Here is a 56,945-nt window from a genome sequence, read left to right as displayed (position 1 = left end):
CTTGCGGGCGCAACCTTGGGCTTCGCCTGGGCAACGCTTTCCGTGCGCCGTTTCTGGCAAGGGGAAAACATTGCCGACTGGAAGGGATTCCTTCAGGGCGAAACCTACAGCTATTCCGTCGTCTGGCTTGCCATCGGTGTGCTTATGCTGGCGCTTGGCTCCCGCTTTGATGCCAAGAGCCTTCGGCTTGCTTCCGCCGGGCTCGTGCTTCTGGCCGTCGCCAAAGCCTTCCTCATCGATATGAGTAATCTGGAAGGTGTGCTGCGTGCCCTCTCCTTCATCGGGCTCGGCGTGGTACTGATTGGGATCGGGCTTTTCTACCAGAAGATTTTGACCACAAAACCCAAGGACGCAAAGGTCGAGGAATGATTGCGCCGACGCCTTGGCCACTTTAAAACGCGGTTTTATCGAGCTGAGGAATCGCGAATGCATGCGGACTCTTTTGCGCCTTTTGAGGCACTGGCCGAAACTCTGATTCCGCATGCTGCGCAAGGTGATGACGGTTCGCATGATCTCGCGCATATCCACCGCGTTTTCCGCAATGCCACGCGTATTCACGCGCAGGAGGGTGGAAACGGACCGGTTCTCGTCGCAAGCGTCCTTCTGCATGATTGCGTATCGGTCGAAAAGAACTCGCCGCTGCGGTCACAGGCATCACGCCTTGCAGCAGAAAAGGCACGAGGCATTTTATCGGATCTCGGCTGGAGCGCAGCGGACGTAGACGCCGTTGCGCATGCCATATTGACGCACAGTTTTTCAGCCAATCTCGTGCCGGAAACGCTGGAGGCAAAGATCCTCCAGGATGCCGACAGGCTCGATGCGATCGGCATGGTGGGGGCGGCCCGCTGCTTCTACATCGCCGGGCGCATGGGTTCGGCCCTCTACGATCCGGTCGATCCGCTGGCAAAAAACCGCCCGCTGGACGACCGGCGCTTTGCGATCGATCACTTCGAAAACAAGCTGTTCAAACTCGCCGATGGCTTTCAGACGAAAGCCGGGCGGCAGCTGGCTATAGAGCGACATCAGCGCCTCAAGCAGGTGCTGGATATGTTTCTGGACGAAATCTGAGGGAGATGGCGATGCAGATCAGGCAACTGAATATCTATCCGGTCAAAAGCGCGCGCGGTATTTCGCTGCCGGAGAGCATCATTTCTGCCGAAGGCCTGCCGGGTGACCGCCGTGCCATGATCGTCGATGCCGCTGGCCAGTTCATCACCCAGCGCGAAATGCCGGCACTCGCGACTCTGAACGTGGCCCCTGAGCAGGGTGGCTATCGCTTGTCCATGGAAGGCAAAGGCGAGGTGCTTGCCCTGCCCTCTTCTGCGCGTCTCGATGTCACGGTCTGGAAGTCTAGCGTCAATGCGGCCGTCGCTATCGATGAGGCCAATGCGGTGCTATCGAACTGGCTGGGCCAGGAGATGAAGCTCGCCTTCTTTGACGGACAATCGAAGCGCCTTGCCAATGTCGAATGGACCGGCGAGGAAACACCCGTGACCTTCGCCGACGGCTATCAGATCCTGGTCGCAACCACGGCCTCGCTCGAAGCTCTCAATGCGGAGATGACGGCGAATGGCGAAGGCAGCGTGGGCATGGAGCGCTTTCGCCCCAACATCGTGCTGGACACGGATGAGCCGTGGGCGGAAGACCGGTGGGCTGCCATCGACATCAACGGCATTCGCTTCGATCTCGTCAAACCTTGCACGCGCTGCATCATGACCACCCAGGATCAGATGACCGGATCGCGTGACGTGCCCTCTCCGATGAAGGCCATGGGCCGCATCCGCATGTCTGCCGACAGGCGGGTTCCTGGCGTATTGTTCGGCTGGAACCTGACCCCACGCGGAGAAGGTTTAGTCCGACTGGGCAACGTAGCGAAGGTAGTGGAGTGGCGCCACGAGGCATGGCCACTAAAACGGCGTGGTTGAAGTCTCCAGAGATCTGTCGCCATTGCATCAACGGCAGTGATGCTGCTGTCAAGAAAAGTCGCTGGTGCCTGACAGTAGGGATGACTAATACTCATCTCCTATCCGGAGGAAAACCATGACGACCATACCCAGCGTAGCCACCAGAAGGCCCATGCCCTGGCTGATCATCCTCGCCGGATCGCTGATTGCCGTCCTGACCTTCGGGCCTCGCTCGGCCATGGGTTTCTTTCAGTTACCGATGCTGGCAGACACCGGTTGGGACCGCTCCACTTTTGGCCTTGCGATGGCTTTTCAAAACCTTTTCTGGGGCTTGGGACAACCCTTCTTCGGGGCTTTGGCAGACAAGTTCGGCACAGGTCGCGTGCTCATCCTCTCAGGCCTTCTCTATGCGACAGGACTGCTTTGCATGTCGCTCGGCACCTCTCCGTTCTGGCTGCATTTCGGTGGTGGCGTTCTGGTCGGGCTTGGAATAGCTGCCGGCTCGTTTAGCGTCATCCTGTCCGCCTTCGCGCGCCATGTCACGCCTGAGCAGCGGTCTATGGCCTTCGGCATCGGCACGGCAGCGGGATCTGCCGGAATGTTCATCTTCGCGCCGATTAGTCAGGGGCTGATTTCCAACTATGGTTGGTCCGACAGCCTGGTTTTCCTCAGCGCCATGATGCTGCTGGTACCGCTCCTGGCATGGCCGCTGCGTGGCAACTCGTCTTCCGGGTCGCAATCGCAGGTGCAATTTCAACAGACCATCGGTGCTGCGCTGAAAGAAGCGCTCGGACATAAGAGCTATCTCCTCCTGACCACGGGCTTTTTCGTCTGCGGTTTCCAGGTGGCTTTCATTACGGCTCATTTCCCCGCATATCTCGGCGATATCGGTATCGAGCCCCGCTATGCCGTTATCGCCATGGCACTCATCGGGTTCTTCAATATTGGCGGATCCCTCGCTGCAGGCGTCATCGGCCAACGCTATTCGAAGCCGCATTTTCTGGCCTATATTTACATCGGTCGTTCCATTGCTGTGACCGCATTTCTGCTTCTTCCGCAAACGCCGGTATCTGTCATTATCTTTGCCGCGGTCATGGGCGTGTTATGGCTTTCAACTGTGCCGCCAACGAACGGGCTCGTCGCCATCATGTTCGGCACCCGTCACCTCGGTATGCTGGGCGGCGTGGTGTTCCTGTCGCATCAGGTCGGTTCGTTTCTTGGCGTCTGGCTAGGCGGCTTTCTCTACGACAAGCTCGGCTCCTACGATCTCGTCTGGTGGCTCGGCGTCGCCATGGGAATTTTTGCAGCAGTCGTCCATTGGCCGATCGAAGAGAAACCGGTTATCCGCCCTGCCATGGCATAGCACTGGTTGCTCTGCTCGTCTGCCAGACAAAGTGCGCCTATCGTTGGTTTATAAAGACAACCGAAACAGAGAATAAACGTGCCTTGTCTACAGCCAAATCATGCTTTGGGTCGTTGGCCTTCCTCTTACGATAGGCGTGGCACCGCTTGCGATATCGCTGGCACCCATCAACGCGATCTTGCGCATGCTCAGTCCGGTCGCCTGCGAACGAGTTGGAAGTCGCTTCGCGGCCTGACCGTTGCACTTATGGATTGAGTATCTGAGCTTCGGGATATTGTGTGCCGGCGCGCGCAGGTTGCGGTCGTTAGCCTCGGAGCAGCCACCTTGATGACCGAGGAAACGCGCGCGGACTTTCTCAAGCGGGCCGACGAAGCGCTTTATACGGCAGAGCACTCGAGCCGCACGGGCATGCCGGTCCGCCGTCGCTAGATCCTCGGGGCGAGAAGCTAAAAATGCCCCTCTCGATCAAGCCGGTTTAGGAACCTCTTGATGATGCTCTTTCATCTTTCGTTCCAGCGCCTTCAACGCCGCCTGGATAAAACCGTCGCGGGCGGCATTTTCTTGAATCCCTCTCGGCTCATAGACATGTCTGTTGAGAAAATGATTCGTCAGACGAAAGGCCGCTGAGAGGCTCTGGCAATCCGCAGACGGCGCCTCGCCGTTCTGGAGAAACGGTGGAAGCGCCAGCATCCGGTCCGCATAGGGAGCACCAGCCGCACGGCAAACGGCCCGGCCCGTCTTTGGAGAGACATAGATAAGATCGCTGCGACGCCCGGTTGCAGCGCACTCGCTAAGGTCGAGACCAAAGCCAAGATCGTTCAGTACGGCTAATTCGAAGCGGACGAACAGTTCACCAGCATCTGCCGGATCGGATAAATTATCAAGGATGACATCGAGCGCACGATAAAGATGCGGGTGCGGATCACGCTCCGGCAGAAGCCGCAGCAATGCTCCCATAGCCTGGACGCCATAGACGGCCGTCGCGGTTTCCATCAACTGAGCGGCACGCAACTGAAGCGGCTCAATCCGGTACTCGCCAAGGTGATCATCAAGACGGGCACGCCACGTGACATCGACACGATTACCTGCCTGGAGCACCGGCTGCATTGTTCTGGACCGACCGCCGCGCACAAGGCCGAGGTGACGCCCACGGGCGCGCGTCATAACCTCCGCTATGACGCTCGTCTCGCCATGGCGCTTGACGCCAAGAATGATTGCCTCGTCCTGCCACTGCATGAAAATCTTGCCCAGCGTCTCAACGCAAACGGAACAGACCGTCGTGTCGTCAAGCCTTTATAGCCCGCGCAGGCGCTTCCGGTCCAATGATTACGCCATAAGCTGCGTGACGAAAGCCTTCAACTCCGGCTCTGCGAAAGGCTTGTCCAGAAGCGGCGTATCGGCAAAATCCGCCGGGAAGCCGCTTGTATCACCATAGCCGCTGACGAAACCAAACGGAACGGCGTGCTCTTTCAATCGTCTTGCAAGTTCATAGCTCATGCCGTCAGAAAGACTGACATCCAGCAGAACGCAATCCGGCCTGGATCTCTCAAGCGCTTCCTGCGCTTGAGCAAGCGTTGTCACGATCTCTACGGTGTCAACCCCCATGGACTGTAGACACGCCTCGGCGTCCATCGCAACCAGATACTCGTCCTCGATAATGAGAACACGTTTAGGCACCATAATTATTATCTTCTCCGGGCCGGACCCAATTGAAGGCCATCTTAATTAAAAAAATGCATGGCTGTGACATCGCAGATCAATCCATCCACGTCATTTAAAAAAGACATATCTGGATACCGTTGCCACCCGAAGAAATTGCGACTCAGAAGCTAGGGTGAAACTTGGACGATGGCTATTGAAACGGAAATCACGCCTCTCAGGGTGATTGAAGACTACGTGGTGATCGTCAACAATCACATGGACGCCATTGCCACCTCCGCTCAGGAACAGTCGGTCGGACTGTCAGAGGTCAACTCGGCGGTAAACCAGATGGACCCGACGACCCCAGCAAAACGCCGCCATGGTTGAGGAGGCGAGCGCCTCTGGCACGTCGCTTGCCAGCGAAGCAGAGAAGTTGCGGCAGCTTGTCGCCAAGTTCGAACTTGCCTCGACACGTCACTTATGCATCGCTGGCAGACCTCAGTTGGCCTCGAACGCCACAAAGCCCCTCACCTCCCCCGCCCGACGGATGTTGGCAAAGGTTGCCGGAGCCATAGGAGACCTAGCCTCACGGAACTGGGCGGGATTCTGACGCTGGTCAGTGCGGCGAGCTGTCGCGTAGTGAAGCGATGCGCCACCAGTCCTTGAACCGGCAGAACATTCTCTCGACAATGTTTCTAACCTTCAGACGCGCTTGCTGAAAGGATGAAGGCTGTGTGGTGGGTGGCAGCGTGCACCTTGGGTGAGGAACTGGCGCAATCCATGCTGACCGCAGCGGGCGTTGACTCCAGAGCGGCCCGGCATCGGCGAGAATGGTGGCCTCGGATTTCACGATCCGCTCCCGAAGAGGATGGCCTCCTACCTGCCGCCTTTAATCTCATGAAGAAGCCCGGAAATCATAAAATGAGCATCTCCGGCGGCGTCTTTGCCGCATGATCCGGCGCCGAAGCCATTACGTTCTGGCGCAAAATACCTAGATAAACGGCCGTTTGTCGCGCGATTCGCTGTCCCAACCCGCGATCTGCGCAAGCCCCTCTTCATCCAAGACGAGACAGCCCTTGTCGATCCAGCGGATAAAATTGCGCTCGGCCAGTTTTTTCAGCGTCTTGTTGGTATGGACGATGGAAAGGCCGAGCGTATCGGCCACGTGCTGTTGCGTCACCGGGATCGGCCAGCCTTTCTGCAGCAGGCCGACGCGGATCGCTCTTTGATGCAGGAATGCCAGAAGATAGGCTGCCCTCTCGATTGCTGTGCGTCTGCCTACACTCAGCAAGTGGCTGTCGAGCATCCTCTCCTCGCTTGCGGCAATCCAGGTCAGGTCGAAGGCCAGTGAAGGGTGATCAGTGAACAGGCTTTGAAGTCTGCCCCGCTCGAAGACGCAAAGCGTCACGGGCGACAGGGCTTCCACCGAGTGTTGCATCTCGCCCATCACGGTTCCTTGCAAACCGATGAGATCGCCCGGCATCACATAGTTCAGGATCTGGCGTCGCCCGTCTTCCAGCGCCTTATAGCGAAAGCCCCAGCCCTCCAGAACGGTGAAGAGATGGGCGCTATGAGAACCCTCCATCAGGATCAGCGCTCCGCTCTCGACAGAAAGTTCACCGGTCTTAAACCGCGAAACGAAACTCAGTTCAGACGGCGAAAAGTCACGAAAATGGGGAATATCCCGAAGCGGGCACTGTTCACAGGGCGTGGTAGAAGCACCGCTTGGCTTTTTCGGCGACATAATGATCCGTTGGAGACGAGAAACTGTTTTAATGCATCACAGCTATCACGAAACCCCTTTCCGCTTTCTTGAAAAAGGTTCCCTTACGGAAGTAAAATGCAAAAAACGATGAGGTCTTTTTAAATGCGCCGCGCTTCAGATCCTTGCTGTGCCAAAATGCCTGGCAGCAAAATCTGAAGCGTTCGCGTAACCCGTTCAGTTTCTCGGGAATTCGAGTCCCATCTCGCGAAAACGCTCAGGATCGTCGCCCCAGTTTTCCCTCACCTTGACGAAGAGGAACAGGTGAACCGGCTGTTCCAGAATTTCGGAAAGCTCCTTGCGCGATGCGGACGAAATGGCCTTGATCGCCTCTCCGCCTTTGCCGAGAGCAATCTTCTTCTGGCTGTCGCGCTCGACATAGATGACTTGTTCGATGCGAACCGAGCCGTCCTTTCGTTCTTCCCACTTCTCCGTCTCGACATGAGACGCGTATGGCAATTCCTGGTGGAGACGCAGGAATAGCTTCTCACGGGTGATTTCGGCCGCAAGCTGACGCATTGGCAAGTCGGAAATCTGATCTTCCGGATAGTACCAGGGACCTTGCGGTAATTCACTCGACAGGTAATTCATCAGGTCGTCACAGCCGGAACCGTTGGTAGCGGAGATCATGAAGGTGCGATCAAAGGCTACGATTTCATTGGCCGCGGCGGCGAGCTTCAGCAGGTCTTCGCGCTTAACCTGATCAATCTTGTTAAGGCAAAGAATTTTCTTCTGGCGGACGTCTTTCAAGCCTTCCAGAATGGTTTGCGCATCACCCTTCAGACCACGCTCGCTGTCGATCAGCAGCAGGATGACATCCGCATCTTTTGCTCCGCCCCATGCGGACGTGACCATGGCGCGGTCCAGCCTGCGGCGCGGCTTGAAGATACCGGGCGTATCCATGAAGACGATCTGCGCATTGTCATGAATGGCGATGCCACGCATCACCGCACGCGTCGTCTGCACCTTGTGGCTCACGATCGAAACCTTGGCGCCCACCAGTCGATTAACCAGCGTCGACTTGCCGGCATTGGTCGGCCCGATCAGCGCAACGAAACCGGACCGCGTCGGAACGGCGGCCTTGGCATCATCATCATTGCCCTCACCGGGCGCTGCGGCGAAATCATTCTCGGTCATGAATATCCAATCAGTTTGCGGCAGATGATTTCTGCCAGACGCCTTCGCGTTCCAATAGTTTCGTCGCGGCGACCTGTTCTGCGGCGCGCTTGGAGCGGTCGACGCCGGTTTCCGGCGCAACGCCTGGAATTTCCACAGTTACCGTGAAGCGTGGATCGTGATCCGGTCCGGAGCGATCGTCAACCCGGTAGTTGGGGGTAGCAGCGAACTTCGCATGCGCCCACTCCTGCAACTCGGTCTTCGCATCCCGACGACCTGCATCCGCGCCGTTGGCTCGGCCTTGCCAGTATTTCAGGATGAAGCTGCGTGCAGCTTCCAAGCCGCCGTCGAGATAGATCGTGGCGATCAGGCTTTCCACGACATCGGCACGCACGTTCAGCATGGCCTTGCCCGTCAATTTCTTGACGTCGGAGCCTGTGCGAATAAAGAGATGCAGACCCATTTCATCGGCAATCGCCGCACAGGAATCAGCACTGACGAGCTGGTTCAAACGAACAGAAAGCTCGCCTTCGGTCGCGTTTCTGAAAGTTGAAAACAGCAGTTCCGCCACACATAAGCCCAGAACGCGGTCGCCCAAAAACTCCAGCCGCTCATAATTGCCAGCCTTCGCCGAGCGGGCGCTTGCATGTGTCAAGGCCCGGTCAAGCCGGGCCTTTTCCTTGAATTCATATCCGATCAGCGCTTCAAGACGGGAGATCTCATCCGTCTGCAGCGGTTTGGCCTTACTCATCGAACAACCTTGAAGATGCGATCCCAGCGCATGTTTGCCGGCCATTCCCAGATGTGGCTGAATGGCGTGTCATTGCCAAGAGAGAAGAAGATGACGCTGGCGCGACCAACCAGATTTTCAGCCGGAACGAAGCCTACGTCGAAGCGGCTGTCCAGAGAGTTGTCGCGGTTGTCGCCCATCATGAAATAATGGCCCTCAGGAACGATGAACTCACGTGTGTTATCACCGCGGCTGTCTGGCGATTGATCGAGCGTGTCATATGTCACGCCATTGTCGAGCTTTTCGCGGAAGACCGGCACATTGGTGCCCGGATCTGCACGGTAATCCGAGGTGAAGACGCCGTCCGGCTCTTTTGGAACGGGATTGCCGTTGATGTAGAGAACGCCGTTAGTCACCTGAATGCGGTCACCAGGCAGGCCGACCAGGCGCTTGATATAGTCCACTTCCGGGTTCGGCGGCAGACGGAAGACGACCACATCACCGCGCTTTGGCTCGCTGAACTCAAGAATGCGGCCAGAGAACAGGTTCGGAGAGAACGGCAGAGAGTACTTGGAATAGCCATAGGAGAACTTGTTGACGAACAGATAGTCACCAACCAGCAGCGTCGGCATCATGGAGCCGGAAGGAATGGTGAACGGCTGAAACAACACGGTTCGAATAACCATCGCCAGCAGCAGAGCCTGAACGATGACCTTGACGTTTTCCCAAAGGGCGCTCTGCTTCTTTTCTGCTTTTTCGGACACTTAAGAGACCTGTCTGCTCGTTCATCGCCATTGTCATAAAACCGCTGTGCGGTCTTTTTTGATGCTTTAGTGCCTTTCAGGACCAAAGGAAAGCTTTTCTGTACGCCAGGCCACAGGCTCAGCCTGCTCGCTCACCGCTGAACCGGAAGTGCTTCGATGATAACGAAGGCCTGGGCATAGGGAAAATCATCTGTGATCGTAAGATGGATCACCGCCTCATGGCCTGCGGGCATCAGCGCCTCAAGGCGCTCGGCAGCACCGTTGGTCAACAGCATTGTCGGTTTGCCGCTTGGCAGGTTGATAACGCCCATATCCTTCCAGAAAACCCCTTGCGCCAAGCCTGTGCCAAGTGCCTTGGAGCAGGCTTCTTTCGCAGCGAAGCGTTTGGCATAAGACGCGGCACGGTTCTTGCGGCGGTCGGACTTCTCTCGTTCGACATCGGTAAAGCAGCGATGCGTGAACCTGTCGCCAAAACGCTCGATAGATGCCTCAACCCGGCGGATGTCGATAAGATCACTTCCCAGTCCAACAATCATTCAACCGTATCCAGAAGCGCGTTGCGGTTTGCGGCGCGGGCAGCGATCTGCTGATGCTTGCGCTGCCGGAAGCCTCGAATGACGACATAGACCGCCGAATAGGTCAACACAGCGGATATGGCTGCCGGGACAAGCGAGCCGACCGCCATCGGCTCCAAAACCGGCTTCCACAATTGCAGGAAATTCATATGGGAGAAAATGGTGACGAAATCCACGTGGGCGGCGGTCTCATCGCCGCTGCGCCCCAGCATCAGATGCCCTAGCTCCCAGGTCGAAGCCCAGATGAGCGGAAATGTCAGGGGGTTAGCGAAGGTGGTTCCGAGTGCTGCTGCAACGAGATTTGCTCGCAGGATAAAACCGATCATCATGGCGATCAGGATATGGATACCGAGAAACGGGGTCCAGGCGACACCAACGCCGATCGCCGCACCCGCCGCCACCGCGTAAGGCGAGGCCGACAAACGAACGAGCTTCAGCTTCATGTAGCGGAACGATCGCCGAAGCCCCATTCGGGGCCAGAGTGCGGCAAGCAGGCGCTCCGAAAGCGCTAAAGGACGACGACGGCGAAAGGGCATGAGAGGACTTTATGTCATCGCCCGCATTCCGCCAAGTGGCGAAAAGGGCGCCGTAGCGTCACGGGACCATTAAAGCGCCCCATTTAAGCAAGGCGGCATGGCCGCCATGCATTTTTGCATTATCTCCGGAACATGCCACGATCAACTTCGCGCTGGCGAAGCTCGAGATCGACATTCGAGACCGAACCACTGAGGTAGTCGAACTCACGTTCTTGTACAGACTTGCCACGGACAGCGCGGGCGATCTTACGAAGCGGTGCAAACATCTTCATTTCCTTTCCAGACTTGAGGCCACATCGTCAACGGCTTGATGTGCCGGAAAGCCTCTATTGCTCTTGATTTCTGGAGTGAAGATAGTCCCCATCCGTGCTCGTGACTACGGATAAGACAAGGCCGCTGCCATGCATTTGACGCATAGCATCGGCATCAAAGTCATTTTATTAGGCACCCGGTGCATTAATCGAAGGCACGCTTGACCGTAGAAACGCAATCGAGATCTTTCAACTGGGACAGAAGCTGGTTGAGCTGTCGAAGATCCCAGACCTCTACATCCAGTGAAAGCTCGGAGAAATCGGTGCCGATCCGAACCATGCTGAGCGCTCCAATGTTCACATCAAGCGTCGCGATGGACTGCGCCACCGAGGCTAGCGTCCCCGGCTCATTCAGCGCGTTGATCAAGAGCCGTGCCATGAAGCGGGACTTGTTCGCCTCGTCGAGATCCCAGCGCACATCGATCCAGCGTTCCGGCTCATCGTCAAACCGTTGCAGTGCAGGAGACTGGATCGGGTAGATGGTGATGCCCTTCCCCTTCTCCATTATGCCCACGATGCGATCGCCAGGTACGGCTCCAGTCGCGCCGAAATGGACCTCGACATTGTCAGATAGGCCGCGGATCGGCATGGGGTCAGGCCCATCCAGCAGCTCGGCTGCGCCGTCATCTTCCAAAGCGGAGCGTGATTTGCCAGGAATCTTGAAGATCATCCCGGATGCGCTGCGCATATTGAACCAGCCGTCATCGCCGGTCATCTTCACGGTCACACGCTCATCCTGATAATCGGGGAAGACCGCCCGCAGAACATCGAGCGACGACACCTCCCCTCGGCCGACAGCTGCAATCGCGTCTTCCACGTCCTTTTGGGCAAGACGATGCAGCACGGGCTTCAATGCCTCCCGCGAAAAGGTCTTGCCCGCACGCTCGAATGTTCGTTCAAGGATGCGGTAGCCCAGACCCGCATATTGCTTGCGGATCGCCATACGGGTCGCGCGGCGGATGGCAGAGCGCGCCTTGCCGGTGACAACCACCTCTTCCCATGCGGCAGGCGGCACCTGGACGCCGGATCGGATGATTTCAACCTCGTCGCCGTTGTTGAGCCGCGTAACGAGCGGCATGATACGACCGTTGATCTTGGCGCCTACCGTCGTGTCGCCGATATTGGTGTGAACCGCATAGGCGAAATCGATGGGCGTTGCACCGCGCGGAAGTGCGATAAGCTTCCCCTTCGGCGTGAAGCAGAAGACCTGATCCTGAAACAGTTCGAGCTTGGTGTGCTCAAGAAATTCTTCAGGATTATCACCTTCGGCGAGCGACTCGATCGTGTGACGCAGCCAGGAATAGGCATTGGTTTCGGTGGAAAGCTGCTCCGTCTCGACCGTTTCGCCATCCTTGTATAGCGAATGCGCGGCGATACCGAATTCAGCTATCTCGTGCATGCGTCGAGTGCGGATTTGCAGTTCGATACGTTGTCTCGAAGGACCGACGATCGTGGTGTGGATAGAACGATAGTCATTCTGCTTTGGAGTGGAAATATAGTCCTTGAAGCGACCGGGTACCACGCGCCAGCGCGTATGGACGATGCCGAGCGCACGGTAGCACGACGGAATATCCTGCACGAGAATGCGAAAGCCGTAGACGTCCGACAGTTGCTCAAAGGAGAGCGACTTGGACTGCATCTTGCGGAAAACCGAATACGGCTTCTTCTGCCGTCCCTTAACCATGGCGCCCTCGACACCATTGGCGATGAGCAGTTCTCGCAACTCGTCCTCGATCTTTTTGATCAGGCCTTCATTGCGCTCTTCAAGCTCATAGAGACGCTTCGTGACAGTTTCAAATGCTTCGGGATTAAGATAGCGGAACGAGAGATTTTCAAGCTCGTCGCGCATATCCTGCATACCCATGCGCCCTGCGAGCGGCGCATAGATTTCCATCGTCTCTTCGGAAATGCGGCTACGCTTGTCTGCCGGCATATGCTCCATGGTGCGCATATTGTGCAGACGGTCGGCAAGCTTGACGAGCAGTACGCGAACGTCGTCGGAAATGGCCAGCAACAGCTTGCGAAGGTTCTCGGCCTGCTTGGCTTTCTTGCTGACGAGATCGAGTTTCTTGAGCTTAGTCAGCCCTTCGACCAACCGGCCGATATCCTCGCCGAACATCTCATCGATTTCAGCGCGTGTGGCGCTGGTATCCTCGATCGTGTCATGCAGGAGAGCGACCGCGATGGTCGATTCATCCAGGTGCATTTCGGTGAGGATCGCGGCGACTTCCAGCGGGTGGGAGATGTATGGATCGCCATTGGCCCGCTTTTGCTGGCCATGCTTCTGCATCGCGTAAACATAGGCCTTGTTCAATAAGGCTTCGTTCACGTCAGGTTTGTACGCCTGAACCCGTTCCACGAGTTCGTATTGTCGCATCATGAATGGGATGCCCCGAAAAAGAAAGCGCGCCAATGGACGGGAGAAACCCCGTCAGATTGGCGCACGATGCTACATAATCCAGGATAAGATTATGACGACAATCATTTACAGAGGGTAACCGTACCGTAGCCGATACCACCTGCGGAGTTAAGGCGTAACGCGATCATTGAGATACGCGCTGACGCCTGACCTGCCTCATGTGTCGTCACCGCAAACCGCGCAAAACGTTTGCGCGACAAGCTCTATTAATAGTCGTCGTTCTTTTCCGGCGGAACAAGGCCTTCGATGCCGGCCAGAAGCTCCTCTTCCGACATCTGATCGAAGGTTACAGTTTCCGGCGCGTCGTCGTCTTCGTTCTCGCTGGTCGCATTGGCAGCGAGCGTTACTGGATCGGGTTCTGGCTCATCGACTTCGACATGCTTCTGCAGCGAATGGATGAGATCTTCCTTCAGGTCGTCAGGAGACAGCGTCTCGTCGGCAATTTCGCGTAGAGCGACGACGGGGTTCTTGTCGTTATCGCGGTCAACCGTGATCTGCGAACCTTGCGAAATCTGCCGCGCACGGTGGCTTGCCAGAAGGACGAGCTCGAAGCGGTTGTCTACTTTGTCAATGCAATCTTCTACTGTGACACGGGCCATTGCCTGTCCTTTACGAGTCTTGATGTCGCTGATTAATGGTCCCGATACAGACATTGTCCGTCAATTTCAAGTTTTTCCTTATTTTCCGTCGTTTGTCTCCCCCCGGATGCAACCAACCATACCCTTAAAAGTTAGTGCGAATTGAAGCCCAGGGTATGGACTGTTATGTAAACAAGCTTATATGAATGCTTAATAATGTATAATAGACGCAGTGTTATCCAAGCCCGGCACCGCGTTGATATTGGCGGCAGAGAGTCGCTTTGGAGGACCTCCTATATATGTTCGACCCACGTGAGAAAATTGCACTCTTTATCGACGGGGCAAACCTCTACGCAGCTTCGAAAAGTCTCGGTTTCGATATCGATTATCGCAAATTGCTGAAAGCTTTCCAGAAGCGCGGGTATCTGTTGCGCGCTTATTATTATACTGCGCTGATCGAAGATCAGGAGTACTCTTCCATCCGCCCACTGATCGATTGGCTCGATTATAACGGCTACAAAGTAGTGACAAAGCCAGCCAAGGAATTCACCGACGCGATGGGTCGTCGCAAGATCAAGGGCAACATGGACATCGAACTCGCGGTCGATGCCATGGAGCAATCCGAGACCGTGGACCATCTTGTGCTTTTTTCCGGCGATGGCGACTTCACAACCCTGGTGGACGCCCTGCAACGAAAAGGCAGGAAGGTCTCTGTCATCTCCACCATGTCGACCCAGCCTCCCATGATAGCGGATGACCTGCGCCGTCAGGCAGACCATTTCATCGACCTGTTGTCGCTCAAGGCCGAGATTGGCCGCGATCCCAGCGAGCGCGCTCCACGCCCCTCCGAAGCGGTTGAGACGGTGGACTGAGGCCACTTTACAAGCTTTCGGCAGGCGCCCCGGTCTCAACTGGCGCGCGCCTGTTTCAACGCAATAGTATAATTTAGATATTTAGCAAATATTTAAGCATATCAAGCCATTCTTCCTGAGAATTCTTCGGTGCGAGTTGGGACACGCACAATATCAGGGGCTTTATTTATGACCGTGCCACGCGACAATTTGCAACTCGATGAAAGACTAAACTTTCTTGGCCTAGACAAAGAACAGAGACAATATCTTGCGGGCCTAAAGTCTACCATCACAGGCACACTCAGCGATTCCCTCGATACATTCTACAAAAAAGCCAAAGCTGTTCCCGATACGGCGAAGTTCTTTTCCAGCGAAGCACATATTCAGCACGCTAAAAGTATGCAGATCGGACACTGGACGCGCATCGCCTCTGGCGTATTCGATTCAGATTACACCAAAGCTGTGGGCGCTATCGGCCGTACCCATGCGCGCCTGGGTCTGGAGCCGCGCTGGTACATTGGCGGTTATGCCCTCATTCTTGAAGGCATCATCAAAGCCATCGTGGAGTCCGAACTGAAGGGCTTTCTCGTCGAAAAGAAAGGCAAGAAAGTTACCAAGGGCATCAGTGCGACGATCAAGGCCGCGTTGCTTGACATGGACTACTCGATTTCCGTTTATCTCGACGTGCTTGCTGATGAGCGTGCAAAGGTTGAGGCAGAACAGAAACGCATGAAGGAAGAGCAGGACCACATTCTGTCGCTGCTGAACAGCGCGCTCGATCGGATGGCGCAAGGCGATCTGACTTCGCGTATCGACGGTGTGGTGCCGTCGGAGTTCGGTGGATTGAAGGAGAACTTCAACAAAGCTCTCGGCCGTCTTTCCGAAGCCTTTACCGAAATCGTCGACGAGTCGCACAAGATCGCCAACAACACCCGCGAATTGACATCGGCGACCGACGATATGGCGCGACGCACCGAGCAACAGGCTGCATCGCTCGAAGAGACCGCTGCAGCGATCGATCAGATCACCAACATTTCGAAACAATCCGCGACACGGACCGAGCAGGCGCAAGCGATCGTCAAGAGTTCAGCAGAAGAAGCAGAACGATCACGCCACGTGGTCAGCGAAGCTGTCGAAGCCATGAGCGCAATCGAGGGGTCGTCACAGAAGATTACCCAGATCATCAGCGTCATCGACGAGATTTCATTCCAGACCAACCTGCTGGCGCTGAATGCGGGCGTTGAAGCAGCACGTGCCGGAGAGGCTGGCAAAGGCTTCGCCGTCGTCGCGCAAGAGGTACGGGAACTGGCTCAGCGTTCGGCTTCCGCAGCAAAGGAAATCCGCAGCCTGATCGACAAGTCGTCGCAGGACGTGGCGCATGGCGTATCGCTGGTAAACCGTACTGGCGAAGCGTTGAACTCCATCGGTGAGAAGGTCGACGATATTCATGAGCATATCGGCGCAATCACTCAAGCGGTGCGTGAGCAGGCTGTCGGCATCCAGGAAATCAACACGGCTATCACCAGCATGGATCAACTGACCCAGCAAAATGCTGCCATGGTAGAAGAAACCAATGCATCGACCCATGGGTTGAGCGACATCAGCAACAGCTTGGCCGACCTGATCTCTCGTTTCAACGTGGCAAAGACTGTGCCCCATCAGAAGCACTATCGCGCCGCTTAGCGAACTGGCTGGGCTTCAGCAAGGCCCAGCCTTCGCCAGCCGAGCACCATATGCTTGACGCGAGGTTTTAAACTTCTGCCTCGCTTTGCGAGCGTGGCCGGACCGACGACGCCATTGGCGCTGACAATCCTTAATCGACGTCCGGGTCGTAGTCGCGGGGCTCATCATCCTTGGTGAATAGGACACAGGGACCACGCGAACCGCGCGGATCATAGGCAAAGCCCTTCAGCGCCAGAGCCTGCGTGATATCACGCACGCCCGAGAGGCCATAGAGGTGATCGTGTAGCTCGACGAAAATCCGCTCGACGCCAGCCAGGGTGGCGTCACTCAGCAAATCGCGCTCCGCACCCTCGATATCCATGACCAGCACATTGATGCAATGATGGTCAATGAACTCGTCAATATTCTCCGAACCGATTTCTATTCGATGCTCATAGGGCCCCTGATTTTCATCCATGGATGACATCCACAGGTCGCGCCGAACATAGAATGTGTGGCTCTCAGGCTCCCCCGCAGTCAGAAGGCCCTGGGAAAACCGGACATTGTTTGCACAATTGGCCTCAAGAACACGTTCGGCCAGGCGAGCGGTGGAGGGATTGGCCTCGAAAGCCCAGACGGAAACGCCCGGGATACGGGCAATAACCGAGGTAATCACACCGATACCCGAACCAAGTTCCAGGACACGGTCTCCATCCCTGATCGCTCGCGCAACGCTTCGGGCTTCTTTCGCCTCGTAGCTGCCGTCTTTCAGCGCCTGCCAGATGATCGGCGACACCTCGTCGGGAGACAATGGCAGCAGGACACCATGTACCTTAAAAGCTTCCATGTTGTGTCCTTTCAAATTACATCTGCGTCGCGGCAAGCCGCACGTCCCGGTTTCAAGCGCTGGCGATCTGCCTTATCGACCGTCATTCCCCGGAATGCTTCGGCTCCGAGCGAGTGGCCCTTATCACGCTATCGGAAAATCAACGTGCGTTTCGGCACCAATTGAAAAAGCATTTACGCATAAACGCCAAGGTCCGCAAGCTTGACGACTGGCATCGGCTTGCCGACGAGATAGCCTTGGACTTGATCGCAGCCAAGTTGGCGCATGACGGCATATTGCTGTTCTGTCTCGACGCCCTCGGCGATCATCGTCATGCCCAGTTTGCGACCAAGACCTACGACAAACTCGACAATGGCCAGCGCCTGCTTGTCGGTGACGATATCACCCAGGAAAGATTGATCGATCTTGAGCTTTGCGAAGGGAACGTGGCGCAGGTTGCTCAGCGAAGAATAGCCCGTTCCAAAATCGTCCATCGCCATCGTGATCCCAACGGTTTTGAGACTATCGAGGATGGCGAGCGTCTGGTCGCTGTTGCCAAGAAGAACAGATTCCGTGATTTCCAATTCCAGGCGTCCGGGGGAAAGGTTGCTTCTTTCCAGCGCACCTACAACGTTCTGAATGAGATTAGCGCTGTGAAGCTGAACAGGGGAAAGGTTGATGGCAATCTTGATATCCGGACGCCACCGCACGGCTTCTTTACAGGCAGTCTCCAGGACCCATTTACCGAGCGTGTTGATGAAACCTGTTCTTTCTGCAATGGGAATGAATTCGCTTGGAGGGACTTGTCCGCGCACCGGATGCGTCCAGCGCAGAAGCGCTTCAAAGCCACAAATATCCCGGGTCTGCGTGGAAACCTGCGGCTGATAGAACACTTCCATCTCGTTATTCAGCAGCGAGGATTGAAGGTCCGCTTCGAAAGAGCGCTTCTCGGAAAGCTGGCTCTGCATATAGTCTCTATAAACCGCAATCTTCCCCGCTCCCTGCCGTTTGGCGTCATAAAGCGAGAGGTCGGCATGTTTCAGCAAATCGTCTGCATCGACCTTTTCTTGTGAGATGGCAATGCCCACGCAGGTGCCGATCTTTATTTCCATGTCGCCAATGTTGTAAGGGCTGGCGATACGCTCAATGAGACATTGAGCAACATCGAGGGCCTCCGCCTCCCCCAAGTTGTCCGTCACCAACGCAAACTCGTCACCGCCAAGCCTGCAGATCAGTTCGTTGCTCTGTCCAAGCGGCACGATACGTGCGGCCACCGCTTTGAGCAGCGCGTCTCCAACGTCGTGGCCGAGGGTGTCGTTGATCTCCTTAAAGCCATCGAGATCGAGCAGGAGCAGAGCGACCTTGTCGATACGAGATTCGGGATTAAGCCGACGCACAAGCTCCTTGCGGAAAAGTGTGCGATTTGGCAGGGCCGTCAACGTGTCGTGATGTGCGTCATATTCAAGTCGAAGATTGTTTGACTGCAACTCTAACGTTGCAGTCTGCAATTCTTCGGTCAAAAGGGTCAGTTTTTTCTGCGCACGGTTGAGCAGCTGGTTGTGACGCAGCAGCAACACGATCAGCGCCATACCGCACAGTATGAGCCCTGCAGCGAGCGCCGTGTAGATGATGTGCAGCTTGCGCACCTCGGCGTGTGCCGCATCGATCATCTCGACATCATTTGCTACAGACGCGGCAGCAATAGCAGTGAGTTGCGGAACAAGCCCGCTCATTTCGGGCAGAAGGGCGCGTGCTTCGGCTGGCGACAACTCATCCAGTTGGTTGTCGACCCTCTCCAGTATCTTGTCGAGTTCGCCGACGGCCTGACGCATCTCCGGCTTTGAAGCCATAAAAGCGGTTAAACTTCCCTGCTGAAAAGAGATCATTCTGCCGAGCACGATATCGAGGCGAAGGCGTAATTCTTCCTTGCCGACACCGTCAATTCCGAGGGCATATTCGGCGAGCAGGGTCTCGAACCGAACATACTCCCCTACTGCCTGGCTAACCGCCCAGGAGTCGTTGTATCTCGCAAATTTTTGGAGCGCGTTTTGACGCTCAGCTATCACGTAAGCGATGTAGCCGGTGGCAAGTATGAAGCAGCAAACAACGACTGCCAGCGCCTTTCGCAAATGTCACCTTTATTCGACTATGAGTTTGGCCACTTGCCAAGCGGAGCGCGTGTAGTAAGTCTGCGATTGAAGTTCCGGCGTGCTGTCGTAAGGGTATATGACGAAAAGCGGTCCCTTGTCCCTCACCTGCATATATTCGCCATCGCGCTTTATAGCAAGAATGACGTTGAACGCGGTAAAATCCTTCACAGGAATCGTGCTGACATAATCGTTCAGTGCGACTGCCGTGACTGTCGTTCCCTGCGCGCCGACAAAGTCCATGAGTTTGGCCATTGAGACACCTTCGAAACGGGTGCGCGATTCATACCAAGGCGTCTTGGTTTCCACCGTCACCAATCCCATTTTCTCTAGCATCTCCCGGTCGAATTGCGCCGTGCCGTTGACATTAGTCTTGGTGATCTTCCCCGAAACAATCAGAATCGGCTTGCCCGCCGGCGCAGGGAAATCTTGCGAATATGCGGTTTCCAAAGGCAGAAAAAATAACACGCAAAGGATCAAGCGAATGATATTCATGACACACATCCTCCCGGGCTTGCTCTCGGCAGACACGGGCCGCCCGCAGCTCCGCTTCAAGACTAATCTATATTAGAAAATATTAAACTAATGTCTTAAAGTTTCGATCCATTTGCGCAAAGCGAAGCTTTAATATGACGCATGTTAGCCGTCTTTGAACCACTTAAAAACCTGGAAAAGATTCATCTAAAGCGAGCGTTTGCCGAAGGTTCTCCTCAAGCGTTTTCTTTTCAAATTTAGCAACGAAATTCTGCAATTCGCTTTAAGAAACCCGGGAAATGAATAATATCGTATCAAGACGATAACCCGCACCTAACCTGCACGCACCCTCTTAAGTAGAATTAAGCTTATCTAGCAACGAGACGTAGAATAGATCAACACAGATCTTATCGAATCATCAGTAAGATCTGTTGTATTTCGTTGTGATTACTTGAGCTGAAGTTTCTACTCCGTAGACCGTGATTCAATTCCGCAAACGAAAGCTGTGACGCCTACGCTCAGGACCGGTGTCACTCCGACCAGCCACAGAATAAAGAGCAAGAATCTATCGGCTTAGTGCTTCAGCCATTTCCTTTGAGCAGCCTGGATTTCTGCCTGTTCCAGTCGCGTTCTTTTTCAGTCTCACGCTTATCGTGAAGTTTTTTACCCTTCGCCAAGGCCAACTCAAGCTTTGCCCTGCCCTTGTCATTGAAGTAGATCTTCAGCGGAACAAGCGTCATTCCTTCGCGATTGATGCCAGCGCGCAGACGATTGATCTCGCGCTTGTTGAGCAGCAATTTGCGACGTCGGCGCGGCTCATGATTAAAGCGGTTCGCCTGAAGATACTCGGGTAGATGCGAGTTGATCAGCCATATCTCGTCTCCTTCGTCGGACGCATAGGATTCAGCAATATTGGCCTTACCGTCGCGCAATGACTTCACCTCGGTGCCAGTCAGCACGATTCCCGCCTCGTAGGTGTCGAGGATTTCATAATTGAAGCGTGCCTTGCGGTTTTCGGCTACAACCTTGTTGACGATGCGCTGGCTGCCTTTGGGGGCCATATCCTATTCCATTTCCATCTGTCCGCACATGAGGGGGCGCGCGGCTTTCAGCGCTTATGTAATCAATGCAAGCGAGAAAGTGAAGATGCGCGGCGGGCGCGCATCTCTGCATCTACTCGGGTGATGAATTCCGGTTGGAATCAGTTTAAGAGGCCCGCGTGTATGAGTGCTGCATCGATAGCGGCCTCAGTTGCTGGCTCGAGCGTATCCATCAGTGGTGACCGCACCTTTCGGCTACCCTTGCGGGTGCGGGAAATCGCATATTTGGTGCCACAGACGCCAGGCTCCATGAAGATGGCCTTGTGGAGCGGCATCAGGCGATCCTGATAATCGAGCGCAAGTGCATAGTCTCCTGCAGCCATCGCAGCCTGAAATTCCGCACAGAGACGCGGTGCGACATTCGCGGTGACGGAAATGCAGCCAACGCCGCCATGAGCGTTGAAGCCCAGTGCCGTACCGTCTTCACCCGACAACTGAACAAAGTCCTTACCGCAGTGAATGCGCTGCTCGGAGACACGGTCGAGCTTGCCAGTAGCATCTTTGACGCCGACGATATTCTTGTGCGCCTTGACGAGTGCGCCCATCGTCTCCGGCATCATATCGATGACCGAACGAGGCGGAATATTGTAGATGATGATCGGCAGGCTCACCGCTTCTGCAACCGCGGAAAAATGTGCAAACAAACCCTTCTGCGTGGGCTTGTTATAATATGGCGTCACCACGAGAAGAGCGTCAGCTCCGACTTCCTGTGCGTGGAGTGCCAACTCGATCGCTTCGCTGGTGTTGTTGGAACCTGCGCCAGCAATGACCGGGACCCGCTTGCCCGCAGCCTCTACGCACAGCTCGATGACCCGTTTATGCTCGTCATGCGACAGGGTTGGCGATTCCCCTGTCGTACCGACGGGCACGAGGCCGCTGCTGCCTTCGGCAATCTGCCACTCCACATGGGCGGCAAAAGCCGTTTCGTCCACCTCGCCTTGCTCAGTGAACGGCGTAATCAGGGCGGGAATAGATCCCTTGAACATGCAAAACTCCTTGCGGTGAGCCAGTTCATGCTTCAGCCGCATTCCGTGGTTAAAACGGTTGTCACATTAGTGTGGACCCTGTCGGCCCACAAGCGTTTAAGCTCGGCTTTCGTCCTGGACACGCAAATAGTTTGGCGCTCCCTGCGCGGCACCCGCTTAAGGGACGGTAATCGACTTGCGAACGGCGACTTCAGCCGGATGTTACCGAAATTGATCGAATGCGCGCCTTTCGATTAGAGTTTCGTTAAGGCTAACGATCACTAATGGAAGCGAGGCGACAGCGCTCATATTCGCGCTGCACACAGGCTACTAGCAAGCGCTGGATCGCCTTCACTCAAGGTTTTCGCCGTTCATTTTGGTTGTCATTGGGCTGGTGAGTAAGGGATGAAGAAAACAGCACTTTTGGGCTTGGTGGCGACAGGGATAGCTGCGACTATATGGAGCGCGTGGGCTGGCCCTGCCCGGGACGATATCGTGCCGCTGCCTTTCGCCCGACCTAACACGCCAGCCGTTCCGGCGTTCATGCCTGCATCGCCGGAAGTAACAGGGTCCATCGTCCGCCCGCAAAAACCTATCGACGTCTCGAGGTTGAAAGCAGGTCTCGACGCTCTCTCAAACAGGGATGCAAAAGGGGCGATCGCCGTCCGTGACAGCCTCGTCGAAGACAGTCTCGACCGCCACATCTTGACTTGGGCAATCGCCATATCCGGGCAGAAGGACGTATCATCCACCGAGATTGCCGGGGCGCTCAAGGAGCTCAACGGTTGGCCGGGCCTCTCGACGCTGAGGGCGAATTCGGAACGTGCTGTCCTGCGGGAAGACCTCCCCCCCGCACGCGTGGTTGCGATGTTCAGCACGTCGCGACCGGAAACGCCGGAGGGAACAATTGCGCTTGCACATGCCCTGACCTCTTCCGGAAACACGGCCCGCGCTCAGCAACTCATCCGCCAATTGTGGGTGACTGAGGGCATGGACACCGATCTGGAAGATCGCGTGATGGCCGAGTTTGCCGGTCTGCTTTCGCCTGCCGATCACAAGGCGCGGATGGATTACCTGATGTATCGCAGTCGCGTCAGCCAAGCCCAACGATTCGGTGATCTCGGCAGGGCGCAATCGCTTTACAAGGCTTGGGCTGCGGTTCTTCAACGCACAAAAAATGCGCCCGTGCTCCTGAACGCAGTTGGGTCCGCCTGGAGAAATGACCCTGTTTATCTTTTTGCTCAGATTGAAAACCTGAGACATCAACAAAAGTATGCGGACGCAGCAAAGCTTCTAGAGCGGGCACCCAAAGAGAGCAGCAAACTCGTCAATCCAGGCGAATGGTGGAATGGACGCCGAATCGTTGCCCGCGGCTTGGCAGATCTTGGTGATTTCCATGGCGCGTATCGTGTCGCTGCCAATCATTCGGCAACCTCACCCGTAGACGTGGCGGATGCAGAGTTCCATGCGGGCTGGTACGCGCTTCGCGCCCTGCATGAGCCGTCCTTGGCATCAAAACATTTCAATGCCCTTCTCGCCGCTTCCAACCGGCCGCTTACCGCCTCCCGCGCTTATTACTGGCTCGGACGCGCTGCAGAAGCTGGCGCCCCCGGCAATGCCCGTGACTATTTTGCCAAAGCCGCCTCCCATCCCGGAACGTTCTACGGACAACTTGCGGGTGCGCGCATAGGGGTTACGACGCTCAACGTCACCTATCCATCACCTACAGAAGAAGACCGGACTAGGTTTGCCGAACGCGAAGCAGTACGCGCTATTGAGCGCCTCGAGGCCGCCGGGTATAGCTGGCGTGCGGACGGCATATACCGTGCATTGGCGGACCAGATCGACAGTCCCGGTGAGTTGGCGATCCTTGCAGCGCGCGCCGAACGGAACAACAACCACCAGGTATCGCTACAGATTGGCAAGACCGCCTTCAGCCGAGGTATAGACGCAGCCGCCCTCGCCTATCCGATTGGTGTTATTCCCCTCAGTGCGAACATATCCGGCTCCGGCAAAGCACTTGCCTACGCCATAGCCAGACAGGAAAGTGCCTTTAATCCTAGTGCCGTCTCGCCCGCCAATGCACGCGGCCTTCTGCAGCTGCTCCCGGGAACAGCAAAGGGCGTCGCAAGCCGTCACGGTATGGCCTACACACAAGCCAAGCTGACCACTGACGCGGGATACAATGCGACGCTGGGCGCTCACTATCTTGGCGAACAGATTGACAGCTTTGGCGGCTCCTATATCCTTACCTTCATCGCCTACAATGCCGGACCGAAACGGGTGCCTGAATGGATCGCTCGATACGGCGACCCAAGGGGTAAGCCCATCGACGAGGTTGTAGACTGGATCGAGCGAATTCCCTTTCCCGAAACACGCAACTACGTTCAGAGGGTCATGGAAAACTACCAGGTGTATAAGACCAGACTCGGTCAACAGGCAGATATTGTCAGCGATCTGCGAAACGGTCGCGCCGGTTGAGTGAGGGGGTTCGCTGTTTTCCAAGCCTTCCGCCATCGCTTCGAGCTTTGTAGCGCATCGAACGCTGCCGTGACACCGGCGCTGGTCACGCTGGTGTTGGGTAGAAGTTGCCGTGGCTCGCAAACCGCTTCACGCCGTTGCGAGCCAGTTTTTAGAAGTCACGCTGCAAGCGAACGAAGCCCGACCAGAACTCCGGACGATTGTCCTCGTCATAGTAGTTGGCAGTTATCTTGGCCGCGAATTCGTCCGTGAACTTGTAATCGACCGTCAGACCGGCCGTCCAAGCATCATTGCTCGACCAATTGGCATTGATGATATCGAAGGACGCATCTTTCCTCGCTACATTACCCAGCCACTGCACACCTGGCGTGAGCGTTAGTCCGTCCGTAGCCTTATACGCATATTCGGCAACGACGGCCCATTCGGAGAGCGCGTAATAAGCGTTCGCACCCGACGCATAGACACCGGCGAAACTGAATGAGCCCGGTCCCACATCTAAGGAGCCGATCAAACGTAGCGCACCATCTTCGCGATCAGTATCAAATCCACCAATGAGCGAAAGGCTGGCGGAGCCGAACTTTCCTGCGAGGCTACCGGCAATACCGACGTTATTATTGCCCTCACGTGCCGAATCTCCAACAAAGGCAACGCCCTCGAGCTCATCTACGGAGGCTGCTGCGGAGAATGCGCCGGTGTCATAGGTATAGCGGATCGAATTGAAAAGCGTGTTGGAAGAAAGAAGATCCGTCTCGCCAGAGAGATCGTCATCCCACCAGCTATAGAACTTACCAATCTTCAGGCCGGCAACTTCAATGAAGGCCTGATCAACGAACACTCCGGAGCCCAGGTTGCCGGACGATCCGGCCGTCGCACCACCCACGCCGGAGTCTGCATTGCCACGGAAGCCGATAAAGCCACGCAGGGCGCCAAGCTCGGTGTCGGAGCGTACATCGGCCTCGAACTGAGCGCGGGTGAAGCTATTCCAATCGGAAGAGCCGGAAAGATTGGGACCAAAGTCTGTCTCAAACCGGATGTAGCCACCGAACTTCATGCATGTCTCGGTTCCCGGAATGTAGAAAAAGCCTTTCCCGAAAGCGTCACAGACTCGAACATAATCCAGGGGCTCAGCCTCGGCTGCAACGATGGCATCGGCGGCATTGGCGCCTGACACCGTTGCAAGTACCGCAGCGGCGCCAAATAAAACGCTTCTGATATGCATGTCGTTCTCCAATCGAACTCGGATAACGGCGGACAATCGCGCTCGTGCGCCGCTCCGTCACGGCGATTAGAGACAAAGAAAAGTCAGGGGGCAATGGACATGAATTAATTTGGAGACCTTACGATTATCTTCCTCTCACAGTGTGACATCGCCAACACAAAAAAACAACCGCGTTGACAAGCTCATGTCCTCATCAAAGGCGCTGCAGCCTCGGCACCTTTTAGATTCGAAGATGACAAAAAGAAAAACCCGGCTCGAAAGCCGGGTTTCCAAATACTTGTAAGTTCAAATCAGATGAGATCAGAACGAACGCTGAAGGCGAACAAAACCGGTCCAGAAGTCAGCGCGGTTGTCTTCGTCGTAGTAGTTGGCCGTAACCTTGGTAGCAAGGCCTTCGGTGATCTTGTAATCAACCGTCACACCAGCTGTCCAGGCATCGCGGTTGGACCAATCGTTGGATACGATGGCAGTGGAGCCGCTGAATGCACCTGTGGAGTCGAGCAGAGCAACGCGGTCAGCGACGTTACCGAGGTACTGCGCACCGGGCGTGATCGTGAGGCGGTCAGTTGCCTTGATCGCATATTCAGCAGCAACAGCCCATTCAGACAGCGCGTAGTAAGCGTTGGTGCCGGAAGCCCATACGCCAGCCAGGCCAAGCGTGCCAGGACCGACATCGGCCGTAGCGATCAGGCGAACTGCGCCTTCTTCCTGGTCGGTGTCATAGCCACCGATGAGCTGAAGCGTTGCGCCGCCGAGCTTTGCACCGACCCCAGCGGAGATACCGACATTGTTGTCTGCTTCAGCGCGAACGTTAAACGTCTGCACGCCACCGACGATACCAGCAGGTCCTGTGATCGTGCGGAACTGATCGTTCGTGCCCTGAAGTTCGTCAACCGAGATACCAGCCCAGAAGGAGCCAGCGTCGTAGGTGTAACGAATAGAGTTGAACAATGTGTTGGAAGACAGGAGATCGGTTTCGCCAGAGAGATCGTCATCCCACCAGTTGTAGAACTTACCGACCTTCAGGCCGCCGAGCTCGATGAAGGCCTGGTCAACGAAAACAGACGACGAAGCCGACGAGCCATTTTCAGCGTTGCCGCGGAAACCAATGAAGCCACGGAGCGTACCTAGCTCGGTATCGGTCTTGGTGTCTACTTCGAACTGGGCGCGTGTGAACGAATTCCAGTCAGATGTACCGGAAAGATCACGACCGAAGTCGGTCTGGAAACGAATGTAACCGCCGAACTTGAGGCAGGTTTCGGTGCCAGGAATGTAGAAGAAGCCAGTGCCGAAAGCGTCGCAGACGCGAACGTATTCCATGGGCTCAGGCTCAGCAGCGACGATCGCGTCGGCGGCCTTTGCGCCAGATACTGCTGCAAGAGCTGCAGCGGAGCCGATGAGAAGGCTCTTGATGTTCATGTTGACCTCCAGTCAAGGTTTTCAAAGCAGCTCAGTCGATCCAAAACTTAAGACGCTGCCGTGGAATGAGTAGAACCCGAACCGTGAGAGTCGCGCAATCGACCAATCAGCAAATCCGTCACATTGTGACACGCTTCTAAATACACTGTTGCAGTTGAGCGACAGGACTGCTGCTTGGGGAAGCCAAAAGTAAACAAGGCGTTAGCAGCCAGTCGGTTACGTGAAAAAATATATCTAATTTAGGGACTTGCGATATTTTGCACGTAAGTGCCAAGGACACTATACTTTCGTCTAAAATCAGCTGCCTTAAGACTTGAAATGACGGGTGGGCAGCCTCCTAGCACAATAAGCCGCCCGGATAGACACGGAACGCGCATTGTGAGTCGTGATGCGCATCCATTAGCGCAGATCTGGGCAACCTTGCATCGGCGAAGGGTATCGCTTCAGGACTGGTCCCAACATTTGCTGAAGCTCATCCAAGCGCCATTTCGAGTCGTCCTCAAATGCCTTACTCCGGGCTGGCCTTCCCAGCGTGAATAGACGCAACTTAGAACGTCTCAACGATATCAAAGAAACTGGCCCAGCGCATAAAAAAACCCGGCTCGAAAGCCGGGTTTTCTAAAACTACGTTGTTCTAAATATTAGAACGAACGCTGCAGGCGAACGAAACCATTCCAAGAGGAAGAGCTGTTGTCCTGGTCGTAGTAGTTAACTGCAACCTTGGTGGAGAGACCCTGCGTGATTTTGTAATCAACGGTCAGGCCAGCCTGCCAAGCGTCATTAGAGGACCAATCGTTCGTGATGATCGCACGACCAGTGGGGGTGAATGCGGTCGCGCCAGCATTGACGGTGCCCGTAACAGTGCGAGCAGCAACATTACCGAAGTACTGGGCACCTGGCGTAATCGTCAGGCGATCGGTAGCCTTGATAGCATATTCAGCTGCAACTGCCCACTCAGATTCTGCGTAGTAAGCATTTGCGCCAGAAGCCCAAACACCAGCCAAACCGAGCGTGCCAGGGCCGAGATCAGCCGTAGCGATCAGGCGAACAGCGCCTTCTTCCTGGTCGACGTCATAGCCGCCGATCAGCTGGAAGGTTGCGCCGCCAAGCTTCGCGCCGATACCAGCGGAAACACCAACGTTGTTGTCAACTTCCTGCGAGAGGGTATTGACGGTGAAGGGAGTGCCCGGAGCAGCTGGCGTAACGACAGCGGTGCCCGTAACAGTAGCGAACTGGCTGTTAGTACCCTGAAGCTCGTCAACCGAAACACCAGCCCAGAAAGAGCCTGCGTCGTAGGTGTAACGAATGGAGTTGAACAGAGTGTTCGTTGCGAGAACGTCAGCTTCGCCAGAGAGACCGTCGTCCCACCAGTTGTAGAACTTACCGACCTTCAGGCCGCCGAGTTCGATGAAAGCCTGATCAACGAAGACAGACGAAGAAGAAGCAGAGCTGCCATCAGCATTGCCACGGAAGCCGATGAAGCCACGCAGAGCGCCGAGCTCGGTGTCGGTGCGGGTGTCAACTTCGAACTGAGCGCGCGTGAACGAGTTCCAGTCAGACGTACGGTTGTTGGTGTTTACGCCAAAGCCGGTGCCGCGATTGATGTCGGTCTGGAAACGAACGTAACCGCCGAACTTCAGGCAGGTTTCGGTGCCAGGAATGTAGAAGAAGCCAGTGCCGAAAGCGTCGCAAACGCGAACGTATTCCAGGGGCTCAGGCTCAGCAGCGACGATAGCGTCAGCGGCCTTTGCGCCAGATACTGCTGCAAGAGCTGCAGCGGAGCCGATGAGAAGGCTCTTGATGTTCATGTTGACCTCCAGTCAAGTTTCATAAGGGTCTGGGTTCTTAAGCTGAAGGACAGCATTCCCTGCCCCATTCCCGTTTTTTTGAAAACGAGCGATCCACCGCCGCGCTTCCGTTGCTGAAAATACAAAAGCGTTCGTAGCTTGCAATCAACAAACCGATTTATGACCACTTCTCACAGGTGCTTCACATAACGATGTTGCTCAAAAAACACATTCCGGTTGGATCCGGTCTTTATAGTTTAAAGATTCGTTAATAGAATCAGCGGGAAAGCAGTCGCATGAGGCGATGGTGTGGTCGCTTCGCCGCAACTCACACTCACTCACTTCCTATATATCGCGCCCCCTCACCGATAGCCGTCCTCTTTCAATGCAAGAGGACCAGCTTGCGAAGACAGCTTAGAAAAAGAGCGTCCTGGAGAGAATCGCCCCCTTCTACTGATCGGTGAATCACGCCTGTTCGTTTCTGATTCGGATAAGTCTTCGCTCTTTCGTTTGCCAATCTTCATCGCTGACACGGAAAAGCTGCGCTCGGAGACTCTTTTTCCAATCTCTTTGTAAAAGCGCTTGCATTCGTTTTTCTTACGCAATAATCAGGCGGCACCGGAGAGGTGGCCGAGTGGTCGAAGGCGCTCCCCTGCTAAGGGAGTATACGTCAAAAGCGTATCGAGGGTTCGAATCCCTTCCTCTCCGCCATCCCCCAATTTATCCCGCCCAATAATTTGCTGCTGAATATGTTGAGTGCATTTGAAATAAGATATTCAAATATGCCTCCCCCAGAAGCGTTCACGCACACACCCTGAACTGAAAATCATCCACCAATATTGAGCGGATCCGACAGGCCAGCTGGTCTGGGCGAGCCAACCGGATCACCGATGAGTCCGGATTCTTTCCCCGCTGACGACCATTAAGGCGGAAATACCGAGTTGCGGGATAAGATTGGATGCACGGGGCTTGGTTCTTGTACCCCCATGCCGGGGCGCGTCACTTGCGAACGTTCATTGCCGGAGGGGCATTGTCGATGAAAATTTCGAGATTGATGACGACCATATTGCCTCTTGCCTCGTTTGGCAGCGCTGCCGCGGAGCTTAAGCGCGATAGAATCGCGCCTGATTCGTCCAGGCAGAAGGAGCCGTTGTTAGTAAATGGCTGAACCGGCGTCTTTAACTACATCGCTACGGATGTAGGGTTAGCAGCAGTCGCTCTGAAATGCGCTTCATTCCTGGGCGGCAAGGCCTCCGACAACGATAGCTATTCTCCATAGTGATGTGTTCGAACGCCAAGAGGGCCTTGCCACTGCGCTTTCCCTGATCCATTCTATATCGAATTTCACGACAATCACACGATCAGGCGTGGTCGAAAAATCTTAGCCGAGGAGACCAAACGCAAACCACTATGCCAGCGTCCCGCATGATGTGGTGTCATTTGCGGGAGCCTCCACTGAGTCGGACATCCCCCATAGGACCAAAAGTTACGCCGTTTCATCTTCGTCCGTTATGGAACATTATCTAATTTGGTCGCGTTATCGCCTCGGAAACAACATGAGGTGATTTCAAATGGCACAGACCAAACTGAACGTCGTTGAAGATTCCGTCGAGAACCAGATCGCGGAACTGCGCTCGCAGATCGCTTCGCTCTCGAAGTCCGTCTCGTCCCGCGCGAGCGAGTTTTCGGGCGAAGCTTCGGATTTTGTCGATGAAGCAAAAGGCAGAGTGCAGCGCGTCGCGCAGAATGCGGCGCAGACCGTTAAAGCGCAGAGCCACAATGTCGTTGAGGCTGTTAAAGAAAATCCCGGCACTGCCACGTCGCTTTTGACAGTCGTCGGCGCGCTCGGCTTCGCACTGGGATACTTCGTCGCGAACGCATCGACTCAGCACAACAGCAGCAGCATTTATCGCTGGCGCTAACGGGCATTATGCTCAGGGCAGGAAGGTTCGTCCTCCTGCCCTTATTTTTGCTTGAAGATGGAGATGTTCTCTTGGACCTTCCGCACCAGATCGATAAAGCCCTCCAGGCATTCGCCGATGAACGCGGACTGGATAAACAGGAAGCGCTCTACCGTATCTTGAGAGAACGGCTTATTGAAGAGGGCCACCTTTCTTCGGGCGAAGAAGGGATTCCGCCGGAAAAGTTGAATGCCAGCAACGACGATTGATGATCAGTAGCCGGACGCTTTTGCCGCCAGCGACCCGCCTTTATATCGAGCGGCGAGTTTCTTCAAAACGTTTGAGAATTCAAATACGTCAGCACCAACGGCGACGAACGAAGCACCTAGCTCAAGGTATCTCTTATTGTAGGATTCGTTGAACGTCAGGATCCCAGCGGCCTTACCGGCAGAGACAATCTTACGAATTGCGCCCTCAATGACCGACTGAACCTCGGGCTCATCTATCTTTCCGAGATACCCCATGTCGGCGGCCAGATCGGCCGGACCGATGAAGATGCCGTCCACTCCCTCTACGTCCAGAATATTATCGAGATCGGCAATTGCAGCGCGTGTCTCGGCTTGGATCAGCAGACATACGCTGTCCGACGCCGTCTGATTATAGTCTGGAATGCTACCGAAAGCAGACGCGCGAGCCACTACAGCCCCCATCCCACGAACTCCTCTCGGCGGATAATGCATTGCAGATACCAGCGACTTCGCCTGCGCGGCAGAATCGACCATGGGAACGAGAAGCGTTCTCGCTCCGGCGTCCAGCATCTGCTTGATGATCCAGCTTTCTCCCATTGGAACGCGCACGACCGGTTCGGCGGAAGACGTCTCGAGTGCGCGCAACTGATCGATAATGCTGCGCAAATCGTTCGGGCCATGTTCTCCGTCGATCACCAGCCAATCGAACCCAGCGGTACCAGCGATCTCCGCCGCAATTGCCTCCCCCATGTCCAGCCACAGGCCTATTTGCGGTTCACCGCGATGGATGGCATTTTTGAAGCGATTTTCAGCGGCGCGCATGTCAGTCCTCATGTCAAAAGCGATTTCAGGTCGGCGGCAGGATCCTCAAGGATCGCACGGTTGAGCGGGGAGTCCGTGTCGAGCGCTTTCTTGCCGGTCACATAGGCCTTGGCGTCATTGATAGCATCGACAGCGACGAACCGGCCTTGCTTGAAGTACCATATGGAGCGGCTTCCCGCTCGTTGGCCGGGACGGAGCACTGTCTCGTCGTAACCCGCGTTAAAGCCAGCAATCTGCAGCTTCACGTCATACTGATCCGACCAGAACCACGGCTTTGGCAGATAAGGCCTTTCTTCGCCTGAAAGCACGAGCGCTGCAGCCTCCGCCTGATCGACCGCATTCTGCACCGACTCCAAACGAACCGCCGCACCATTCATTGGCAAAACTGCGCAGTCGCCCATAGCGTGGATGTCGAAATCGGAGGTGCGCGTGAACTCATCGACGATGACACCATTGCCCACTGCCAAGCCCGACTCACGGGCCAAGCGGTCATTGGGAGTAACACCAATGCCGGCTATGACGAAGTCGACGTCCAGTGACGAACCGTCCGAAAGCTCTGCTTTCTTTACACGTCCACCCTCTCCCTCAAGTCGCACAAGACCTGTCTTTTCTCGAACGGAAACCCCTTTCGATACATGCAGGTCGCGCATAATGGCGGCTGTTTCAGCCGAGGCGACTCGTTGAAGAATCCGGTCGGCCATTTCAATGAGCGTAACATCAAGCCCAAGTTGACGCGCTACTGCTGCGGCCTCCAGTCCGATGTAACCGCCGCCTATGACCAACAACCGCCGACCCGGCTGCATTTCCTCCCTCAGCCGATCGGCATCGCGCTTGTCTCGGACGGTTAAGACTCCGTCCAGATCGCCGCCCACGCCCGCGGGCAGCAAACGAGGCGCCGCACCTGTTGCCAGTGCGAGCTTGTCGTAAGCCAGCACGGAGCCATCCTGCATCCGGACAGTCTTCGCCTTGCGGTCGATTTCCTCGACCCATGTGGAGAGCCGGATCTCGACATTATTGTCCAAGAACCATTGAGAAGATCGGAATTCCAGCCGATCGAAACTCATTTCGCCCATGAGATATTTCTTGGACAAAGGCGGACGCTGATAGGGAAGAACCTCTTCCGAACCGATGATGGTGATGGGACGATCGTCCTTTAAAGCACGAAGCTTGGCAGCGAGAGCGAAGGCTCCCTGCCCAGCGCCGATAATGACCAGTCTGCCCGCCATCTGAAATGCTCCACCCAACCCTGCGTCTTCCGTATCGAAGCAGGCGTAACGACAAGTACGCTTCACGTCAACCACGTGCGAGGCGTCTACCGGCGGCGGTTCTATAAGCTCCACGCAACCTTCTGGAGATAATAATGTTCTACCAACGTCACAGAAGACCAGTTCGCTCGGCGCATGCCGTGGCAAAATGGGACAGACATACGGCATTTTACGAATTGCCTTCAGAATCCGGCAACTCGGCAGGCGTATCATTCAAGGACGAGAAGAGACAATCGGGAGGTTGTCATGACACTCAATATAGATATCAAGACAAAGGGTGCCGTTCCACAAGACGAGATGTATGAAAAATATGTGATCGACCGACCCGGTAAGATCACCTTCATCGGCCATCATCTCAGCACCAGCAACACGATGCGTTGTCTCATCCGCAAGATTTCTCTCTATGGAGCAGACATCGAAGTCAGCCCTCATCTCGACCTTCCCAGCAATTTCTATCTTGAGATTATCGGTATACGCGATGAAATCGGCTGCACGCTGATCCGGAGGGAAGAGGAAAACGCTTCTGTCGGTTTCAACATGCTGATCGATCCCGAGTTTCTGCACCATATCCGTCGCTTGAGCTTCGAGACGTCGCTCTGATAACGACGCGACCTAGAGTCGACAGCGAAAAATACGCTCAAAATAGCGGCATAGATGTCGGCCTGCCTTGCGCAGGCCGATTTTGTTTCTATTGTGAGGCCATCCGCTTCAAGAAACACGGAACCCACTGAAATGTCCGCATTTTCGCGCTTCACTCCCCTTGCCGCCTCGCTTCCATCCACAGTCCCTTTCGTTGGTCCTGAAGCGATAGAGCGCAACAGAAAACTGGCAGTCAAGGCGCGTATCGGCGCCAATGAAAGCGGCTTTGGCCCCTCACCTTCCGTGCTTGAGGCAATGCGCAATGCCGCTGGCGAAACATGGATGTATACCGATCCGGAAAATTACGAGTTGCGTGAAGCGCTCGCCATCCATCACGGCATTTCGCGAGGCAATATCGCCATTGGAAGTGGTGTGGACGGACTGCTGGGTGAAATCGTTCGGTTGGTGGTGGAACCGGGTACGCCGGTCGTCACGTCTTTCGGTGGATACCCGACGTTCAATTACCATGTGAATGGCTATGGTGGCCGGTTGGTAACGACGCCCTATCTTGATGACCACGAGAACCTCGATGGACTGCTCGATCTCGTCATAAAGGAAAATGCGCCGCTGGTTTATTTCGCAAACCCCGACAATCCTATGGGCAGTTGGTGGGACGCAAACGAGGTGCTGACCTTTGCCAAGGCGCTGCCGGAAACATGCCTGCTGATTCTCGATGAGGCCTACTGCGAAACGGCACCGGAAAGTGCGGTACCCAGCGTCCGCGCCATGATCGGTATGCCGAATGTTTTACGCATGCGGACTTTTTCCAAAGCATATGGTCTTGCCGGTGCGCGCGTCGGTTATGCGATCGGCACACTCGGCAATGCGCAAGCATTCGACAAGATTCGCAATCACTTCGGCATGTCTCGGGTTTCGATCGCAGCGGCGCTGGCAGCACTTAACGATCAAGTCTATCTGCGCGACGTTGTGAAGCGCATCGCCAATGCCCGCGAGCGTATTTCCACGGTTGCACGGCAAAACGGTCTTTCGCCCCTCCCCTCGGCGACGAACTTCGTTGCTATCGACTGTCACAAAGACGGCGTCTATGCAAAATCCATCGTGGACGGATTAATGGAGCATGGCGTCTTCATCCGCATGCCGGGCGTGGAACCGCTCAACCGCTGTATCCGAGTGAGCGCTGGCCCGGACGACAAGCTCGACCTTTTCGCCGAGGCTCTGCCGAAAGTCTTGAAAGCGATCGGCTGACAATCAAACAAGAAAAAACCGTGCCGGCCTTGTTTCTGCCGGTCACGGTTTTGATCTCTCGTTGCAAGCATGCGGCGTTGCCGTCGGCGTTTGCGGTATCATGGGTGTCTCGACCGGGACTGGAGGTTACCAGTCGAAACCACTGGCGATCTTCTGATCGCTCCGTCTTTTTGAAATCGTCTTCTTGGAATTCAGTGCGTGGTCATCCAGTCGCGGGCAGCGCGAAGGGCTGCAGCGAGGTCTGCTTTGGTCATGTTGCGGGCAAGATCGGCGCGTAGCGATGCAGCTCTTTCCGAACCCTTGATGGCTGCGATATTCAGCCACTTATGGGCGGCAATGAGATCCACCGGGCAGCCCCGGCCTGTTGCATAGATCAGGCCGAGATTGCAGAAGACATCCGCGCGGCTTTGTCCACCGGCAACTGCCAACTCGATATCGCGCATTTCAAATCTTGCCATTTTTCTAGTCCCTGTTTGCCCGTATTCTTCCTGTTTGTCCGCTTCTCTGCGAAAGCTTTTTCAGCTTTGGAGCGCTACCGTCTTCTGCGGCTTTTTCGTCTCCGGCTGTCGTCAGGTTGTTCCTGCTCTTTGTTGAGCTCACTATGCCAAACGGCCTTCAACGGGCGCTTAAAATCCATGATTAACGGGGGCCAAATAAAGTCCAAACGATTGGTAAAATTGGATTTTTGTTAAATATGGGAAGGCCTGCAAATTAAGGGTTTTCGCTGCAATTTTACGAAAAGTTTACGGATGGATTTAAACGCTCTGCTAACCACGGCAGAAGCTTGCGTTTTTGGGGTGCGACACATTTGGTCTTCGGACACACCAAAAATTCTTCATCCGCCCCGCCTTCAGGTTTCCTTTTACGTGAACGTCAACTATAAAGATGTCCATTCGCACTGGAGTTGCGAAAGCCACGGGCAGCACTGCGCTGCCGTGCCTTTATTGGATTGGGAGGTCCATATGAAGAAATTGACGATTCTCACAGGTCTGGCATTTTTGATCAGCACCAATGTCTTTGCTGCCGAAGCCATCGAAGGCAACTGGAAGACAGCGAGCGGTGAGACCGCAGCAATCGCAAAGTGCGGCTCTGCCTTCTGCGTGACGCTGAAGACGGGAAAACATGCCGGCAAGCAGATCGGCAAGATGAAGGGCAGCGGCAACAGCTACTCGGGTGAAATTACCGACCCGGCAGCCGACAAGACCTATAGCGGCTCCGGCACGGTGTCGGGCAATTCCCTCAGCATGAAGGGTTGCGTGTTGAAGGTGCTGTGTAAATCGCAGACCTGGACAAGACTATAAGGATCACAAAGGGCAGCCAAGCGCTGCCCTTATTCATCACAAGAAAATGGTCGCACGATTGAGGGCCATCAGGACACTCCTACCACCGCGTTCAAGGAGCGATGGCGCAGGGGCCGGGCGTTATTTTCCAGCCATCTCGTTTCCGAGCAGGCTGACTTTCTCCCAGCAAGCCGTGGTGCCCAATCGCGCGCTCAACAAAGGCTGCGGGTAGACCGCTCGCGACGCATCTGGGTGACATTCACAGCAATTTGTCCATTCAAGGGGTGGAATGCGACCGGCCACTACCACTCAGTCATCTTCCCCACACCAGCTTGGTCGCATGAGAGGCGCAACCTGAAGAGGTACGCCGCCTATCAACCCGTCACATCGCTGTAATAAACCCGCTTTAGTTGCTGCCTGAAATTTTCTCGGAGTAAGCAAACGGAGAGCGCCATGACCAACATCGACACAAGCAAGCTCAGCTGGGACGAGTGGGACGAGCTGCAAAATCCCCCGCCAGCCGTGACTGATTTCGACCGCGTCGTCGAATCCGCCGTCTCGCGTCGCGGTTTCCTCGGTGGTTTGCTGGCCTTCGGCTCTGCGGCCGCGGCTCTTGGCACACTTGGCAATCTTGCGACCTCGACCTCAGCTCAAGCGCAGGAGGCTGCCTCTCGCTTTCCATTTAAGCCGGTGCTCGCCGCAACCGATCACACTGTCCATGTGCCGGAAGGCTATAGCTGGAAGCCGCTTGCCAAGTGGGGTCAGCCACTGTTCCCCAACGTGGCCGATATCGACCCTACAAAAGGCGTCAGCGTTGAAAACTCAGACAAGGTTTTCGGAGAGAACACCGATGGCATGGAGCTTTTCGTCGTCGGCAGCCATCAGTTGATCGCGGTAAACCACGAATATGTAAACAACGAAACCAACCTGCCCCACCGCGAAAAAGGCATGCCAGCGAATCTGGATGAGGTGAAGATCCTGCAGCACATGCAAGGTGTCACCGTCATGGAAGTGGCGGAAGGCAAGGACGGCTGGGAGATCGTCGTCGGCAGCCCGTTCAACCGTCGTATCCACCACAACACGCCCATGAAGCTTTCCGGTCCTGCTGCCGGCTCGGAACTCGTCAAGACAGCAGCCGACCCGAAAGGTGTCGACTGTCTTGGCACCTTCAACAATTGCGGCGCAGGCCGCACGCCATGGGGCACCTATCTGACCTGCGAAGAAAACTTCAACGGCTATTTCGGCTCCACTGAGCCCAACTTCAAAATGCCGGATGACTTCAAGCGCTATGGCATCGCTGCCGAGACGCGCTATGGCTATGAGAAGTTCGACGAGCGTTTCGATGTCTCGAAGAATCCGAACGAGCCGCGCCGCGCTGGCTATGTAGTGGAAATTGATCCGTCCAATGCCTCCTCTACGCCGATCAAGCGCACCGCACTTGGGCGCATCAAGCATGAAAACGCTGCTGTTGTGGTGGCGCGTGATGGTCGCGTCGTCGTTTACATGGGCGATGATGAGCGCGGTGAATTCCTCTACAAGTTCGTTTCCAGCGGCATCTATGTTCCAGGCGGCGACACGTCCAAGCTGCTAGACGAAGGCACGCTCCATGTTGCCAAGTTCACCGATGATGGCAATGGCGAATGGCTAGCTCTGACGCCGAAATCGACGGGTATGAAGATGGACGAAATCTGCGTCTTTACCCGTCAGGCCGCATCCAAGGTTGGCGCCACGACCATGGACCGCCCGGAGTGGGTCGCCATCAACCCGGTTGCTATTGAAGCCTATTGCGCGCTGACCAACAACAGCCGCCGCGGCGAGGTGAAAGACGGAAAGATTCGCACCAATGCAGGCGGTGACGTGATGGCCGTCAACGCGGCTAATCCGCGTGAGAAGAATGAGTACGGCCAAATCGTTCGCTGGTATCCTGCCAATGACGATCATGCCGACGGCAAATTCAAGTGGGATCTCTTCTGCATGGCTGGCAATCCGGATGTGCATAAGGATTCTTACGCTGGCTCCTCCAACATCAACTCCGGCAACATGTTCAACTCGCCGGACGGAATGATGTTCGATTCGACCGGCCTGCTCTGGATCCAGACCGACGGAGAGGATAGCAACGAGGGCGATTTTGCCGGTCAAGGCAACAACCAGATGCTGGCGGGCGATCCCGTCACTGGCCGGATCGAGCGCTTCTTGACGGCGCCAAAAGGTGCGGAAGTGACCGGTCAGACTTGGTCTGCCGACAAGCGCACCCACTTCGTCGGCATCCAGCATCCCGACGCTCCTTTCCCCGATGGTGAGGGTAAATTGCCACGCTCCACAATCATCGCCATCAAGCGCGACGACAACGCGATGATCGGCTAAGGCTCACGCTAACGCCATGAAACGAAGGCGCCCTTCCTGCGGCGCCTTTTTTCTTACCGACATGCCGGCACTGAGTGCTTCGTGTCGCGGCGGCCTGCCGAAATTTGAGGGCTTTCTAATTCATTGAAATGCCATTCTTGATCTGACAGTTTACCCGCGGGGGTATTTGATCTGGAGGAGAAGGAATTTGCGTTTAATTCTGCCCTATGTACTCGCTGCCACCTGTATTGTGAGCGGACCTGCCATGGCAATCGATCCACCTGCGGCACCACCCGCCGACCGTCCCTTGAGCGAATTCGTTACCTCAGTCGGCAAGGACGGCTCCATCACGTTCCGTCTCTTCGCTCCCTCTGCAAAGGCGGTTTCGGTCGTGCTCGGCTCACGCGCGCCGCTTGAGATGACGAAGGCAGAGAATGGTCTGTGGAGCGTAAAGACCGAAGCGCTGAAGCCCAATCTCTACGAGTACTACTTCAACATCGATGGCTTTCGCAGCATCGACACCGGCACGAACATGCCCAAGCCCCAACGACAGGTAAACACCAGTCTTGTGCTCGTACCTGGCAGCATTCTCGATATTCGCGATGTGCCGCATGGCGAATTGCGCCTAGTGACGATCCCGTCGAAGGCGCTCAAATCGCAACGTCAGACCTATGTCTATACTCCGCCCGGCTACAGCGATACATCGAAGCCGCTTCCCGTACTCTATCTCTATCACGGCTTTGGAGACACGGTGGATTCCTGGGTGACGCAGGGCCGCGCGCCGCAAATGCTCGACAATCTCTTGGCGGAAAAGAAGATGGAGCCGATGATTGTCGTCATTCCTGACACAGAGGCTGACACACCGGAGGCGACCCCGGAAAACTTCCCCGCGGCAGACCGTCGCAAGACGTTCTATCCCGCAAATGCAGATGCGATCGACCGGGAGTTGGTGGAGGACCTCATCCCCTACATGAAGACGCATTACCGCGTGCGCGACGACGCCGATGGCCGTGCGCTGGTCGGACTTTCTCAGGGCGGTTATCAGGCACTCGTCTCGGGCCTCACTCATCTCGGTACATTTGGCTGGATCGCGAACTTTAGTGGCGTCTCCACCACCACCGTTCCGAACAAGGGTGTAGAGGCCGCGCTCAACACGCCGGAAAAAATCAACGAGAGCCTTCGCAATTTCACCGTCACCGTCGGCACACAGGATCAGGTGACTGGCAAGGACATCGCCGGGTTGAAGTCGACCCTGGACGAGAAGAAGATCAAATATGATTATGTAGAATATAAGGGTCTCGGTCACGAGATGGATGTCTGGCGTCCATCGCTCGAAGCGTTCTTGCAGAAGGTCTTCAAAAAGTAGAGTGCGTTTGCGCCCTGCTTTCACTTAGAGGGGAACTCCGCCGCTCGGCCCGCAATCGAAAAGCGGCGGAGGACCAAGTGAGACGGCTTTGGTCGCAGTGCCGCGTGGCGTACTTGCCTTTCTTGGGCTATTTTGTAATTGGGCCTTGCAAAACCGAAAATTGAGCCTATATTGCTGGCATCGACCATTGCTTGTGACGTCGGTCCAGAGCCTAGCTCCCGTCGGATTTCCTCTCAAAACATCGATCTAATCCCGCAAGGTATTTCGGGACCAACAACGATTGCTACGAAAGGAAATCGTTATGAACACTGGTACTGTAAAGTGGTTTAACGCCACCAAGGGCTTCGGCTTCATTCAGCCTGACAATGGCGGCACTGACGTTTTCGTCCACATCTCTGCTGTAGAGCGCGCTGGCATGCGTTCGCTCACGGACGGTCAGAAGATCAGCTTCGAAATCGTTCAGGACCGCCGGTCCGGCAAGAACTCTGCCGACAACCTTCAGGCGGCATAAATTGTCTCTCGCGGACGCTGACCACGGATGTACTGGCAGCAGACGCTGAGTGACTGAAGAAAGGTCGGGCATCGCTCGGCCTTTTGTTCTTTATGGCATAGGAGATCCTGATGCCAAGAATGTCTTACAAGATCGGCAATGTCATCGTCCTGAAATCCAGACATCACGGTGATCTCACATCGCAGCAGAGCGCCAAGATTGTTGCGGTCATGCCGGAAACACAGGGCGGCAGACGATACCGTATCAGGCTGGCCAACGAAAACTTCGATCGCACCGTCGCTCACGACGACATCGATGTTGAGGCATCGGTCAGACAGACGCCGGATGCCATCGCTCCTAAAGTCTCTAAACCGGGCGGCTGGATCAACCACGATCTGGTACGCACAAGAAAATAGCGGCGTAAAGCCGAGTAAGGAAAAGCCTTTGCAAGTCCTCGTCAGAGATAACAACGTCGATCAAGCGCTTCGCGTACTGAAAAAGAAGATGCAGCGCGAAGGTCTGTTGCGCGAAATGCGCGCGCGCCAGTCCTACGAGAAGCCCTCGGAAAAGCGCGTTCGTGAAGAAGCGGAAGCCGTGCGTCGTCATCGCAAGCTTGCGAAGAAGAAGATGCAGCGTGAAGGCCTTCTGCCTATGCCGAAGAAAGCAGTACGCACACGCTGATAGCGACAGTATCGACCTGAAAGTTGAGCAAGATTTTCAGCAGACTGCGATGCTTGTATTGAACAGTGAAAGCGTCTTCATGCGCCTACAGAGACGCACGGCGCTTTCTCGCAATGAAAGGGTTTCGAAATGACCGCTACGAAAGATGAATTCTTCAAGCCCGGCAAACTAACCCCTCAGCAAAAAGCCACAGCAACCAACGATGCCGTTTCTCAGATCCTGGCTGCGGAAACCGCACAGCGCCTGAAGAAGACAGAACGCCTGCGTGAAGCGCGCCTGGCACGCGAAGCAGAGACCGTGATGGTCACGCCACCCGCGCCGGCCAAGAAAAAAGTCAAAGCACGCGCCTGACCGTGCAGAATCCACAATCGAGAGATGGCTGACGCCGACACTCGCTGGTTCAGTAGGCGCCATGTTCTGGCGCCTTTTTCGTTGTAAGAATAGATACGCTGCGAGCCTCATGTCATAACCATCAAGCCCCCTGCCGAAAGCCATCCGGCCTGATTTTTGTGACGACGAAGCCTTGGCGGGATCCAATGTGTATCTGTGCTGACTGCCATAGAGCACCGCTTTGTTAAGGTGGGCCATCTCCTTCGCAAGCCTCACTCCCCGAGGGCGAGTAGAGTCCCGATGCCTGTTCCATGGCGCTCCTGGTTGCACCCTTCAACACACGAACGACGTTTTCGATTTCGGGCATTCGGTCCAACGCCGTAACACCGACTGAAAGCCGCCATAGGTACGTCTGTCCGAAGTAGAAATAACGAAGTGTATCCCTCGCCTGGCAAACCGCGCGCGATCGGAAAGCGCACTTCGGAACGTTGCCATCTCTCAAGAGGCAAGATGCCCGCCCCCAGCGGCACAGGGACGGTATTCTATCGAGGTGACGGCAGGGATAGGCGCACCTATTACGCCTCACGATGCTCAGAGCTGCCTCCATGAGTACGGCAAGCAAAGCTGTTAATCTCCCTGAACCCCACATGAACCTGCCTCTCAGGGTTGGTTCAGTCCAACTGTGGCAATGTCATGTCCAGATTACGGGACAGGACAACAGTAAGGGGAAATGGGCATGGCAATCTTGATACGTCGCTTCAGCATCATTGTTCTTCTGATGGCTATCTTCGCCATGTCGTTCGCTGCTCTTGTTGTCAATCCTAACCGCAGCTTCCAGCGCATCAGCGTCGGCACCGCCTACACCTGCCAGCATGGGTATTCACCCAGCTGCCACGTCACCTTGTGAGGCGCGAGATGAACAAGAATATCGCTAACGCGCTACTCTCCGGACTTCGGATGTTCATCATGGCATCGGTGTTTCTGGGTCCATTCGCCGGCCTTGCCGTCTATAAAACGGACCAACGGCCCGCCTCCAACGGCGCGGGCTTCGTGTTGTTGATGAGCTTGCAGCGCGGCTCTGTCAGCTGAGTCGAATTTTCTGACGGATTTTTCAAAACGCACATATCTCTGTCGCTTGCCTGTCGAACTAGGCTCCCTATAATGAGCCATGACAATAGCAAAGCACACGATTCCGCCCCTCGCCTTCATAACGCCCGAGCCTTTCGCACCGCGGACTTTTGATGATCCGAAAGAAGCCGTGGAGGCGCTGACGGCGCTCTATGATCGCAACACCGATTTCCTCATCAAATCCTTTACCGATCTTGCCAAGGGCGCGCCCATCGAGGGTCGCTACCGCGCCTGCTATCCGCAGGTCAGCATGGAGACGTCGACATTCGGACATGTCGACTCGCGCCTCTCCTATGGCCATGTCACCTCGCCTGGTGTCTATACTACCACGATTACCCGACCGCAGCTTTTTCGCCATTATCTCAAGGAACAGCTCGGCCTCCTGATCAAGAACCACGGCGTTCACGTGACCGTTTCGGAATCGGCGACGCCTATTCCGCTCCACTTCGCCTTTGGCGAAGGAGCATATGTGGAAGCCTCTGCGGCCTCTTCACTGTCTGACGTCCCGCTTCGCGATCTATTCGATACGCCGGATTTGAACAACACCGACGATCTGATAGCCAATGGTGAGTACGATCAGGTTCCGGGCGAGCCGGCGCCGCTTGCTCCTTTCACGGCGCAGCGCATCGACTACTCGCTGGCACGGCTAAGCCACTACACGGCAACGAGCCCAAACCACTTCCAGAACTTCGTTCTGTTCACCAACTACCAGTTCTACATTGACGAGTTCGCCGCATGGGCGCGCAAGCTGATGGCAGACGGTGGTGACGGCTATACCGCCTTCGTCGAGCCCGGCAACATCATCACTCATGCCGGATCGGACCGGCCCGAGAGCGATACGACGCTTGGGCGTCTGCCACAAATGCCGGCCTACCATCTGAAGAAGAAAGGGCATGCAGGCATAACGCTGGTCAACATCGGCGTCGGGCCCTCCAATGCCAAGACGATCACCGACCATATCGCCGTGCTGCGTCCACACGCCTGGCTGATGGTCGGCCATTGCGCGGGCTTGCGCAACAGTCAGCGTCTGGGCGATTACGTGCTGGCCCATGCCTATGTGCGCGAAGACCACGTGCTAGACGACGACCTGCCCGTATGGGTACCGATCCCGGCTCTTGCCGAAGTGCAGCTTGCGCTGGAAGGCGCGGTGGAGGAAGTCACGGGTTATGAAGGCTTCGAGCTGAAGAGGATCATGCGGACCGGGACGGTTGCGACGATCGACAACCGAAACTGGGAACTGCGTGATCAGGCCGGACCGGTAAAGCGTCTGTCCCAATCGCGCGCGATTGCGCTCGATATGGAATCGGCAACCATTGCGGCCAACGGCTTCCGCTTCCGCGTGCCCTACGGCACCCTTCTGTGTGTTTCCGACAAGCCATTGCATGGCGAGTTGAAGCTTCCCGGCATGGCGACGGAATTCTATCGCACACAGGTGGCGCAGCATCTGCAGATTGGCATTCGTGCCGTCCAGAAACTTGCGGCCATGCCAACGGAAACGCTTCATTCACGCAAGCTCAGAAGCTTTTACGAAACGGCGTTTCAGTAGGTCTTCTGGCGCTACTTTCGTGTCGGTACAAAGAGCGCGAGAGCCGTTCCAATCAGAGAAGACAAGATAACGAGCAGGTGCACGTTCACGGCAGCTTGGCCTAGAGCGGACAGTGCCTGGGCATCGGCGGCGGCTCCAAGGCCAACCGCGCCTGCGGTGATTCCCGCCGGATAGGTGCCGACACCGCCCGGCGCGTGTACGGGCAGTACGGAAGACAGTTCACCGCCAAGCGCTCCGCCAAAACTTGCAGGAAGGCTGATCTCGCCCATCAGCATCAATACCCAGGCTAACACGGCGATCTTGACGAACCAGTTGATGAGCGTTGCAGCCCATGCCCTGAGAAAGGCTTGCGCGTCTATCGGCAGCCCCGCCTGCAACTCATCGATGACCCTGACGAGTTTTGAAGGCGCGGCTCGATGGATCAATCCGATGACGATGTGGCGCCCGGCAAATCCAAAGACTGGCAGAAGCAGAAAGACCATCCAGCCCACCCAAATCCAGATGCTTGCCTCCTCCAAGGCCCATCCCAGCGCGGCCGCCGCCAGAAGCGCATGCAGATCGAAGAGCCGCATAACGAACAGTGCGGAGGTTCCGCGAACAAGGTTGACACCGAACTCTCGCCGCATCAGCAACGGAAAACTGGTTTCGCCACTTCGAAACGGCAACATGATGTTGAGTATGTTGTGAAGCTGAACCACGCGAAACAGCGTCGCGAAGCGGCCTCGCGTTTCTTGGGAAAAGTAATCGTAAATGCGCCAGGTGCGCAGAACATAGGTTGCGACGAGAAGCGACAGAGCAAGGGCAATCGTGCCTAGGCCGGCGTGGGACCACAGACCGAAGATGGTAGCCCAACCCCACGCCCATTGAATGAAAGCAGCATAGGCGATGACGACAACCACCATGCCGAGCGTCATTGCGTTGCCTGCAAGCAACGCAAACGGTTTCATCCTGTGAGAACTGTCTTTCAAACGGAGACCTAACTGGACAACTTGCGCTCTGGCGCATATCCCGCAAGAGAACATGTTAACAAAATCTTACCCGGGAAACCTGCGTGCCGACTATGACAGCCCTTCGAAGCGAGAGTCCGATGGATACAGCCCCGGAATTATCGCTTGTCGTGCCGATTTTCAATGAGCAAGAGAGCGTCGGCCCTCTGATAGAGCGCGTTGTCGACGCAATGGCAAGCTTCAGTGCCAGTTGGGAACTCATCCTGGTGGATGATGGCAGCACAGATGCAACGATCGTTAACGCCAAGTCCTATCTCGGCCGCGATGGGCTTGATCTCAAGATCGTTGCGCTTCAGCGCAATTTCGGTCAGACCGCAGCGATGCAGGCTGGCATAGACACGGCAAGGGGCCGGCTGATCGCCACACTCGATGGTGATCTGCAAAACGATCCCAAGGATATTCCCATGCTGGTATCCGAACTCGAGCGCCGTGAACTCGATCTTCTTGTCGGCTGGCGCAAGAACAGGCAGGACGGTCTGATGCTGCGCAAGATCCCGTCGTGGATTGCAAACCGGCTGATCGGTCGCATCACCGGTGTGCGCCTGCACGATTATGGCTGCAGCCTGAAGATTTACCGCACGTCCGTCATCAAGCAGGTGAAGCTGATGGGGGAGATGCATCGATTCATTCCCGCCTGGGTGGCTGGCGTGGTGCCGAGCAGCCGGATCGGCGAAATGGCCGTGACGCATCATGCGCGTCAGTTCGGGACATCGAAATATGGCATTTCGCGCACTTTCCGCGTCATTCTCGATCTTCTATCGGTCATGTTCTTCATGCGCTACAAGGCGCGGCCCGGACATTTCTTTGGCTCTCTCGGGCTCGGGCTCGGCGCTCTTGCCGGCGTCATCATGACCTACCTTTTCATCGACAAATTCATCCTCGGCAACGACATCGGAACACGCCCGCTGCTTATGGTCGGTGTGGTTCTATCGCTCTCCTCCATGCAGTTCATCACCACAGGCATTCTGGCCGAAATGATTGCCCGCCTCTACTACCGCGACGATCGGACGCCGAATTACATCGTCAGCAAAACCTTTACCTCAGACGAGACGTGACCTGATGCGCAAGGTTTTATCCCGCAATCTCGATTCAACACTGATCCTGATTGCAGGATATTTCCTGCTTGCATTCGTCGTCCGTATTCTCCGCTCGTCGGCTTTGGAGATCGATGAAACCCAGCAGGCTCTTCTGTCTCAGCATCTGCTGCTCGGATACGGATCTCAACCCTTCCTCTACACCTGGCTGCAACATGGCGTAAACGGGCTCGTCGGCCCGTCGATCGCCTCGCTCAGCCTGCTGAAGAATGGATTGCTTTTCCTCTGTTGCCTGTTCTTTTGGCTAACGGCCAGGCTGTTGCTGCGCGACAGGACTCTGGCCAACATTGCGACGCTTGGCGTACTGACAATGCCGACAATCTTTGTCATGGCGCAGAGGGATTTGACCCATACGGTTCTGGCGCTGGCGTCCGTCGCCTTGTTTGCCTACGCGCTTTTCGCAACGCTCAAGACACCCAGCACAGGTGGGTACCTTCTGACGGGACTTGCCATTGGCATCGGCGCGATTGCCAAATACAATTTCGTCCTCGTTCCTATTGCGGCCGTCATTGCTATCGCCATGGATAAGGATCTGCGTCAGCGGCTTTTCGATTGGCGCATGCTCTTGACGATCGGAGCAGCTGTTACGCTTGTCCTTCCGCACTGTCTCTGGGTCATGAATCATTTCGATATCGCCACGACGCAGACCGCGAAGGAAATGCGCGACGTCAGCGATAGCGCCACGCTCTATGCCATCGATGGGGCTCTCGATCTGCTGCTTGCCTTCCTGAAAGGCGTGGCGCTGCCGACGACAATTGGTGCTGTACTTTATTTCCGCGATCTCAAAGCGATTATCCGGGCAAGCGATCAGTCTACCCGCCTCGTCGGGCGCATCATTCTCTTTTCAATGATTTTCGTGCTGATGCTTGTCTTTGCAATGGGCGTCACGCATATGCGGCAAAAATGGCTCGCCGTTTATGTGTTGCTTTGGCCGCTCTATCTCTGTCTGAAAGTGCAGGCTGCAGATTTGTCGGGCGAGCGTAAGCTCAAGCCGATGCTAGCCTCCACCTTTACGCTCGCCATAGGTTTCCTCGCCGTTCTCCTGACGCGGGGTCTGATCTCTCCTCATTTCGAGCGATACTCGCTCATTCATATCCCCTACAAAGGATTTGCCGAAACTCTGCGCCATGACGGGCCGCTCAAACCCGACTATGTCATCGCGTTCGGCGGGCTTGCGGGTGGAAACCTGAAAATCCAGTTTCCCGATTCCATGGTGCTGACGACAGACACGGATATCGAGACGGTCCCTGCCATCTGGCCGGCTGGTGCAGTCATCCTGTTGGTGGATACCACTGACGACGGAGAAAGTCCCGAGGATTTCAAGGACGCACTCGCTTCACTTGCTGAGCGCGTCTCACTTCCTGCACCCACCGATGTCCACTACGTGAATGTACCCTACGGTGCCACGGGTCGTAGCCACAGGTTTTATTATTCTCTCGAGACGGCCCAAGCCAATTAGAGCGTTTTGATAGTCGGCTCTACCCGGATCGGGAAATTGACGGAGGCGGCGATGAAGCATTTGTCGTGCGCTTCTGCATGAAGCTCTTGCGCAGTTTGCGGATCGCCTTTTGCGAGCGTGACTACGGGTTTTAGAACTGCCTCAGTGAAGTTCCCCGCCCCATCCTTTTTCAAAACCATGGTGGCCTCCGGCTCGTCGACATAGTCACTCACCACAACGCCTGATACGGCACAGAAATGCAGATACCAGAGCTTATGGCAGGCGGAGATGGAGGCGAGAAGCAATTCTTCCGGGTTCCATCGCTTCGGATCGCCGCGGAAAGCAGGATCGGACGAGCCGACGATATCCGGTTTTCCCTCCGCCGAAATCACGTGATCGCGGTCATACTCCCTGTAGCCGGACGTGCCGGCGCCCCGGTTACCGGTCCACGTCACTTTGACAGTGTAGTGATGGTTATGCTCTACCATGCTTATGCCTTCACTGTATCGCGCAGATGGTTCAAGCCGTTGCGCAGGGTTTCGACTATCTGGTCGACCTCCGCACGGCTGATGACGAGGGCTGGAGACGCCAGCATGCGATCCGCCGTTGCGCGCATGACCAGACCGTTTTCCAGGCAATGGTTGCGAACGATGACGCCGATGTCATCCGGCTTTTCGAAGCGCCTGCGCGTTGCCTTGTCAGCCGTCAGCTGCAAGCCGCCCATAAGGCCGACATTGGCAGCCTCCCCGACCATGTCATGGTCCAGCAGGCTCTGCCAGGCTTGCGTGAAATAAGGACCGATATCGTCGCGTACCCGCTCGACCAGCCCTTCGTCTTCGATGATGCGGAGATTTTCGAGTGCAGCGGCGGCACAGACAGGATGGCCGGAATAGGTGAAACCATGGTTGAAATCACCGACCTCGTTCAGCATCACATCCGCAACACGGTCCGACACCAGCACACCCCCTATCGGCAGATAACCGGATGACAGGCCCTTGGCGATAGGCGCCAGATCCGGCGCATGACCAAAATGCTGGTACCCGAACCAGGACCCTAGCCGCCCAAAGCCGCAGATGACTTCATCGGACACCAAAAGGATATTGCGCGCCTTGCAGATACGCACGATCTCCGGCCAGTAGGTTTCCGGCGGCACGATGACACCGCCTGCCCCCTGAATGGGTTCGGCGACGAAGGCGGCCACGTTTTCTTCTCCAAGTTCGTCGATTTTGGCGTCCAGTTCGCGGGCGATTTTTACGCCGAACTCTGCCGGGGTGAGATCGCCGCCTTCGGCATACCAGTAGGGCTGGCCGATATGGCTTACCCCTTCGATCGGAAGGTTGCCCTGCTCATGCATCCATGTCATGCCGCCAAGCGATGCGCCGGCAACTGTCGAGCCATGATAGCCATTGCGCCGCGAGATGACCTTCGTCTTGGTGGGATAACCAAGCGCCTTCCAATAGACACGCGCCATGCGAAACCAGGTATCGGTGGCTTCGGAGCCCGAATTGGTGAAGAACACGTGGTTCATCGTCGGCCCGGCATGGGAAGCTATCTTCTGGGCAAGCAATGCGGCTGGCGGCGTGGTCGTGCCGAAAAATGCATTGTAATAAGGCAACTCGTTCATCTGCCGCGCTACGGCATCGACAATTTCGCGGCGTCCGTAACCGATATTGACACACCAGAGGCCGGCGAATGCGTCCAGATATTTCTTGCCCGTGCTGTCATAGATGAAGACGCCTTCCCCACGCTCTATGATGCGCGTGCCTGAGGCATTCAGCTTTCCCATGTCCGAGAAGGGATGAAGATGATGCGCGGCATCGATTGCGGCAAGGTTCGAAATCGACCTGGAAATATCGTTCATGCCTACATGCTCCATGGACTGCTGCAAGCAAGCATGGCGGCTGGCTTTCTATTTTGCAAGCCACTGCCGGGCGACGATATCAAACGTTGGATGAATCCTTTGCGACGATCACCTTCAACTCGCCAGCGTGAATCTTAAGCATCACGTCGCGCTTCATAGGACGCAGTTCGCCGTCGATGACGCAGCGCACATCATGCCGTCGCTTGGGAAAATGGAGCTCGACACTTTCGACCGCCATGGCCGTCACTGCCGCGTTTTCCTTCAGCTTACCACGCAGGATATCGATTGCCAGGCGCGCCACGCCTGAGGGCGTCAGCGCCTCGGCCAGATAGAAGCCGAGGCGGCCTTGGGTAATGTCGTCGGCAACCAGTAGCGGGTTCGGACCGAACTCATTGTTGGACGCGGAGATCGCGCAGACGTGCCGGCGTTGCGTCTCTCCGGCAACCGTGAATTCCACGTCGAAAACAGGCGGATTGAGAACGACACCGAGGGCGGCACGGATGTTGGCGCGGATTTTGCCAAGGCGTGAGGCGTATTCCATCCGATCGCGATAGCGCACCATGCGCGCATGCAGACCGGCTGAGAACTGATGGACGAACGGGTGGCCATTGGCGCTGGCGATGTCCACGTTCTGAACGTGGCCGGTCGCCAGGGTATCGACCGCTTGCCAGATATCGAGCGGCAGCTTCAGCGATCTCGCAAAAAGGTTCATGGTACCAGCCGGCACCACGCCGAGCGCAATGCCATGTTTCCAGGCAATCCCTGCAGCAGCGGAGATGGTGCCGTCCCCACCGCCAGCAATGAGGCCGTCCAAACCCGACTCATCGGCGGCACGCTCCATCTCTTGAACGATGTCCTTGCCGGATACGAGACGGCACTCAATCTCATGGCCCGCCTGGGAGAATACGTCTCGCGTATGATCGCAATAGGCATCCAGATCGGTGGTCCTGAACGTTCCGCCATCGCGGTTGAAGATCGCAACCAGCCTCATCTATCCATCCAGCTATTGAGCACGAAGCGCCATCTAAATCGCGCTGCATCAAAAGGGTTCCAACGGCTGGATGTTCAATCCAGATTTTATCGAATCAAACACTACCGCGACGCACAAAAACATGATAGAAGCAACATAAGGTCAATTTGGTGACCAACACCTCCAGTTAGGGCAGATCGGCCACGTCGATCTTGCCCTTTTTTCTTGGGCGAGCCTTTCCTTACAATGGATGCGTTCTGCCGCAGCCGGAAATCCGATGAGCCATAGCTTTTCACACGACACCCACCCAGCGGCGCAAGAAGATGTTACCGCGCCTTCTACTCCGGGTGGCCTGACGCCTCTTTCCGTAGCACTGATCGAGATTGCTCTTGCGGCTGGCGGGTTCGGTATCGGCACCGGAGAGTTTGCGATCATGGGTCTTTTGCCAGATGTCGCAACGACTTATGGCGTCTCGGTACCCGTTGCTGGCCACGTGATTACTGCCTATGCGCTCGGCGTCGTCATCGGCGCGCCCATCATCGCGGTGCTCGCCGCGCGCATGACACGCCGCTTGCTTCTACTTTCCCTGATGGGCCTGTTTGCCGCCAGCAACATTCTCAGCGCCCTTGCGCCGGACTTCTGGACCTTCACCGCTCTGCGTTTCATATCCGGTCTGCCGCATGGCGCCTATTTCGGCGTTTCAGCACTGGTAGCAGCCTCCATGGCGCCTATTCACAAACGCACCCGCGCGGTCGGTCGCGTCATGCTCGGGCTCACCATCGCCACGCTTCTCGGCACACCGCTTGCCACTTTCTTCGGACAAGTCTTTTCCTGGCGGGCAGCTTTCATGATGGTTGGCGGCATCGCGCTCGTCACCGTTGCGCTTCTGTGGATGTTTCAACCGCGTGACAAGGTGCAGGAAGGCGCAAGCGTGTGGCGTGAGCTTGGTGCGTTTCGCCGCGTCCAGGTCTGGCTATCGCTCGCCATCGCAGCAGTCGGCTTCGGCGGCATGTTTGCTGTTTTCAGTTATATTGCCAAAACCACCACGGATGTCGCCATGATGCCCGTGTCCGCCGTGCCCATCGTTCTGGCGCTGTTCGGCATTGGCATGAATGTCGGCAATATCGTCGGCTCGCGACTTGCCGACCTATCCTTGAACGGCACGATTGGCGGCATGCTGGCCTTCAATGTCATCCTCATGACGATCTTCAGCCTCACGGCCCACACACCCTTCATGTTGTGTCTTTGCGTCTTTCTCATCGGCTGCGGCTTTGCCGCGTGCCCCGCAGTGCAGACGCGTCTGATGGACGTTGCTGCCGATGCCCAGACCCTGGCCGCGGCGTCCAATCATTCGGCCTTCAATATTGCCAATGCGCTCGGCGCGTGGCTTGGCGGCGTGGTGATCGCACTTGGCTACGGTTATGCATCCACGGGTTATATCGGGGCAGCCCTGTCCTTTGGCGGCCTGCTGGTCTTCCTCGTTGCAGTCATGCTGGAGCGGCAGGAGAAGGCTCCCAGGATTTAAGCCGTTTGGCTCTGTCTTAGAAATTCATCGTCAGGTTCGCCATGACGGCGTTGGAACCATAACCCTTGGCGAAATCACCGCTGTAGGTCAGCATCACGCGCGCCGATTTGGAGAGGTGGACGGTAGCGCCTGCCTTCACCATCAGCGCATCTTGCGGTACGCCAACGCCATCCAGCATGAACGGGCTACCACCGTCGAAACGCGCGACTGCAAAAGGTCCTGTAGGGTCGAAATCATGCCGCCAGCCGACCATGCCGGATACGAAAATCGGCAGGTGGCCTGTCTCAACCTCTGTCGAAAAACGCAAACCCATCGTGGATATTGTGCTATCGAATGACCGGTCTTCAATGGCGAGTGCCGCCGCCCCGCCATCCTCTCGGATTGCACCGCCATCGGTCGCCGTATAGGCGAGACCAGCAAAGGGCTGGAGACGGAGTTTATCCATCTCGAAGGTCCAACCCACCTCGGTAAAGACTTGCGACGTCGAGCGGCTGTAGTCGGACGTTAGTACGTCTGAAAATGTGCCGAAGGCAACGTTTCTGCGTGTAGCGATCTCGTTTCGGGAGTAGAGCGCGCCGCCTGTGAAACTAAACGGCTCCATCTGCGCATGGGTATAGAGGCCGATGTGGTATGACTGCGCCTCGGCCCCCTGAGCGGCGTCAATCGTGCTGTAACCCAACGCGCCTCCAAGGCGCCAAGCATCCGAAATCGGAATATCGCCACCGAGCAACATTCCCTCCCGGTTGATCTCCAGAGCTCCAGCCGTTTCATCATCAGCGAAAGTCTCTCTCGACGCCAGGCCTGTCGCCCACAGACTGCCGTCTTTCACCTCGCTCTCGCTTGAAAGGCGGTTGGTCTTGTCGACAATCGCTTCGCGCAGAATAGAGCTGTCGGAGAGAAGAGCAGATTTGAGCGAAGCGTGTACTTCACCGTTCAGCTGCGCAAAGGCACTCTGCGCCGTCTGGATATCCAGTGGCAGAACAGCCTGAAAAAGGGTGTTCGATACGCCGGCTGCTTCAATCGCGTTTGCAGCCGCAGCATCGTTGCGGGTGCGTGCGACATCTTCGAAGCGCACGGCGTTACGGTCAAGTTGAAGATCGACGGATGTCGCTCCATAGGTCAGCGTTGGCGACAAGAAAGCAAAATTGCTGTCGACGCGATCGAACGCGCCGTCGACCAGACCGGCAGTCAAGATGTGGTAGGTTGTGGACAGACCGTAAGTGCCGCTTGCTGCGCGCAGATCGACCACGCCGCCTTGCAGACGCGCCGTTCCTGAGACATCAATGCGATCGGAGCGGCCGGTGGAATCGATATCGACATCATAGACCGCGCCCGTCTGGAAGGTCGCATCGCCGCTGACACTCGTCGCCGCGATGCCAGGCCCAGGGGCCAGCACGCCACCTGCGCGAACCAGCAGGCCACCCGACACGCCGGTACCGCTCAATAGACCGCCATCGAAGATATCCACGGTGCCGGACGCCGTTCCGTCGTTCCGAAGTTCGCCGCCTCTCACATCGGCTTTGCCTGTAATGGTACCCGTATTGGTGAAACGTCCTTTGACATTGCTCAGAGATGCGACCGTGCCATCATTCGTCGCTATCCCTTCATTCACGACATCATTTACGATGGCGCCGAGATTGTTGATGAATCTTCCACCTGCCCGGTTTTGCACATCCGCAAGCGTGTCGTTATTGACCACGGTGCCACCGCTAATCGTCGTCGCTCCGGTAACCGATCCACCGGCATTGTTGGTAAAGAGCCCATCCCTGTTTTCGAGTGAAGCGACCGTGCCGGCGTTGGTGGTGACACCGTTGTTGGTGACCGCCCCAGCAGAGGCTGCTGTATTGTTGACGAAAGCCGCGGCGGCGGCGACATCCACATCGGTCACCACGAAGTTGTTGGTGACCGTTCCACCCGCAACAATGGTCGTGCCGGTCACCCTGCCACCGGCATTGTTTGTGGTCGTTCCGGCGTCGTTTCGAAGAGAGGCGATCGTTCCGGCATTGGTGAATGCACCGGAATTGCGCACATTGCCCGCCGTTCCGCCGGCATTATTTGCAAATGCCGCCGCTGCGGCGACGTCCACATCCGTCACCACAAAGTTGTTGGTCACGGTGCCACCCGATATGATCGTTTCGCCGGTAATCCTACCGCCGACATTGTTGGTAAAGCTGCCCGAATCGTTCTGAAGCGAGGTGACCGTGCCTGCGTTGACGATGGTTCCTGAGTTGCGGATATTGCCCGCCGTTGCACCATTATTGTTGGTGAAGGCCGCAGCTGCTGCGACATCCACATCCGTGACGATGAAGTTGTTGGTGACACTTCCGCCTGACACCGTCGTCTTGCCGAGAACCTCTCCACCGGCATTGTTAGTGAAATTGCCGCCGGAGTTTTCCAGCGTGCCGATATGACCCGCATTCGATGCCGTACCGGCATTTTCCAAGGTGGAGAGCGTCGCCCCGCTGTTATTGGTAAAAGTGCCGCCTGAGGCGACGTCAGCACCGCTCATTGCACCATTGTTGGAAAGCGAAGTTCCATTTCCAACGACGCCATCGCGAAGCGTACCATTCACGGTCACGCTGCCATTTTGTAGTGACAGCGTGCCATCCAGTGCGCCATCGACAGCAAGACTGCCACCGACGAGATCGACGTCCGATGTCAAAACACCGCCTGCATTGATGGTGATGCTGCCAGAGGTCATCGTGGTGCCACTGGTAACGGTCAAGGCACCGGTATTGGAGACAGTCACGTTTCCGCCGCCGACATTCAACCGGTCGATGATCTCGCCCGTCGACACCTGGGGGGAGCCGGCATCGACCGTGGCACTATCGGTCACGGACGGCGCGCGCGGCGCCCAGTTCGCATCATTCTCGAACGCGTTATCCGTCGCGCCTGTCCACATCGATTGCGCAGCCGCATAGGTTGCCACGAGGGCGGCGGGCGCAGTTGCAGCCAACAAGACTAAAAATCTGGGTGCTATGAAGAGCGGGTGGCGGACCATAAGCATACCGGCAGTCGTCACGTCGCATCATGCCGACGTTGCCCCCTAACCTATGGCACTTATGGTTAATCAATGATTAAATCTGAAGGTGGAGCTACCCGCATGGGTTTGTCGAAACAACGTATATTAGCCGCTTTTTAGCTGACCGTGGGACATGTTGAACGAGGAGAGAGAGCTCGATCTTCAACTGTATGTCACGTCGAGAAATGGCGCGGCGCAATTCAGGTCGGTCGAAACATAGACACCTGAATTCAGAGAGAGATCTGCTCTGCTTTTCGCGCAGATCAACCTTGCCAAAATTTCATCTTCGCACGGCTTGACTATGACGCGGTTCAGGCGCACCACAGGCCTCACGTGCGGGTGTGACAGCCATCCGGCACGGATATTCACGGAGCATCGTTTGATGTCTAGCGACAGTAGTAGTCGATTGCCTTTGCCGAGACCGGCGAGACGTGCTCTGATCTGATCCCTGTCAGCTCACCACGGCCCGCCGCGATCGGCGGATCGACTGGAAGGTGAGCAATCATGAACTTTCATACCCTCTCCCAGAGAGCCAGCAAGGCCGCACGTCTTTTTCGCAGCGGTGATGCAGGTCTTTCAACCATTGCAGAACGTGTCGAGCAACTGAACGCACTTGATGTGCATGACGCCGTCGATGCTTTGCTGAAAATGCCGCAGCCAAAGGCCGTTGCCATTCTGGATCGTCCGGAACTGCATCATGCTGCCGAGATTATCGCTACCATCCCGCTGGAGCAGGCAACTCGTATCGTCAACCTCATGTCAGACGACCGCGTGGCGGACGTCATGGCCGAGATGGATGAGAGCCACCGCGCCAAGCTCTTTTCGCGTCTGGACCGCGCTACGGCTGCTGCCATCCAGCATCTGATGACCTATCCGCCCCGCACCGCAGGCTCCATTATGACGACGGAGTTCGTCAGCGTGCCTGATAGCTGGACGGTGGAACAGACCCTTTCGCACATTCGCGTCGTCGAGCGTTCGCGTGAAACGGTCTATGCCATCTATGTGCTGGCCGAGGATGGTACCTTGAGCAAGGTGGTGACGCTGCGCCGTCTCGTTACCGCAGAAGCTGAAGCATCGATCCTGTCTGCAGCATCGCGCGAAAGCGTCGTCTATGCAGACCCCCAGATGTCGCAGGAGGACGTCGCTCGTCTCATCCGCAAGCACGATCTTCTCGCGATTCCGGTAGTGGATGAGCACGCCCGCATTCTCGGCATCGTCACCGTCGACGACGTCATCGACACGATGATTGCCGACACGACGGAAGATGCCCACAAGTTCGGCGGCATGGAAGCGCTTGGCAAGCCTTACATGTCGATGGGCTTCATGGACATGATCCGCAAGCGCGCCGGATGGCTCTCCGCCCTGTTCCTCGGCGAAATGCTGACGGCCAGCGCAATGCAGCACTTCGAAGGAGAACTGGAAAAGGCTGTCGTTCTGACGCTCTTCATTCCGCTGATCATGTCGTCTGGCGGCAATTCGGGTTCGCAGGCAACCTCGCTGATCATCCGCGCCCTGGCTCTGGGAGAACTCAAGCTTTCCGACTGGTGGCGGGTGCTTCTGCGGGAACTGCCAAGCGGACTGGCTCTCGGTGCAATTCTCGGCGCAATCGGCTTCCTGCGGCTAACCGTGTGGCAGCAGGCAGGTTTCTACGATTATGGTGAGCATTGGCTGCTTGTCGGTTTCACCGTCTTCGCAGCGCTGATCGGCATCGTTACCTTCGGCTCGATCTGTGGTTCGATGCTGCCTTTCCTCCTCCAGCGCCTGCGTCTTGATCCGGCCAGCGCATCGGCCCCCTTCGTTGCCACGCTTGTGGATGTCAGTGGCCTCGTCATCTACTTCTCCGTGGCCCTGGTCATTCTGGGAGGCACGCTGCTGTAATCTCGCCGTTTGCCCGGCCGCAAAATCTCGGCCGGGCCACATCGTTGCGCTGGCATTTCAATTGCTTGTAGACTTGCTCTCGATTTCTGATTCAGGATGATGAGACATTACATGCGGATATCCAATCTTCGTCACCACCCTTCTTTCGCCGACACGATCGCTCATCGCGGCTGGAATGCCTGGTGGACGGAAAGCGGCGTGCCGCTCGAAGATTATCGGGCGCATCTCGATCCTATGCTGGGAGAGGATGATGTCCCCTTTGCGCTCGTGGCGCA

The 56,945-nt window shown here is 56.1% G+C and carries 54 protein-coding genes and 1 tRNA gene (2 of these 55 cut by a window edge); 28 read left to right on the top strand and 27 right to left on the bottom strand.

Annotated elements, in window-relative coordinates:
* The 4 genes from QZ862_RS15940 to QZ862_RS15925 all read left to right on the top strand — a co-directional run.
* Positions 1-369, top strand: partial view of a DUF2339 domain-containing protein gene (locus QZ862_RS15940; protein ID WP_296100899.1) — the end only. 2,418 nt of this gene lie to the left of the window's left edge; 369 of the gene's 2,787 nt are visible here — the last part of the coding sequence; the start codon falls outside the window, past its left edge; it ends in the stop codon at positions 367-369.
* 57 nt (positions 370-426) lie between these two features.
* Positions 427-1,068, top strand: coding sequence for an HD domain-containing protein (locus QZ862_RS15935; RefSeq protein ID WP_296039962.1), 642 nt, complete (start codon positions 427-429; stop codon positions 1,066-1,068).
* An 11-nt stretch (positions 1,069-1,079) separates the two neighbouring features.
* The gene (locus QZ862_RS15930; protein ID WP_296078397.1) at positions 1,080-1,925 is read left to right on the top strand and encodes an MOSC domain-containing protein; all 846 of its coding nucleotides are present in this window, start codon (positions 1,080-1,082) and stop codon (positions 1,923-1,925) included.
* A gap of 115 nt (positions 1,926-2,040) precedes the next feature.
* Positions 2,041-3,267 carry an MFS transporter gene (locus QZ862_RS15925; protein ID WP_296100897.1) on the top strand — a complete coding sequence of 409 codons (1,227 nt, stop codon included), beginning with the start codon at positions 2,041-2,043 and terminating at the stop codon, positions 3,265-3,267.
* Between the two features lie 465 nt (positions 3,268-3,732).
* On the opposite strand, the gene recO is transcribed toward QZ862_RS15925, so the two are convergent.
* Together recO and QZ862_RS15915 are read right to left on the bottom strand one after the other, a co-directional pair.
* Complete coding sequence (gene recO, locus QZ862_RS15920; RefSeq protein ID WP_296100896.1) at positions 3,733-4,503, bottom strand: DNA repair protein RecO; 771 nt, start codon at positions 4,501-4,503, stop codon at positions 3,733-3,735.
* A 90-nt stretch (positions 4,504-4,593) separates the two neighbouring features.
* Entirely contained in the window at positions 4,594-4,947 is a 354-nt protein-coding gene (locus tag QZ862_RS15915) for a response regulator (RefSeq protein ID WP_296039954.1), read from the bottom strand.
* A 168-nt stretch (positions 4,948-5,115) separates the two neighbouring features.
* Between QZ862_RS15915 and QZ862_RS15910 the strand changes: the two genes are divergently transcribed.
* Positions 5,116-5,295: a hypothetical protein gene (locus QZ862_RS15910; RefSeq protein ID WP_296100894.1), complete on the top strand. Its 180-nt coding sequence runs from the start codon at positions 5,116-5,118 to the stop codon at positions 5,293-5,295.
* 604 nt (positions 5,296-5,899) lie between these two features.
* On the opposite strand, the gene QZ862_RS15905 is transcribed toward QZ862_RS15910, so the two are convergent.
* From QZ862_RS15905 to rpoZ, 9 genes are all read right to left on the bottom strand, one after another.
* Positions 5,900-6,652, bottom strand: coding sequence for a Crp/Fnr family transcriptional regulator (locus QZ862_RS15905; RefSeq protein ID WP_296019524.1), 753 nt, complete (start codon positions 6,650-6,652; stop codon positions 5,900-5,902).
* 195 nt (positions 6,653-6,847) lie between these two features.
* Positions 6,848-7,807, bottom strand: a complete 960-nt coding sequence (gene era, locus QZ862_RS15900; protein WP_296019526.1) for a GTPase Era — start codon at positions 7,805-7,807, stop codon at positions 6,848-6,850.
* Between the two features lie 10 nt (positions 7,808-7,817).
* Complete coding sequence (gene rnc / locus QZ862_RS15895) at positions 7,818-8,537, bottom strand: ribonuclease III (protein WP_296019529.1); 720 nt, start codon at positions 8,535-8,537, stop codon at positions 7,818-7,820.
* Positions 8,534-9,280 carry a signal peptidase I gene (gene lepB / locus QZ862_RS15890; RefSeq protein ID WP_296019531.1) on the bottom strand — a complete coding sequence of 249 codons (747 nt, stop codon included), beginning with the start codon at positions 9,278-9,280 and terminating at the stop codon, positions 8,534-8,536. Before lepB ends, rnc begins: the two co-directional genes overlap by 4 nt.
* A 131-nt stretch (positions 9,281-9,411) precedes the next feature.
* Positions 9,412-9,816, bottom strand: coding sequence for a holo-ACP synthase (gene acpS, locus QZ862_RS15885; RefSeq protein ID WP_296019534.1), 405 nt, complete (start codon positions 9,814-9,816; stop codon positions 9,412-9,414).
* Complete coding sequence (locus QZ862_RS15880) at positions 9,813-10,391, bottom strand: DUF2062 domain-containing protein (RefSeq protein ID WP_296100892.1); 579 nt, start codon at positions 10,389-10,391, stop codon at positions 9,813-9,815. The genes acpS and QZ862_RS15880 overlap by 4 nt, the downstream gene beginning before the upstream one ends.
* Positions 10,392-10,510: 119 nt before the next feature.
* Positions 10,511-10,657 carry a DUF3563 domain-containing protein gene (locus tag QZ862_RS15875; protein WP_296019594.1) on the bottom strand — a complete coding sequence of 49 codons (147 nt, stop codon included), beginning with the start codon at positions 10,655-10,657 and terminating at the stop codon, positions 10,511-10,513.
* Between the two features lie 190 nt (positions 10,658-10,847).
* The gene (locus tag QZ862_RS15870; RefSeq protein WP_296100891.1) at positions 10,848-13,082 is read right to left on the bottom strand and encodes a bifunctional (p)ppGpp synthetase/guanosine-3',5'-bis(diphosphate) 3'-pyrophosphohydrolase; all 2,235 of its coding nucleotides are present in this window, start codon (positions 13,080-13,082) and stop codon (positions 10,848-10,850) included.
* Between the two features lie 245 nt (positions 13,083-13,327).
* Positions 13,328-13,720, bottom strand: coding sequence for a DNA-directed RNA polymerase subunit omega (gene rpoZ / locus QZ862_RS15865; RefSeq protein ID WP_296019543.1), 393 nt, complete (start codon positions 13,718-13,720; stop codon positions 13,328-13,330).
* A gap of 278 nt (positions 13,721-13,998) precedes the next feature.
* Between rpoZ and QZ862_RS15860 the strand changes: the two genes are divergently transcribed.
* Positions 13,999-14,571 carry an NYN domain-containing protein gene (locus QZ862_RS15860; RefSeq protein ID WP_296019545.1) on the top strand — a complete coding sequence of 191 codons (573 nt, stop codon included), beginning with the start codon at positions 13,999-14,001 and terminating at the stop codon, positions 14,569-14,571.
* 168 nt (positions 14,572-14,739) lie between these two features.
* Entirely contained in the window at positions 14,740-16,233 is a 1,494-nt protein-coding gene (locus QZ862_RS15855) for a methyl-accepting chemotaxis protein (RefSeq protein WP_296100889.1), read from the top strand.
* 130 nt (positions 16,234-16,363) lie between these two features.
* Here QZ862_RS15855 and QZ862_RS15850 read toward each other — a convergent pair whose 3' ends face one another.
* From QZ862_RS15850 to dapA, 5 genes are all read right to left on the bottom strand, one after another.
* Positions 16,364-17,059: an FkbM family methyltransferase gene (locus QZ862_RS15850; RefSeq protein ID WP_296100888.1), complete on the bottom strand. Its 696-nt coding sequence runs from the start codon at positions 17,057-17,059 to the stop codon at positions 16,364-16,366.
* A 173-nt stretch (positions 17,060-17,232) separates the two neighbouring features.
* The gene (locus QZ862_RS15845; RefSeq protein WP_296100886.1) at positions 17,233-19,167 is read right to left on the bottom strand and encodes an EAL domain-containing protein; all 1,935 of its coding nucleotides are present in this window, start codon (positions 19,165-19,167) and stop codon (positions 17,233-17,235) included.
* 9 nt (positions 19,168-19,176) lie between these two features.
* Positions 19,177-19,680: an oxidoreductase gene (locus QZ862_RS15840; protein WP_296100884.1), complete on the bottom strand. Its 504-nt coding sequence runs from the start codon at positions 19,678-19,680 to the stop codon at positions 19,177-19,179.
* 560 nt (positions 19,681-20,240) lie between these two features.
* Entirely contained in the window at positions 20,241-20,720 is a 480-nt protein-coding gene (gene smpB / locus QZ862_RS15835) for an SsrA-binding protein SmpB (protein WP_296019557.1), read from the bottom strand.
* 140 nt (positions 20,721-20,860) lie between these two features.
* Complete coding sequence (gene dapA / locus QZ862_RS15830) at positions 20,861-21,745, bottom strand: 4-hydroxy-tetrahydrodipicolinate synthase (protein ID WP_296100882.1); 885 nt, start codon at positions 21,743-21,745, stop codon at positions 20,861-20,863.
* A gap of 384 nt (positions 21,746-22,129) precedes the next feature.
* Between dapA and QZ862_RS15825 the strand changes: the two genes are divergently transcribed.
* Positions 22,130-24,205 carry a lytic transglycosylase domain-containing protein gene (locus tag QZ862_RS15825; protein ID WP_296100880.1) on the top strand — a complete coding sequence of 692 codons (2,076 nt, stop codon included), beginning with the start codon at positions 22,130-22,132 and terminating at the stop codon, positions 24,203-24,205.
* Positions 24,206-24,356: 151 nt separating this feature from the next.
* On the opposite strand, the gene QZ862_RS15820 is transcribed toward QZ862_RS15825, so the two are convergent.
* The 3 genes from QZ862_RS15820 to QZ862_RS15810 all read right to left on the bottom strand — a co-directional run bounded on the left by QZ862_RS15820 (position 24,357) and on the right by QZ862_RS15810 (position 28,651).
* Positions 24,357-25,424 carry a porin gene (locus QZ862_RS15820; RefSeq protein WP_296100879.1) on the bottom strand — a complete coding sequence of 356 codons (1,068 nt, stop codon included), beginning with the start codon at positions 25,422-25,424 and terminating at the stop codon, positions 24,357-24,359.
* Between the two features lie 300 nt (positions 25,425-25,724).
* Entirely contained in the window at positions 25,725-26,843 is a 1,119-nt protein-coding gene (locus QZ862_RS15815) for a porin (protein WP_296019569.1), read from the bottom strand.
* A 641-nt stretch (positions 26,844-27,484) separates the two neighbouring features.
* A complete protein-coding gene (locus tag QZ862_RS15810) occupies positions 27,485-28,651 on the bottom strand; it encodes a porin (RefSeq protein WP_296100878.1) in 1,167 nt (388 codons plus the stop codon).
* A gap of 599 nt (positions 28,652-29,250) precedes the next feature.
* Between QZ862_RS15810 and QZ862_RS15805 the strand changes: the two genes are divergently transcribed.
* The 3 genes from QZ862_RS15805 to QZ862_RS15795 all read left to right on the top strand — a co-directional run bounded on the left by QZ862_RS15805 (position 29,251) and on the right by QZ862_RS15795 (position 30,800).
* Positions 29,251-29,341, top strand: a tRNA-Ser gene (locus tag QZ862_RS15805).
* An 860-nt stretch (positions 29,342-30,201) separates the two neighbouring features.
* Entirely contained in the window at positions 30,202-30,552 is a 351-nt protein-coding gene (locus tag QZ862_RS15800; RefSeq protein WP_296017890.1) for a hypothetical protein, read from the top strand.
* A gap of 8 nt (positions 30,553-30,560) precedes the next feature.
* The gene (locus tag QZ862_RS15795) at positions 30,561-30,800 is read left to right on the top strand and encodes a hypothetical protein (protein ID WP_296101042.1); all 240 of its coding nucleotides are present in this window, start codon (positions 30,561-30,563) and stop codon (positions 30,798-30,800) included.
* A gap of 3 nt (positions 30,801-30,803) precedes the next feature.
* On the opposite strand, the gene QZ862_RS15790 is transcribed toward QZ862_RS15795, so the two are convergent.
* Positions 30,804-31,601 (bottom strand): HpcH/HpaI aldolase/citrate lyase family protein, encoded by a 798-nt coding sequence (locus QZ862_RS15790; RefSeq protein ID WP_296100877.1) that lies wholly within the window; start codon positions 31,599-31,601, stop codon positions 30,804-30,806.
* 8 nt (positions 31,602-31,609) lie between these two features.
* On the bottom strand, positions 31,610-32,827 hold the full coding sequence (locus QZ862_RS15785; RefSeq protein ID WP_296017895.1) for an FAD-dependent oxidoreductase: 1,218 nt from the start codon (positions 32,825-32,827) through the stop codon (positions 31,610-31,612).
* A gap of 285 nt (positions 32,828-33,112) precedes the next feature.
* Between QZ862_RS15785 and QZ862_RS15780 the strand changes: the two genes are divergently transcribed.
* Both QZ862_RS15780 and QZ862_RS15775 read left to right on the top strand, forming a co-directional pair.
* Positions 33,113-33,466: a hypothetical protein gene (locus QZ862_RS15780; protein WP_296039365.1), complete on the top strand. Its 354-nt coding sequence runs from the start codon at positions 33,113-33,115 to the stop codon at positions 33,464-33,466.
* Between the two features lie 132 nt (positions 33,467-33,598).
* Positions 33,599-34,711, top strand: coding sequence for a pyridoxal phosphate-dependent aminotransferase (locus tag QZ862_RS15775; protein WP_296100876.1), 1,113 nt, complete (start codon positions 33,599-33,601; stop codon positions 34,709-34,711).
* Between the two features lie 191 nt (positions 34,712-34,902).
* Here QZ862_RS15775 and QZ862_RS15770 read toward each other — a convergent pair whose 3' ends face one another.
* Entirely contained in the window at positions 34,903-35,169 is a 267-nt protein-coding gene (locus tag QZ862_RS15770) for a sel1 repeat family protein (protein ID WP_296017900.1), read from the bottom strand.
* A gap of 504 nt (positions 35,170-35,673) precedes the next feature.
* Here QZ862_RS15770 and QZ862_RS15765 point away from each other — a divergent pair.
* From QZ862_RS15765 to amn, 10 genes are all read left to right on the top strand, one after another.
* On the top strand, positions 35,674-36,012 hold the full coding sequence (locus QZ862_RS15765) for a DUF2147 domain-containing protein (RefSeq protein ID WP_296100875.1): 339 nt from the start codon (positions 35,674-35,676) through the stop codon (positions 36,010-36,012).
* 432 nt (positions 36,013-36,444) lie between these two features.
* Positions 36,445-38,355: a PhoX family phosphatase gene (locus tag QZ862_RS15760; protein ID WP_296100874.1), complete on the top strand. Its 1,911-nt coding sequence runs from the start codon at positions 36,445-36,447 to the stop codon at positions 38,353-38,355.
* A 187-nt stretch (positions 38,356-38,542) separates the two neighbouring features.
* A complete protein-coding gene (locus QZ862_RS15755) occupies positions 38,543-39,700 on the top strand; it encodes an alpha/beta hydrolase-fold protein (RefSeq protein ID WP_296017905.1) in 1,158 nt (385 codons plus the stop codon).
* A gap of 301 nt (positions 39,701-40,001) precedes the next feature.
* On the top strand, positions 40,002-40,211 hold the full coding sequence (locus QZ862_RS15750) for a cold-shock protein (protein WP_296017907.1): 210 nt from the start codon (positions 40,002-40,004) through the stop codon (positions 40,209-40,211).
* Between the two features lie 110 nt (positions 40,212-40,321).
* Complete coding sequence (locus QZ862_RS15745; RefSeq protein WP_296082630.1) at positions 40,322-40,606, top strand: cold-shock protein; 285 nt, start codon at positions 40,322-40,324, stop codon at positions 40,604-40,606.
* 28 nt (positions 40,607-40,634) lie between these two features.
* The gene (gene rpsU, locus QZ862_RS15740; protein ID WP_296017911.1) at positions 40,635-40,871 is read left to right on the top strand and encodes a 30S ribosomal protein S21; all 237 of its coding nucleotides are present in this window, start codon (positions 40,635-40,637) and stop codon (positions 40,869-40,871) included.
* A 129-nt stretch (positions 40,872-41,000) separates the two neighbouring features.
* Positions 41,001-41,222 carry a hypothetical protein gene (locus tag QZ862_RS15735; RefSeq protein WP_296100873.1) on the top strand — a complete coding sequence of 74 codons (222 nt, stop codon included), beginning with the start codon at positions 41,001-41,003 and terminating at the stop codon, positions 41,220-41,222.
* Between the two features lie 715 nt (positions 41,223-41,937).
* The gene (locus QZ862_RS15730) at positions 41,938-42,108 is read left to right on the top strand and encodes a hypothetical protein (protein ID WP_296039377.1); all 171 of its coding nucleotides are present in this window, start codon (positions 41,938-41,940) and stop codon (positions 42,106-42,108) included.
* An 8-nt stretch (positions 42,109-42,116) separates the two neighbouring features.
* A complete protein-coding gene (locus tag QZ862_RS15725) occupies positions 42,117-42,290 on the top strand; it encodes a hypothetical protein (RefSeq protein ID WP_296017916.1) in 174 nt (57 codons plus the stop codon).
* Between the two features lie 79 nt (positions 42,291-42,369).
* Positions 42,370-43,875 (top strand): AMP nucleosidase, encoded by a 1,506-nt coding sequence (gene amn, locus QZ862_RS15720; protein ID WP_296100871.1) that lies wholly within the window; start codon positions 42,370-42,372, stop codon positions 43,873-43,875.
* Between the two features lie 11 nt (positions 43,876-43,886).
* On the opposite strand, the gene QZ862_RS15715 is transcribed toward amn, so the two are convergent.
* Positions 43,887-44,822 carry a lysylphosphatidylglycerol synthase domain-containing protein gene (locus QZ862_RS15715; protein WP_296100869.1) on the bottom strand — a complete coding sequence of 312 codons (936 nt, stop codon included), beginning with the start codon at positions 44,820-44,822 and terminating at the stop codon, positions 43,887-43,889.
* Positions 44,823-44,962: 140 nt separating this feature from the next.
* Here QZ862_RS15715 and QZ862_RS15710 point away from each other — a divergent pair, with 140 nt between their 5' ends.
* Positions 44,963-45,937, top strand: a complete 975-nt coding sequence (locus QZ862_RS15710) for a glycosyltransferase family 2 protein (RefSeq protein WP_296077587.1) — start codon at positions 44,963-44,965, stop codon at positions 45,935-45,937.
* Between the two features lie 4 nt (positions 45,938-45,941).
* Positions 45,942-47,435, top strand: a complete 1,494-nt coding sequence (locus QZ862_RS15705) for a glycosyltransferase family 39 protein (RefSeq protein ID WP_296100868.1) — start codon at positions 45,942-45,944, stop codon at positions 47,433-47,435.
* Here the strand turns inward: QZ862_RS15705 and QZ862_RS15700 are convergent.
* The 3 genes from QZ862_RS15700 to QZ862_RS15690 all read right to left on the bottom strand — a co-directional run bounded on the left by QZ862_RS15700 (position 47,432) and on the right by QZ862_RS15690 (position 50,266).
* Positions 47,432-47,902 carry an OsmC family protein gene (locus tag QZ862_RS15700; protein ID WP_296017926.1) on the bottom strand — a complete coding sequence of 157 codons (471 nt, stop codon included), beginning with the start codon at positions 47,900-47,902 and terminating at the stop codon, positions 47,432-47,434. The genes QZ862_RS15705 and QZ862_RS15700 overlap by 4 nt on opposite strands.
* 2 nt (positions 47,903-47,904) lie before the next feature.
* A complete protein-coding gene (locus QZ862_RS15695) occupies positions 47,905-49,275 on the bottom strand; it encodes an aspartate aminotransferase family protein (protein ID WP_296082621.1) in 1,371 nt (456 codons plus the stop codon).
* 79 nt (positions 49,276-49,354) lie between these two features.
* Entirely contained in the window at positions 49,355-50,266 is a 912-nt protein-coding gene (locus QZ862_RS15690) for a diacylglycerol kinase family protein (RefSeq protein WP_296039390.1), read from the bottom strand.
* A 256-nt stretch (positions 50,267-50,522) separates the two neighbouring features.
* Here QZ862_RS15690 and QZ862_RS15685 point away from each other — a divergent pair, with 256 nt between their 5' ends.
* Positions 50,523-51,770: an MFS transporter gene (locus QZ862_RS15685; RefSeq protein ID WP_296039392.1), complete on the top strand. Its 1,248-nt coding sequence runs from the start codon at positions 50,523-50,525 to the stop codon at positions 51,768-51,770.
* 16 nt (positions 51,771-51,786) lie between these two features.
* On the opposite strand, the gene QZ862_RS15680 is transcribed toward QZ862_RS15685, so the two are convergent.
* The gene (locus QZ862_RS15680) at positions 51,787-54,729 is read right to left on the bottom strand and encodes an autotransporter domain-containing protein (RefSeq protein WP_296100866.1); all 2,943 of its coding nucleotides are present in this window, start codon (positions 54,727-54,729) and stop codon (positions 51,787-51,789) included.
* 567 nt (positions 54,730-55,296) lie between these two features.
* Between QZ862_RS15680 and mgtE the strand changes: the two genes are divergently transcribed.
* Both mgtE and QZ862_RS15670 read left to right on the top strand, forming a co-directional pair.
* On the top strand, positions 55,297-56,670 hold the full coding sequence (mgtE, locus tag QZ862_RS15675) for a magnesium transporter (RefSeq protein WP_296017936.1): 1,374 nt from the start codon (positions 55,297-55,299) through the stop codon (positions 56,668-56,670).
* A gap of 111 nt (positions 56,671-56,781) precedes the next feature.
* Positions 56,782-56,945, top strand: partial view of a GNAT family N-acetyltransferase gene (locus QZ862_RS15670; protein ID WP_296100864.1) — the 5' portion only. It continues 289 nt past the right edge of the window; the window shows 164 of its 453 coding nt (coding positions 1-164); its start codon is at positions 56,782-56,784; its stop codon lies off the right edge, out of view.

Origin of the sequence: uncultured Agrobacterium sp., from assembly GCA_913777615.1 — a bacterium.
In the GTDB taxonomy this organism is placed as follows: domain Bacteria; phylum Pseudomonadota; class Alphaproteobacteria; order Rhizobiales; family Rhizobiaceae; genus Agrobacterium.
This window is presented reverse-complemented; position numbering and strand designations above follow the sequence as displayed.

Excerpts from the sequence above, each read along its gene's own strand:
- QZ862_RS15935 (WP_296039962.1), top strand. The coding sequence starts at position 427 with ATGCATGCGGACTCTTTTGCGCCTTTTGAGGCACTGGCCGAAACTCTG.
- QZ862_RS15930 (WP_296078397.1), top strand. The coding sequence starts at position 1,080 with ATGCAGATCAGGCAACTGAATATCTATCCGGTCAAAAGCGCGCGCGGT.
- QZ862_RS15925 (WP_296100897.1), top strand. The coding sequence starts at position 2,041 with ATGACGACCATACCCAGCGTAGCCACCAGAAGGCCCATGCCCTGGCTG.
- recO (WP_296100896.1), bottom strand. The coding sequence starts at position 4,503 with ATGCAGTGGCAGGACGAGGCAATCATTCTTGGCGTCAAGCGCCATGGC.
- QZ862_RS15915 (WP_296039954.1), bottom strand. The coding sequence starts at position 4,947 with ATGGTGCCTAAACGTGTTCTCATTATCGAGGACGAGTATCTGGTTGCG.
- QZ862_RS15910 (WP_296100894.1), top strand. The coding sequence starts at position 5,116 with ATGGCTATTGAAACGGAAATCACGCCTCTCAGGGTGATTGAAGACTAC.
- QZ862_RS15905 (WP_296019524.1), bottom strand. The coding sequence starts at position 6,652 with ATGTCGCCGAAAAAGCCAAGCGGTGCTTCTACCACGCCCTGTGAACAG.
- era (WP_296019526.1), bottom strand. The coding sequence starts at position 7,807 with ATGACCGAGAATGATTTCGCCGCAGCGCCCGGTGAGGGCAATGATGAT.
- rnc (WP_296019529.1), bottom strand. The coding sequence starts at position 8,537 with ATGAGTAAGGCCAAACCGCTGCAGACGGATGAGATCTCCCGTCTTGAA.
- acpS (WP_296019534.1), bottom strand. The coding sequence starts at position 9,816 with ATGATTGTTGGACTGGGAAGTGATCTTATCGACATCCGCCGGGTTGAG.
- QZ862_RS15880 (WP_296100892.1), bottom strand. The coding sequence starts at position 10,391 with ATGCCCTTTCGCCGTCGTCGTCCTTTAGCGCTTTCGGAGCGCCTGCTT.
- QZ862_RS15875 (WP_296019594.1), bottom strand. The coding sequence starts at position 10,657 with ATGTTTGCACCGCTTCGTAAGATCGCCCGCGCTGTCCGTGGCAAGTCT.
- QZ862_RS15870 (WP_296100891.1), bottom strand. The coding sequence starts at position 13,082 with ATGATGCGACAATACGAACTCGTGGAACGGGTTCAGGCGTACAAACCT.
- rpoZ (WP_296019543.1), bottom strand. The coding sequence starts at position 13,720 with ATGGCCCGTGTCACAGTAGAAGATTGCATTGACAAAGTAGACAACCGC.
- QZ862_RS15860 (WP_296019545.1), top strand. The coding sequence starts at position 13,999 with ATGTTCGACCCACGTGAGAAAATTGCACTCTTTATCGACGGGGCAAAC.
- QZ862_RS15855 (WP_296100889.1), top strand. The coding sequence starts at position 14,740 with ATGACCGTGCCACGCGACAATTTGCAACTCGATGAAAGACTAAACTTT.
- QZ862_RS15850 (WP_296100888.1), bottom strand. The coding sequence starts at position 17,059 with ATGGAAGCTTTTAAGGTACATGGTGTCCTGCTGCCATTGTCTCCCGAC.
- QZ862_RS15840 (WP_296100884.1), bottom strand. The coding sequence starts at position 19,680 with ATGAATATCATTCGCTTGATCCTTTGCGTGTTATTTTTTCTGCCTTTG.
- smpB (WP_296019557.1), bottom strand. The coding sequence starts at position 20,720 with ATGGCCCCCAAAGGCAGCCAGCGCATCGTCAACAAGGTTGTAGCCGAA.
- dapA (WP_296100882.1), bottom strand. The coding sequence starts at position 21,745 with ATGTTCAAGGGATCTATTCCCGCCCTGATTACGCCGTTCACTGAGCAA.
- QZ862_RS15825 (WP_296100880.1), top strand. The coding sequence starts at position 22,130 with ATGAAGAAAACAGCACTTTTGGGCTTGGTGGCGACAGGGATAGCTGCG.
- QZ862_RS15820 (WP_296100879.1), bottom strand. The coding sequence starts at position 25,424 with ATGCATATCAGAAGCGTTTTATTTGGCGCCGCTGCGGTACTTGCAACG.
- QZ862_RS15815 (WP_296019569.1), bottom strand. The coding sequence starts at position 26,843 with ATGAACATCAAGAGCCTTCTCATCGGCTCCGCTGCAGCTCTTGCAGCA.
- QZ862_RS15810 (WP_296100878.1), bottom strand. The coding sequence starts at position 28,651 with ATGAACATCAAGAGCCTTCTCATCGGCTCCGCTGCAGCTCTTGCAGCA.
- QZ862_RS15800 (WP_296017890.1), top strand. The coding sequence starts at position 30,202 with ATGGCACAGACCAAACTGAACGTCGTTGAAGATTCCGTCGAGAACCAG.
- QZ862_RS15795 (WP_296101042.1), top strand. The coding sequence starts at position 30,561 with ATGCTCAGGGCAGGAAGGTTCGTCCTCCTGCCCTTATTTTTGCTTGAA.
- QZ862_RS15790 (WP_296100877.1), bottom strand. The coding sequence starts at position 31,601 with ATGCGCGCCGCTGAAAATCGCTTCAAAAATGCCATCCATCGCGGTGAA.
- QZ862_RS15785 (WP_296017895.1), bottom strand. The coding sequence starts at position 32,827 with ATGGCGGGCAGACTGGTCATTATCGGCGCTGGGCAGGGAGCCTTCGCT.
- QZ862_RS15780 (WP_296039365.1), top strand. The coding sequence starts at position 33,113 with ATGACACTCAATATAGATATCAAGACAAAGGGTGCCGTTCCACAAGAC.
- QZ862_RS15775 (WP_296100876.1), top strand. The coding sequence starts at position 33,599 with ATGTCCGCATTTTCGCGCTTCACTCCCCTTGCCGCCTCGCTTCCATCC.
- QZ862_RS15770 (WP_296017900.1), bottom strand. The coding sequence starts at position 35,169 with ATGGCAAGATTTGAAATGCGCGATATCGAGTTGGCAGTTGCCGGTGGA.
- QZ862_RS15765 (WP_296100875.1), top strand. The coding sequence starts at position 35,674 with ATGAAGAAATTGACGATTCTCACAGGTCTGGCATTTTTGATCAGCACC.
- QZ862_RS15760 (WP_296100874.1), top strand. The coding sequence starts at position 36,445 with ATGACCAACATCGACACAAGCAAGCTCAGCTGGGACGAGTGGGACGAG.
- QZ862_RS15750 (WP_296017907.1), top strand. The coding sequence starts at position 40,002 with ATGAACACTGGTACTGTAAAGTGGTTTAACGCCACCAAGGGCTTCGGC.
- QZ862_RS15745 (WP_296082630.1), top strand. The coding sequence starts at position 40,322 with ATGCCAAGAATGTCTTACAAGATCGGCAATGTCATCGTCCTGAAATCC.
- QZ862_RS15735 (WP_296100873.1), top strand. The coding sequence starts at position 41,001 with ATGACCGCTACGAAAGATGAATTCTTCAAGCCCGGCAAACTAACCCCT.
- QZ862_RS15730 (WP_296039377.1), top strand. The coding sequence starts at position 41,938 with ATGGCAATCTTGATACGTCGCTTCAGCATCATTGTTCTTCTGATGGCT.
- QZ862_RS15725 (WP_296017916.1), top strand. The coding sequence starts at position 42,117 with ATGAACAAGAATATCGCTAACGCGCTACTCTCCGGACTTCGGATGTTC.
- amn (WP_296100871.1), top strand. The coding sequence starts at position 42,370 with ATGACAATAGCAAAGCACACGATTCCGCCCCTCGCCTTCATAACGCCC.
- QZ862_RS15715 (WP_296100869.1), bottom strand. The coding sequence starts at position 44,822 with ATGAAACCGTTTGCGTTGCTTGCAGGCAACGCAATGACGCTCGGCATG.
- QZ862_RS15710 (WP_296077587.1), top strand. The coding sequence starts at position 44,963 with ATGGATACAGCCCCGGAATTATCGCTTGTCGTGCCGATTTTCAATGAG.
- QZ862_RS15705 (WP_296100868.1), top strand. The coding sequence starts at position 45,942 with ATGCGCAAGGTTTTATCCCGCAATCTCGATTCAACACTGATCCTGATT.
- QZ862_RS15700 (WP_296017926.1), bottom strand. The coding sequence starts at position 47,902 with ATGGTAGAGCATAACCATCACTACACTGTCAAAGTGACGTGGACCGGT.
- QZ862_RS15695 (WP_296082621.1), bottom strand. The coding sequence starts at position 49,275 with ATGAACGATATTTCCAGGTCGATTTCGAACCTTGCCGCAATCGATGCC.
- QZ862_RS15690 (WP_296039390.1), bottom strand. The coding sequence starts at position 50,266 with ATGAGGCTGGTTGCGATCTTCAACCGCGATGGCGGAACGTTCAGGACC.
- QZ862_RS15685 (WP_296039392.1), top strand. The coding sequence starts at position 50,523 with ATGAGCCATAGCTTTTCACACGACACCCACCCAGCGGCGCAAGAAGAT.
- mgtE (WP_296017936.1), top strand. The coding sequence starts at position 55,297 with ATGAACTTTCATACCCTCTCCCAGAGAGCCAGCAAGGCCGCACGTCTT.